The sequence below is a fragment of the Streptomyces sp. NPDC050625 genome (assembly GCF_040654755.1).
Classification (GTDB): Bacteria; Actinomycetota; Actinomycetes; order Streptomycetales; family Streptomycetaceae; genus Streptomyces.
Genome location: NZ_JBFAIQ010000019.1, coordinates 108,733 through 165,329, shown reverse-complemented (window position 1 = coordinate 165,329; position 56,597 = coordinate 108,733). Strand labels below are relative to the sequence as shown.

The 56,597-nt window shown below is 68.5% G+C and carries 55 protein-coding genes (2 of these 55 only partly in view); 21 read left to right on the top strand and 34 right to left on the bottom strand.

Features of this window, described 5'->3' with window-relative positions:
- The 11 genes in view from nuoK to AB0I54_RS32705 are tightly spaced (at most 13 nt apart) and all read right to left on the bottom strand, a layout consistent with a single transcriptional unit that may run on beyond the window.
- Nucleotides 1-244, bottom strand: the 5' portion of a protein-coding gene (nuoK, locus tag AB0I54_RS32755; RefSeq protein ID WP_066995480.1) for an NADH-quinone oxidoreductase subunit NuoK. The gene continues 56 nt to the left of window position 1, outside the view; 244 of the gene's 300 nt are visible here — the first part of the coding sequence; it begins with the start codon at nucleotides 242-244; its stop codon lies beyond the left edge, outside the window.
- Complete coding sequence (locus AB0I54_RS32750; protein ID WP_363299842.1) at nucleotides 241-1,083, bottom strand: NADH-quinone oxidoreductase subunit J; 843 nt, start codon at nucleotides 1,081-1,083, stop codon at nucleotides 241-243. Before AB0I54_RS32750 ends, nuoK begins: the two co-directional genes overlap by 4 nt.
- Nucleotides 1,080-1,682 (bottom strand): NADH-quinone oxidoreductase subunit NuoI, encoded by a 603-nt coding sequence (gene nuoI / locus AB0I54_RS32745; RefSeq protein WP_363299841.1) that lies wholly within the window; start codon nucleotides 1,680-1,682, stop codon nucleotides 1,080-1,082. Before nuoI ends, AB0I54_RS32750 begins: the two co-directional genes overlap by 4 nt.
- Nucleotides 1,675-3,039, bottom strand: coding sequence for an NADH-quinone oxidoreductase subunit NuoH (gene nuoH, locus AB0I54_RS32740; protein WP_363299840.1), 1,365 nt, complete (start codon nucleotides 3,037-3,039; stop codon nucleotides 1,675-1,677). Before nuoH ends, nuoI begins: the two co-directional genes overlap by 8 nt.
- Complete coding sequence (locus AB0I54_RS32735) at nucleotides 3,036-5,540, bottom strand: NADH-quinone oxidoreductase subunit G (RefSeq protein ID WP_363299839.1); 2,505 nt, start codon at nucleotides 5,538-5,540, stop codon at nucleotides 3,036-3,038. The genes nuoH and AB0I54_RS32735 overlap by 4 nt, the downstream gene beginning before the upstream one ends.
- Entirely contained in the window at nucleotides 5,537-6,886 is a 1,350-nt protein-coding gene (gene nuoF / locus AB0I54_RS32730) for an NADH-quinone oxidoreductase subunit NuoF (protein WP_363299838.1), read from the bottom strand. The genes AB0I54_RS32735 and nuoF overlap by 4 nt, the downstream gene beginning before the upstream one ends.
- A complete protein-coding gene (nuoE, locus tag AB0I54_RS32725) occupies nucleotides 6,883-7,695 on the bottom strand; it encodes an NADH-quinone oxidoreductase subunit NuoE (protein WP_363299836.1) in 813 nt (270 codons plus the stop codon). Before nuoE ends, nuoF begins: the two co-directional genes overlap by 4 nt.
- Entirely contained in the window at nucleotides 7,692-9,032 is a 1,341-nt protein-coding gene (locus AB0I54_RS32720) for an NADH-quinone oxidoreductase subunit D (protein ID WP_363299835.1), read from the bottom strand. The genes nuoE and AB0I54_RS32720 overlap by 4 nt, the downstream gene beginning before the upstream one ends.
- The gene (locus tag AB0I54_RS32715) at nucleotides 9,029-9,784 is read right to left on the bottom strand and encodes an NADH-quinone oxidoreductase subunit C (RefSeq protein WP_363299834.1); all 756 of its coding nucleotides are present in this window, start codon (nucleotides 9,782-9,784) and stop codon (nucleotides 9,029-9,031) included. Before AB0I54_RS32715 ends, AB0I54_RS32720 begins: the two co-directional genes overlap by 4 nt.
- Nucleotides 9,781-10,335, bottom strand: coding sequence for an NADH-quinone oxidoreductase subunit B family protein (locus AB0I54_RS32710; RefSeq protein ID WP_361466338.1), 555 nt, complete (start codon nucleotides 10,333-10,335; stop codon nucleotides 9,781-9,783). The genes AB0I54_RS32715 and AB0I54_RS32710 overlap by 4 nt, the downstream gene beginning before the upstream one ends.
- A 13-nt stretch (nucleotides 10,336-10,348) precedes the next feature.
- A complete protein-coding gene (locus tag AB0I54_RS32705) occupies nucleotides 10,349-10,708 on the bottom strand; it encodes an NADH-quinone oxidoreductase subunit A (RefSeq protein WP_007383963.1) in 360 nt (119 codons plus the stop codon).
- Nucleotides 10,709-11,453: 745 nt separating this feature from the next.
- Here AB0I54_RS32705 and AB0I54_RS32700 point away from each other — a divergent pair.
- Nucleotides 11,454-12,251: a C40 family peptidase gene (locus tag AB0I54_RS32700; protein ID WP_363299833.1), complete on the top strand. Its 798-nt coding sequence runs from the start codon at nucleotides 11,454-11,456 to the stop codon at nucleotides 12,249-12,251.
- 71 nt (nucleotides 12,252-12,322) lie between these two features.
- Here the strand turns inward: AB0I54_RS32700 and AB0I54_RS32695 are convergent, their stop codons facing one another.
- The gene (locus AB0I54_RS32695; protein ID WP_363299832.1) at nucleotides 12,323-14,152 is read right to left on the bottom strand and encodes an FAD-dependent oxidoreductase; all 1,830 of its coding nucleotides are present in this window, start codon (nucleotides 14,150-14,152) and stop codon (nucleotides 12,323-12,325) included.
- Nucleotides 14,153-14,242: 90 nt separating this feature from the next.
- On the opposite strand from AB0I54_RS32695, the gene def reads away from it, so the two are divergent.
- On the top strand, nucleotides 14,243-14,872 hold the full coding sequence (gene def, locus AB0I54_RS32690; RefSeq protein ID WP_363299831.1) for a peptide deformylase: 630 nt from the start codon (nucleotides 14,243-14,245) through the stop codon (nucleotides 14,870-14,872).
- A gap of 1 nt (nucleotide 14,873) precedes the next feature.
- Here the strand turns inward: def and AB0I54_RS32685 are convergent, their stop codons facing one another.
- Nucleotides 14,874-16,208, bottom strand: a complete 1,335-nt coding sequence (locus tag AB0I54_RS32685; RefSeq protein ID WP_363299830.1) for a geranylgeranyl reductase family protein — start codon at nucleotides 16,206-16,208, stop codon at nucleotides 14,874-14,876.
- A 19-nt stretch (nucleotides 16,209-16,227) separates the two neighbouring features.
- Here AB0I54_RS32685 and AB0I54_RS32680 point away from each other — a divergent pair, with 19 nt between their 5' ends.
- Both AB0I54_RS32680 and AB0I54_RS32675 read left to right on the top strand, forming a co-directional pair.
- Nucleotides 16,228-16,764 (top strand): GNAT family N-acetyltransferase, encoded by a 537-nt coding sequence (locus AB0I54_RS32680; RefSeq protein WP_363299874.1) that lies wholly within the window; start codon nucleotides 16,228-16,230, stop codon nucleotides 16,762-16,764.
- 120 nt (nucleotides 16,765-16,884) lie between these two features.
- On the top strand, nucleotides 16,885-17,196 hold the full coding sequence (locus AB0I54_RS32675) for a PASTA domain-containing protein (protein WP_363299829.1): 312 nt from the start codon (nucleotides 16,885-16,887) through the stop codon (nucleotides 17,194-17,196).
- On the opposite strand, the gene AB0I54_RS32670 is transcribed toward AB0I54_RS32675, so the two are convergent.
- The 17 genes from AB0I54_RS32670 to AB0I54_RS32590 form a co-directional block, all read right to left on the bottom strand.
- Complete coding sequence (locus tag AB0I54_RS32670) at nucleotides 17,183-17,878, bottom strand: demethylmenaquinone methyltransferase (protein WP_363299827.1); 696 nt, start codon at nucleotides 17,876-17,878, stop codon at nucleotides 17,183-17,185. The two genes, AB0I54_RS32675 and AB0I54_RS32670, sit on opposite strands and share 14 nt — an antisense overlap.
- Before the next feature lie 53 nt (nucleotides 17,879-17,931).
- A complete protein-coding gene (locus AB0I54_RS32665; RefSeq protein ID WP_363299826.1) occupies nucleotides 17,932-18,531 on the bottom strand; it encodes a hypothetical protein in 600 nt (199 codons plus the stop codon).
- A gap of 61 nt (nucleotides 18,532-18,592) precedes the next feature.
- Nucleotides 18,593-19,807 (bottom strand): cyclic dehypoxanthinyl futalosine synthase, encoded by a 1,215-nt coding sequence (gene mqnC, locus AB0I54_RS32660; protein ID WP_363299824.1) that lies wholly within the window; start codon nucleotides 19,805-19,807, stop codon nucleotides 18,593-18,595.
- Nucleotides 19,808-19,879: 72 nt separating this feature from the next.
- The gene (locus AB0I54_RS32655; RefSeq protein WP_363299823.1) at nucleotides 19,880-20,608 is read right to left on the bottom strand and encodes an A24 family peptidase; all 729 of its coding nucleotides are present in this window, start codon (nucleotides 20,606-20,608) and stop codon (nucleotides 19,880-19,882) included.
- Complete coding sequence (locus tag AB0I54_RS32650; RefSeq protein WP_363299822.1) at nucleotides 20,605-23,586, bottom strand: BTAD domain-containing putative transcriptional regulator; 2,982 nt, start codon at nucleotides 23,584-23,586, stop codon at nucleotides 20,605-20,607. The genes AB0I54_RS32655 and AB0I54_RS32650 overlap by 4 nt, the downstream gene beginning before the upstream one ends.
- A 109-nt stretch (nucleotides 23,587-23,695) precedes the next feature.
- A complete protein-coding gene (locus AB0I54_RS32645) occupies nucleotides 23,696-25,048 on the bottom strand; it encodes a hypothetical protein (RefSeq protein WP_363299821.1) in 1,353 nt (450 codons plus the stop codon).
- 39 nt (nucleotides 25,049-25,087) lie between these two features.
- Nucleotides 25,088-25,792: a hypothetical protein gene (locus AB0I54_RS32640; protein ID WP_363299820.1), complete on the bottom strand. Its 705-nt coding sequence runs from the start codon at nucleotides 25,790-25,792 to the stop codon at nucleotides 25,088-25,090.
- A gap of 6 nt (nucleotides 25,793-25,798) precedes the next feature.
- The gene (locus AB0I54_RS32635) at nucleotides 25,799-26,296 is read right to left on the bottom strand and encodes a pilus assembly protein TadG-related protein (protein WP_363299819.1); all 498 of its coding nucleotides are present in this window, start codon (nucleotides 26,294-26,296) and stop codon (nucleotides 25,799-25,801) included.
- Nucleotides 26,293-26,760, bottom strand: coding sequence for a TadE/TadG family type IV pilus assembly protein (locus AB0I54_RS32630; protein ID WP_363299818.1), 468 nt, complete (start codon nucleotides 26,758-26,760; stop codon nucleotides 26,293-26,295). The genes AB0I54_RS32635 and AB0I54_RS32630 overlap by 4 nt, the downstream gene beginning before the upstream one ends.
- Entirely contained in the window at nucleotides 26,761-27,144 is a 384-nt protein-coding gene (locus AB0I54_RS32625; RefSeq protein ID WP_363299873.1) for a TadE family protein, read from the bottom strand.
- Nucleotides 27,145-27,247: 103 nt separating this feature from the next.
- Nucleotides 27,248-27,499 carry a hypothetical protein gene (locus AB0I54_RS32620; protein ID WP_363299817.1) on the bottom strand — a complete coding sequence of 84 codons (252 nt, stop codon included), beginning with the start codon at nucleotides 27,497-27,499 and terminating at the stop codon, nucleotides 27,248-27,250.
- A gap of 43 nt (nucleotides 27,500-27,542) precedes the next feature.
- A complete protein-coding gene (locus AB0I54_RS32615) occupies nucleotides 27,543-28,463 on the bottom strand; it encodes a type II secretion system F family protein (RefSeq protein ID WP_363299816.1) in 921 nt (306 codons plus the stop codon).
- Nucleotides 28,460-29,497 (bottom strand): type II secretion system F family protein, encoded by a 1,038-nt coding sequence (locus AB0I54_RS32610; RefSeq protein ID WP_363299815.1) that lies wholly within the window; start codon nucleotides 29,495-29,497, stop codon nucleotides 28,460-28,462. The genes AB0I54_RS32615 and AB0I54_RS32610 overlap by 4 nt, the downstream gene beginning before the upstream one ends.
- A gap of 5 nt (nucleotides 29,498-29,502) precedes the next feature.
- Nucleotides 29,503-30,810, bottom strand: a complete 1,308-nt coding sequence (locus AB0I54_RS32605; protein ID WP_363299814.1) for an ATPase, T2SS/T4P/T4SS family — start codon at nucleotides 30,808-30,810, stop codon at nucleotides 29,503-29,505.
- Nucleotides 30,807-31,646 carry a hypothetical protein gene (locus tag AB0I54_RS32600; protein ID WP_363299813.1) on the bottom strand — a complete coding sequence of 280 codons (840 nt, stop codon included), beginning with the start codon at nucleotides 31,644-31,646 and terminating at the stop codon, nucleotides 30,807-30,809. The genes AB0I54_RS32605 and AB0I54_RS32600 overlap by 4 nt, the downstream gene beginning before the upstream one ends.
- Before the next feature lie 17 nt (nucleotides 31,647-31,663).
- Nucleotides 31,664-32,389 carry a hypothetical protein gene (locus tag AB0I54_RS32595; protein ID WP_363299812.1) on the bottom strand — a complete coding sequence of 242 codons (726 nt, stop codon included), beginning with the start codon at nucleotides 32,387-32,389 and terminating at the stop codon, nucleotides 31,664-31,666.
- A gap of 483 nt (nucleotides 32,390-32,872) precedes the next feature.
- Complete coding sequence (locus AB0I54_RS32590) at nucleotides 32,873-33,313, bottom strand: hypothetical protein (RefSeq protein WP_363299811.1); 441 nt, start codon at nucleotides 33,311-33,313, stop codon at nucleotides 32,873-32,875.
- 456 nt (nucleotides 33,314-33,769) lie between these two features.
- On the opposite strand from AB0I54_RS32590, the gene AB0I54_RS32585 reads away from it, so the two are divergent.
- The 9 genes from AB0I54_RS32585 to AB0I54_RS32545 all read left to right on the top strand — a co-directional run bounded on the left by AB0I54_RS32585 (nucleotide 33,770) and on the right by AB0I54_RS32545 (nucleotide 45,552).
- Nucleotides 33,770-34,441 (top strand): hypothetical protein, encoded by a 672-nt coding sequence (locus AB0I54_RS32585; protein WP_363299810.1) that lies wholly within the window; start codon nucleotides 33,770-33,772, stop codon nucleotides 34,439-34,441.
- Nucleotides 34,438-35,523, top strand: coding sequence for a hypothetical protein (locus tag AB0I54_RS32580; protein WP_363299809.1), 1,086 nt, complete (start codon nucleotides 34,438-34,440; stop codon nucleotides 35,521-35,523). The genes AB0I54_RS32585 and AB0I54_RS32580 overlap by 4 nt, the downstream gene beginning before the upstream one ends.
- Before the next feature lie 19 nt (nucleotides 35,524-35,542).
- Nucleotides 35,543-35,875 carry a hypothetical protein gene (locus AB0I54_RS32575; protein ID WP_363299808.1) on the top strand — a complete coding sequence of 111 codons (333 nt, stop codon included), beginning with the start codon at nucleotides 35,543-35,545 and terminating at the stop codon, nucleotides 35,873-35,875.
- Between the two features lie 45 nt (nucleotides 35,876-35,920).
- Nucleotides 35,921-37,906, top strand: coding sequence for a DUF6571 family protein (locus tag AB0I54_RS32570; protein ID WP_363299807.1), 1,986 nt, complete (start codon nucleotides 35,921-35,923; stop codon nucleotides 37,904-37,906).
- A 37-nt stretch (nucleotides 37,907-37,943) separates the two neighbouring features.
- On the top strand, nucleotides 37,944-38,573 hold the full coding sequence (locus tag AB0I54_RS32565; protein ID WP_363299806.1) for a hypothetical protein: 630 nt from the start codon (nucleotides 37,944-37,946) through the stop codon (nucleotides 38,571-38,573).
- 598 nt (nucleotides 38,574-39,171) lie between these two features.
- The gene (locus tag AB0I54_RS32560; RefSeq protein ID WP_363299805.1) at nucleotides 39,172-39,579 is read left to right on the top strand and encodes a hypothetical protein; all 408 of its coding nucleotides are present in this window, start codon (nucleotides 39,172-39,174) and stop codon (nucleotides 39,577-39,579) included.
- A 368-nt stretch (nucleotides 39,580-39,947) separates the two neighbouring features.
- Entirely contained in the window at nucleotides 39,948-40,157 is a 210-nt protein-coding gene (locus tag AB0I54_RS32555) for a hypothetical protein (RefSeq protein ID WP_363299804.1), read from the top strand.
- Nucleotides 40,158-40,449: 292 nt separating this feature from the next.
- Nucleotides 40,450-44,889, top strand: a complete 4,440-nt coding sequence (locus AB0I54_RS32550; RefSeq protein WP_363299803.1) for an FtsK/SpoIIIE domain-containing protein — start codon at nucleotides 40,450-40,452, stop codon at nucleotides 44,887-44,889.
- Nucleotides 44,890-44,991: 102 nt separating this feature from the next.
- A complete protein-coding gene (locus AB0I54_RS32545) occupies nucleotides 44,992-45,552 on the top strand; it encodes a hypothetical protein (protein WP_363299802.1) in 561 nt (186 codons plus the stop codon).
- 19 nt (nucleotides 45,553-45,571) lie between these two features.
- Here AB0I54_RS32545 and AB0I54_RS32540 read toward each other — a convergent pair whose 3' ends face one another.
- Nucleotides 45,572-45,814, bottom strand: coding sequence for a hypothetical protein (locus AB0I54_RS32540; protein WP_363299801.1), 243 nt, complete (start codon nucleotides 45,812-45,814; stop codon nucleotides 45,572-45,574).
- Between the two features lie 841 nt (nucleotides 45,815-46,655).
- On the opposite strand from AB0I54_RS32540, the gene AB0I54_RS32535 reads away from it, so the two are divergent.
- On the top strand, nucleotides 46,656-47,039 hold the full coding sequence (locus tag AB0I54_RS32535; RefSeq protein ID WP_363299800.1) for a hypothetical protein: 384 nt from the start codon (nucleotides 46,656-46,658) through the stop codon (nucleotides 47,037-47,039).
- A gap of 64 nt (nucleotides 47,040-47,103) precedes the next feature.
- Here the strand turns inward: AB0I54_RS32535 and AB0I54_RS32530 are convergent, their stop codons facing one another.
- Both AB0I54_RS32530 and AB0I54_RS32525 read right to left on the bottom strand, forming a co-directional pair.
- On the bottom strand, nucleotides 47,104-49,059 hold the full coding sequence (locus AB0I54_RS32530; RefSeq protein ID WP_363299799.1) for a hypothetical protein: 1,956 nt from the start codon (nucleotides 49,057-49,059) through the stop codon (nucleotides 47,104-47,106).
- Nucleotides 49,060-49,118: 59 nt separating this feature from the next.
- Nucleotides 49,119-49,445: a hypothetical protein gene (locus AB0I54_RS32525; protein ID WP_363299798.1), complete on the bottom strand. Its 327-nt coding sequence runs from the start codon at nucleotides 49,443-49,445 to the stop codon at nucleotides 49,119-49,121.
- Nucleotides 49,446-49,645: 200 nt separating this feature from the next.
- Between AB0I54_RS32525 and AB0I54_RS32520 the strand changes: the two genes are divergently transcribed.
- The 7 genes from AB0I54_RS32520 (at nucleotide 49,646) to AB0I54_RS32490 (ending at nucleotide 56,280) form a co-directional block, all read left to right on the top strand.
- A complete protein-coding gene (locus tag AB0I54_RS32520) occupies nucleotides 49,646-49,918 on the top strand; it encodes a WXG100 family type VII secretion target (protein WP_363299797.1) in 273 nt (90 codons plus the stop codon).
- Nucleotides 49,919-50,140: 222 nt separating this feature from the next.
- A complete protein-coding gene (locus AB0I54_RS32515) occupies nucleotides 50,141-52,156 on the top strand; it encodes a hypothetical protein (RefSeq protein ID WP_363299796.1) in 2,016 nt (671 codons plus the stop codon).
- 19 nt (nucleotides 52,157-52,175) lie between these two features.
- Nucleotides 52,176-53,279 carry a hypothetical protein gene (locus tag AB0I54_RS32510; RefSeq protein WP_363299795.1) on the top strand — a complete coding sequence of 368 codons (1,104 nt, stop codon included), beginning with the start codon at nucleotides 52,176-52,178 and terminating at the stop codon, nucleotides 53,277-53,279.
- A 12-nt stretch (nucleotides 53,280-53,291) separates the two neighbouring features.
- The gene (locus AB0I54_RS32505; protein ID WP_363299794.1) at nucleotides 53,292-53,582 is read left to right on the top strand and encodes a hypothetical protein; all 291 of its coding nucleotides are present in this window, start codon (nucleotides 53,292-53,294) and stop codon (nucleotides 53,580-53,582) included.
- Between the two features lie 139 nt (nucleotides 53,583-53,721).
- Entirely contained in the window at nucleotides 53,722-54,039 is a 318-nt protein-coding gene (locus AB0I54_RS32500; protein WP_363299793.1) for a hypothetical protein, read from the top strand.
- A 4-nt stretch (nucleotides 54,040-54,043) separates the two neighbouring features.
- Nucleotides 54,044-55,543, top strand: a complete 1,500-nt coding sequence (locus AB0I54_RS32495; protein WP_363299792.1) for a C2 family cysteine protease — start codon at nucleotides 54,044-54,046, stop codon at nucleotides 55,541-55,543.
- The gene (locus AB0I54_RS32490) at nucleotides 55,540-56,280 is read left to right on the top strand and encodes a hypothetical protein (RefSeq protein ID WP_363299791.1); all 741 of its coding nucleotides are present in this window, start codon (nucleotides 55,540-55,542) and stop codon (nucleotides 56,278-56,280) included. The genes AB0I54_RS32495 and AB0I54_RS32490 overlap by 4 nt, the downstream gene beginning before the upstream one ends.
- 167 nt (nucleotides 56,281-56,447) lie before the next feature.
- Here AB0I54_RS32490 and AB0I54_RS32485 read toward each other — a convergent pair whose 3' ends face one another.
- Nucleotides 56,448-56,597: the end of a WXG100 family type VII secretion target gene (locus AB0I54_RS32485; RefSeq protein WP_363299790.1), read on the bottom strand. The gene runs 153 nt beyond the window's last position; only the last 150 of its 303 coding nucleotides appear in the window; its start codon lies off the right edge, out of view; it ends in the stop codon at nucleotides 56,448-56,450.

Sequence of the window (56,597 nt, the reverse complement as noted above, 5' to 3'; positions counted from 1 at the left end):
GCGACACGATGATCGCGAGCCCGACCACGACCTCCGCGGCGGCGACGACCATCGTGAAGAAGGCGATGATCTGGCCGTCGAGATTGCCGTGCATCCGGGAGAAGACGACGAACGCGAGGTTGCAGGCGTTGAGCATCAGCTCGATGCACATGAACACGACGATCGCGTTGCGTCTGATCAGCACGCCGGTGGCGCCGATCGTGAACAACAGGGCGGACAGATAGAGGTAGTTGACGGGGTTCACTTCGACGCCTCCTCGGCCCGCTTGAAGTTCGCCGGATCGATCTCGGTCCGCTCCAGCCGCTCCTCGGCGCGCTGCTCCAGGGCCCGCAGGTCGTTGAGCGCCTCCACCGACACATCACGGATCTGGCCGCGCTCGCGCAGCGTCTTGCTGACCGTGAGCTCGGAGGGGGTGCCGTCGGGCAGCAGGCCCGCGATGTCCACGGCGTTGTGCCGGGCATACACACCGGGGGCGGGCAGCGGCGGCACGTTCTTGCCCTCGCGGACACGCTGCTCGGACAGCTCGCGCTGTGTCTTGGCCCGCTCGGTGCGCTCGCGGTGCGTGAGCACCATGGCGCCGACGGCCGCCGTGATGAGCAGGGCGCCGGTGATTTCGAAGGCGAAGACGTACTTGGTGAAGATCAGGGCCGCGAGGCCCTCCACGTTGCCGTTCGCGTTCGCCTTGCCGGTGCCGTCGAACTCCTTCAGGGAGGCGTTCCCGATGCCCGCGAAGAGCAGGACACCGAAGCCGACCCCACACGCAAGGGCCAGCCAGCGCTGACCCTTGATGGTCTCCTTCAGCGAGTCCGCAGCGGTCACACCCACGAGCATCACCACGAACAGGAAGAGCATCATGATCGCGCCCGTGTAGACGACGATCTGCACGATGCCCAGGAAGTAGGCGCCGTTGGCGAGGTAGAACACCGCCAGGACGATCATGGTCCCGGCGAGGCAGAGCGCGCTGTGCACGGCCTTCTTCATGAAGACGGTGCACAGGGCGCCGATCACGGCGACGCTGCCGAGGACCCAGAACTGGAAGGCCTCCCCGGTGGAGGTGGTGTAGGCGGCGAGCTGCGCGCTCATGCGTCGGCCCCCTGTTCTTCCGGCTGCTCGCCCTTGGAGACGGCGACCTGACGCACCGTCCCGGGCGCCGCCTCGGTGACAAGACCCCGGTAGTAGTCCTGCTCGTCCATCCCCGGGAAGATCGCATGGGGCGTGTCGACCATGGTCTCTTCCAGACCGGCGAGCAGCTGCTCCTTGGTGTAGATGAGGTTGGCGCGGCTGGAGTCCGCCAGCTCGAACTCATTGGTCATCGTGAGCGCGCGCGTGGGGCACGCCTCGATGCACAGGCCGCACAGGATGCAGCGGGCGTAGTTGATCTGGTAGACGCGGCCGTACCGCTCGCCGGGCGAGTAGCGTTCCTCGTCCGTGTTGTCGGCGCCCTCCACATAGATGGCGTCGGCGGGGCAGGCCCAGGCGCACAGCTCACAGCCGATGCACTTCTCCAGGCCGTCCGGATGGCGGTTGAGCTGGTGCCGTCCGTGGAACCGCGGAGCCGTGGTCTTCTTCTGTTCCGGGTACTGCTCGGTCAGCCGCTTCTTGAACATGGCCTTGAAGGTCACGCCGAAGCCGGCCACGGGGTTCAGGAAACCGGGCTTGGTCTCCTTGGGCTCCTCAGCCATCGGACGCCTCCTTTCCATCCGAAGATCCGTCACTGACAGTGTCCGACCCACCACTGACAATCAGCTCCCGCTCGCGGCGCGGACGGCGCCGGGGCACCGGCGGCAGCTGCTGTCCGGGCAGCGGCGGTACGGGGAATCCGCCGGCCGCCGGGTCGAACCCGGCCTGCTCCTCGGCGGGCGCCTCGGCCGTCTTCGCCTTCTCGCGGAAAATGTCGGCGACGAAGGTCAGAAGCAGCAGGGTCAGGACACCCCCGCCGACGTAGAGCGCGATGTCGGCGAAGTCGTAGTGCTCGTTGCGCAGGGTCCGCACGGTCGCGACGAGCATCAGCCAGGTCACGGAGACCGGGATGAGGACCTTCCAGCCGAGCTTCATCAGCTGGTCGTAGCGGACGCGGGGAAGCGTGCCACGCAGCCAGATGAAGAAGAAGAGCAGCAGCTGAACCTTGATGACGAACCAGAGCAGCGGCCACCAGCCGTGGTTCGCGCCCTCCCAGAAGCTGCTGATCGGCCAGGGGGCCCGCCAGCCGCCGAGGAAGAGCGTGGTCGACACGGCCGACACCGTCACCATGTTCACGTACTCGGCGAGCATGAACATCGCGAACTTGATGGACGAGTACTCGGTGTTGAAGCCGCCGACCAGGTCGCCCTCGGACTCCGGCATGTCGAAGGGGGCGCGGTTGGTCTCGCCGACCATCGTGACGATGTAGAGGAGGAAGGAGACCGGCAGCAGCACGATGTACCAGCGGTTCTGCTGCTGTTCGACGATCGTCGACGTCGACATCGACCCCGAGTAGAGGAACACGGAGGCGAACGCGGCGCCCATGGCGATCTCGTACGAGATCATCTGCGCGCAGGAGCGCAGGCCGCCGAGCAGCGGATAGGTGGATCCGGAACTCCAACCCGCCAGCACGATGCCGTAGATGCCGACCGAGGCGATCGCGAGGATGTAGAGCATCGCGATCGGCAGATCGGTGAGCTGCATCGTGGTGCGCGTACCGAAGATCGAGATCTCGTTGTCGGCCGGTCCGAAGGGGATCACCGCGATCGCCATGAAGGCCGGGATGGCCGCGACGATCGGCGCGAGGACGTAGACCACCTTGTCCGCGCGCTTGACGATGACGTCTTCCTTGAGCATCAGCTTGATGCCGTCGGCGAGCGACTGGAGCATGCCCCAGGGGCCGTGCCGGTTGGGGCCGATGCGCAGCTGCATCCAGGCGACGACCTTGCGCTCCCAGACGATGGAGAACAGCACGGTCACCATCAGGAAGGCGAAGCAGAAGACGGCCTTGACGACGACCAGCCACCAGGGGTCGTGGCCGAACATCGAGAGGTCTTCAGCGGCGAGGTACGGGCTCATGCCTCCACCTCCTCGGGGGCCTCACCGGCGGTGGCCGCCGGGCCGATGCGGACGAGGGCGCCGGGCAGCGCCCCGGTGTCGGAGGCGACGCCTCCACCCGCGGAGTTCAGCGGGAGCCAGACCACGCGGTCCGGCATCTGAGTGATCTCCAGCGGGAGTTCGACCGCACCCGAAGGTCCGGTCACGACCAGGACGTCGCCGTCCGCGACTCCCGCCTCGGCGGCCGTCGCCGCCGACAGGCGCGCGCGTGCCGCGTGCCGGGTTCCGGCGAGCGCCTCGTCGCCCTCCTGGAGGGCGCCCTGGTCGAGCAGCAGCCGGTGCCCGGCGAGCACGGCCTCTCCGGCGGCCGGACGCGGCAGCGCGACTCCCGTCTCCAGCGGGTCCGAGGCCCGCGGTCCGTCCCAGGGGCCGAGCCGGTCCAGCTCCGCGCGCGCGGTGCGCAGGTCCGGCAGCCCCAGGTGGACGTCCATGGCGTCGGCCAGCATCTGCAGGACGCGCGCGTCGGCCGGCGACAGCCGGCGGGTCATCTGGTCGGGCTTGAGCGCGGCCTCGAAGAGGCGGGCCCGGCCCTCCCAGTTGAGGAAGGTGCCCGCCTTCTCGGCGACCGCGGCGACCGGGAACACGACGTCGGCGAGCTCGGTGACCTCGCCGGGCCGCAGCTCCAGCGACACCACGAAGCCGACCTCGGACAGGGCCTCACGCGCGCGTGCCGGATCGGGCAGGTCGGCGACCTCCACGCCGGCGACCAGCAGCGCCTGGAGCTCTCCACTCGCGGCGGCGTCGATGATCCGGTCGGTGTCCCGGCCGTAGCGGAGCGGGAGTTCGGCGACTCCCCAGGCCGCGGCGACCTCCTCACGCGCGCGGGGGTCGGTGGCCGGACGTCCGCCCGGCAGCAGCGACGGCAGCGCGCCCGCCTCGATCGCGCCGCGCTCCCCGGCCCGGCGCGGGATCCACACCAGCTGGGCGCCGGTCGCGGTGGCGGCCCGTACGGCGGCGGTGAGGCCACCGGCGACCGCGGCCAGCCGCTCACCGACGACGATCACCGAGCCCTCGGCGCGCAGCGCCTCGGCCGCCTTCGTCCCCGGCTCCTCCAGGCCGACCCCGCTCGCGAGCGCGTCCAGCCACTCGGTCTCGGTGCCGGGAGCGGCCGGCAGCAGCGTGCCGCCAGCCTTCTCCAGGCCCCGGGTGGCGTGCGTGGCCAGCGAGAACACCTTCTGCTTGTGCTTCCGCCACGCCTTGCGCAGCCGCAGGAAGACGCCGGGCGCCTCCTCCTCCGACTCGAACCCGACCAGCAGGACGGCGGGTGCCTTCTCCAGGGAGGTGTAGGTGACGCCCGTACCGTCGAGGTCGCGGCCGTGTCCGGCGACCCGTGCGGCCAGGAAGTCGGCCTCCTCGCCGCTGTGCACGCGCGCGCGGAAGTCGATGTCGTTCGTGTCGAGGGCGACGCGCGCGAACTTGCTGTAGGCGTAGGCGTCCTCGACGGTCAGTCGCCCGCCGGTCAGGACACCGGTCCTGCCGCGCGAGGCCAGCAGCCCCTGTGCGGCGATCTGCAGCGCCTCCGGCCAGGACGCCGGTTCGAGCTCACCCTCGGCGTTGCGCACCAGGGGTGTGTCGAGCCGGTCCTTCAGCTGCGCGTACCGGAACGCGAAGCGCCCCTTGTCGCACATCCACTCCTCGTTGACCTCGGGGTCGTTGGCGGCGAGCCGCCGCATGACCTTGCCGCGCCGGTGGTCGGTGCGGGTGGCGCAGCCGCCGGAGCAGTGCTCGCACACGGAGGGCGAGGAGACGAGGTCGAAGGGGCGGGAGCGGAAGCGATACGCCGCCGACGTCAGCGCGCCGACCGGGCAGATCTGGATGGTGTTCCCGGAGAAGTACGACTCGAAGGGGTCGCCCTCGCCGGTGCCGACCTGCTGCAGCGCGCCCCGCTCCAGCAGCTCGATCATCGGGTCGCCCGCGATCTGGTTGGAGAACCGGGTGCAGCGGGCGCACAGCACGCACCGCTCGCGGTCGAGCAGCACCTGGGTGGAGATCGGGACGGGCTTCTCGAACGTCCGCTTGCGGCCGTCGAAGCGGGACTCGGCGTTGCCGTGCGACATCGCCTGGTTCTGCAGCGGGCACTCGCCGCCCTTGTCGCAGACCGGGCAGTCCAGCGGGTGGTTGATGAGGAGGAACTCCATCACACCGCGCTGCGCCTTCTCGGCGACCGGCGAGGTGAGCTGAGTCCTCACCACCATCCCGTCCGTACATGTGATCGTGCACGACGCCATGGGCTTGCGCTGGCCCTCGACCTCGACGATGCACTGGCGGCAGGCGCCGACCGGGTCGAGGAGGGGGTGGTCGCAGAACCGGGGGACCTCGACGCCGAGCTGCTCGGCGGCCCGGATGACCAGGGTGCCCTTGGGCACGCTGATCTCCATGCCGTCGATCGTCAGCGTGACGAGGTCCTGCGGCGGGACCGCCGCCTCTCCCCCTCCCGAGGGAGTGCTGGTGGTCACGGTCATGCGTTCACCTCCGGGCGGTCGGCCCAGGCCGTCGACTTTGCCGGGTCGAAGGGGCAGCCCCGGCCCGTGATGTGCTGCTCGTACTCCTCGCGGAAGTACTTGAGCGAGGAGAAGATCGGCGAGGCGGCACCGTCGCCGAGGGCGCAGAAGGCCTTGCCGTTGATGTTGTCGGCGATGTCGTAGAGCTTGTCGAGGTCGGCCATGGCGCCCTTGCCGGCCTCGATGTCACGCATCAACTGGACGAGCCAGTACGTGCCTTCACGGCAGGGTGTGCACTTGCCGCAGGACTCGTGGGCGTAGAACTCGGTCCAGCGGGTCACGGCGCGCACGACGCAGGTGGTCTCGTCGAAGCACTGCAGGGCCTTGGTGCCGAGCATGGAACCCGCGGCGCCCACTCCTTCGTAATCGAGCGGGACGTCGAGGTGCTCCTCGGTGAACATCGGCGTCGAGGAGCCGCCCGGCGTCCAGAACTTGAGGCGGTGCCCGGGGCGCATCCCGCCGCTCATCTCCAGGAGCTGGCGGAGCGTGATGCCGAGCGGCGCCTCGTACTGGCCGGGGCTGGCGACGTGGCCGCTGAGCGAGTAGAGCGTGAAGCCGGGTGACTTCTCGCTGCCCATCGACCTGAACCATTCCTTGCCGTTTTTCAGGATGGCGGGAACCGACGCGATGGACTCGACGTTGTTCACAACAGTCGGGCACGCATAGAGGCCCTCGACGGCAGGGAAGGGGGGACGGAGCCGCGGTTGACCACGGCGGCCTTCGAGCGAGTCGAGCAGTGCGGTCTCCTCACCGCAGATGTACGCGCCGGCGCCGGCGTGCACGGTGAGCTGGAGATTCAGCCCGCTGCCCAGGATGTTCTCGCCGAGGTAGCCCGCCTCGTAGGCCTCGCGCACGGCCTCGTGCAACCGCCGCAGAATGGGGACGACTTCACCCCGCAGATAGATGAAGGCATGCGACGACCTGATGGCATAGCACGCGATCACAATGCCCTCGATGAGGCTGTGCGGGTTCGCGAAGAGGAGCGGGATGTCCTTGCAGGTCCCGGGCTCCGATTCGTCGGCGTTGACAACTAGATAGTGCGGTTTTCCATCACCCTGCGGAATGAACTGCCATTTCATTCCGGTCGGGAATCCCGCGCCGCCGCGCCCGCGCAGACCGGAGTCCTTGACGTACGCGATCAGGTCGTCCGGCGACATGGCGAGCGCCTTGCGCAGCCCCTCGTACCCTTCGTGCCTCCGGTAGACGTCCAGCGTCCAGGACCTGTCCTCGTCCCAGAAGGCCGACAGCACGGGTGCGAGCAGCTTCTCGGGGCTGGTGTCCTTGAGATCGGCTGCCACGGTCATCACTCCCCCTCCTCGGCGGTAGGCCCTGCCGGGTGCTCCGGGTCGGCGGCCGATGTGTCCTGCGGCTCGTCGTGCGGTCCGCCGTCGCGCGGATGCACCACCCGCGCGGGTGCGGTCTCTCCCTTTGCCAGGCGAAGGCCCACCAGCGAAGCGGGGCCGGCGCTGCCGCTCTCCTCGACGGCCCCGGGCCGCTCGTCGGGGAAGCCGGCCAGTATGCGGGAGGTCTCCTTGAAGGTGCACAGGCGCGCCCCGCGCGTGGGCTCGACGGGGCGTCCCTCGCGGAGGTCGTCGACCAGTTGCCGTGCGCTCGCGGGGGTCTGGTTGTCGAAGAACTCCCAGTTGACCATCACGACCGGCGCGAAGTCGCAGGCCGCGTTGCACTCGATGTGCTCCAGGGTGACCTTGCCGTCGTCGGTGGTCTCACCGTTGCCGAGGCCCAGGTGGTCCTGGAGGGACTCGAAGATCGCGTCGCCGCCCATCACCGCGCAGAGCGTGTTGGTGCAGACGCCGACCTGGTAGTCGCCGCCCGGCCTGCGCCGGTACATCGTGTAGAAGGTGGCGACCGCGGTGACCTCCGCCGTGGTCAGGTCCAGCATGTCCGCGCAGAACTGCATCCCGGTGCGCGTGACATGGCCCTCCTCCGACTGCACGAGGTGCAGCAACGGCAGGAGCGCGGACCGGGAGTCGGGGTATCGCGCGATGACCTCGCGCGCGTCCGCCTCCAGCCGGGCTCGGACGTCGTCCGGGTAGTCGGGTGCGGGCAGCTCGGGCATGCCCAGGCTGACGCCCCGCTCCGAAGAACTCGTGCTCACCGGTCGACGCCTCCCATCACGGGGTCGATGGATGCGACGGCGACGATGACGTCGGCGACCTGGCCGCCTTCGCACATGGCCGCCATGGCCTGCAGGTTGGTGAAGGACGGGTCCCGGAAGTGGACCCGGTAGGGGCGGGTGCCGCCGTCGGACACGACGTGCACCCCGAGCTCGCCCTTGGGTGACTCGACTGCCGCGTACGCCTGTCCCGGCGGTACGCGGAAGCCCTCGGTGACCAGCTTGAAGTGGTGGATCAGGGCCTCCATGGAGGTGCCCATGATCTTCTTGATGTGGTCGAGGGAGTTGCCCAGTCCGTCCGGTCCCAGGGCGAGCTGGGCGGGCCAGGCGATCTTCTTGTCGGCGACCATGACCGGTCCGGGCTGCAGCCGGTCCAGGCACTGCTCGACGATGTGGAGCGATTGGCGCATCTCCTCCAGGCGGATCAGGAAGCGTCCGTAGGAGTCGCAGGAGTCGGCGGTCGGGACCTCGAAGTCGTAGGTCTCGTAGCCGCAGTAGGGCTGGGTCTTGCGCAGGTCGTGCGGCAGGCCGGTGGCGCGCAGGATCGGGCCGGTGGCGCCGAGGGCCATGCAGCCGGCCAGGTCGAGGTAGCCGATGTCCTGCATGCGGGCCTTGAAGATGGGGTTCCCGGTGGCGAGCTTGTCGTACTCCGGGAGGTTCTTCTTCATCTTCTTCACGAACTCGCGGATGTGGTCCACCGCGCCGGGCGGCAGGTCCTGGGCGAGTCCGCCGGGCCGGATGTACGCGTGGTTCATGCGCAGGCCCGTGACCAGCTCGTAGATGTCGAGAATCATTTCACGATCACGGAATCCGTAGATCATGATCGTGGTGGCGCCGAGCTCCATGCCGCCGGTGGCGATGCACACCAGGTGGGAGGACAACCGGTTCAGCTCCATCAGGAGCACCCGGATGATCTTGGCGCGCTCGGTGATGTCGTCCTCGATGCCGAGGAGCTTCTCGACGGCGAGACAGTAGGCGGTCTCGTTGAAGAAGGACGTCAGGTAGTCCATGCGCGTCACGAACGTGGTGCCCTGCGTCCACGTGCGGAATTCGAGGTTCTTCTCGATGCCCGTGTGGAGGTAGCCGATGCCGCAGCGGGCCTCGGTGACCGTCTCGCCCTCGATCTCCAGGATGAGCCGGAGCACTCCGTGGGTGGACGGGTGCTGGGGACCCATGTTGACGACGATGCGCTCGTCGTCGGCGCGGGCCGCGGACTGGACGATCTCGTCCCAGTCGCCACCGGTGACCGTATATACGGTGCCCTCGGTGGTCTCGCGCGCCGAGGCGGCCGAGGCTGCGGATGCTGACTGCGTGCTCACGAGTACGACCTCCGCTGGTCCGGAGCCGGGATCTGGGCGCCCTTGTACTCGACGGGGATGCCGCCGAGGGGGTAGTCCTTGCGCTGCGGATGGCCCTGCCAGTCGTCCGGCATCATGATCCGCGTCAGGGCCGGGTGACCGTCGAAGACGATCCCGAAGAAGTCGTAGGTCTCGCGCTCGTGCCAGTCGTTGGTCGGGTACACGGAGACCAGGGACGGGATGTGCGGGTCGCCGTCCGGGGCGCTGACCTCCAGGCGGACGAGCCGGTTGTGGGTGATCGAGCGCAGGTGGTAGACGGCGTGCAGCTCGCGGCCCTTGTCGTGCGGGTAGTGGACACCGCTGACGCCGGTGCAGAGCTCGAAGCGCAGGGCCGGGTCGTCGCGCAGGGTCTGGGCGACCCGGACGAGGTGCTCGCGCTCGATGTGGAAGGTGAGCTCGCCGCGGTCGACGACCGTCTTCTCGATGGCGTTCTCGGGGAGGAGTCCCTGTTCCTCCAGGGCGCCCTCCAGCTCGTCGGCGACCTCGTCGAACCAGCCGCCGTAGGGGCGGTTCGCCGGTCCCGGGAGCCGGACCGAGCGGACGAGACCGCCGTATCCGGAGGTGTCGCCGCCGTTGTTGGCGCCGAACATGCCGCGCTGGACGCGGATCTCCTCGCCACCCTGGCCGCGCTGGCCGGGGAGGTTGTCGGCGGCGAGGTCCTTGTCGGGGTTCACGCCGTTGGAAGCACCGCTGGTGCCGTTCGCGTCGCTCACCGCAGCAGCCCCTTCATCTCGATCGTGGGCAGCGCCTTGAGCGCGGCCTCCTCCGCCTCGCGGGCCGCTTCCTGGGCGTTCACACCGAGCTTGGAGGACTGGATCTTCTGGTGGAGCTTGAGGATCGCGTCCATCAGCATCTCGGGCCGGGGCGGGCAGCCGGGCAGATAGATGTCGACCGGGACGATGTGGTCGACGCCCTGGACGATCGCGTAGTTGTTGAACATGCCGCCCGAGGAGGCGCAGACACCCATGGAGATCACCCACTTCGGGTTGGGCATCTGGTCGTAGACCTGCCTCAGCACCGGCGCCATCTTCTGGCTCACCCGGCCCGCGACGATCATCAGGTCCGCCTGCCGCGGTGAGCCGCGGAAGACCTCCATGCCGAAGCGCGCCAGGTCGTAGCGGCCGGCGCCGGTCGTCATCATCTCGATGGCGCAGCAGGCCAGGCCGAACGTGGCGGGGAAGACGGACGCCTTGCGCACCCAGCCCGCGGCCTGCTCGACGGTGGTCAGCAGGAAACCGCTCGGCAGCTTTTCTTCGAGTCCCATGTCGTTAGGCCCCTCAGTCCCATTCCAGGCCGCCGCGCCGCCATACGTACGCGTAGGCGACGAAGACGGTGAGCACGAAGAGCAACATCTCCACGAGCCCGAAAACACCCAGGGCGTCGAAGGTGACGGCCCAGGGGTAAAGGAAGACGATCTCGATGTCGAAGACGATGAAGAGCATCGCCGTCAGGTAGTACTTGATCGGGAAACGCCCGCCTCCGGCCGGCGTGGGGGTCGGCTCGATACCGCACTCGTACGCCTCTAGCTTGGCGCGGTTGTACCGCTTCGGACCGATCAGCGTGGCCATGACCACGGAGAAGATCGCAAAGCCTGCCCCGAGGGCTCCCAGTACGAGGATGGGCGCATACGCGTTCACCGCTCCTCGCTCCTCTCAGTCGGCACTGACTGCTGGCGGGTTGCCGTGGGCCCACTTCCGCCCCACCCGTCCCCCTGACCCCGCTCGTCCCGGGCGAAGATCGAGAACATGTGAAGCAGGTCACAAGCCCAACTGCCTCGCATCTTATGCCCGCGACTCTGTGATCTGCGACACGGGGTATTACCCAAGCTTTGTGATCTCTGCCACCTGACGAACGATCATGAAGTCGGATGAGCGGTGATCTTCGCACGAGAAGCGTTCAGGTGTTCACCAAAAGTGACATTTTCGCTCGTCGTCGCAGGCCGGAGGGGACGTCTCCATATCAAGAGGCTTCTCTTGCATGCAAATTCGTGTTGGACGTGGCGTCCTGCTAGTGGGGTCCGTTCACACATCAGGGGGACGCTCGGGGTGCGATGTGGACGCGTGCACGGATTCACGAGCTCGACGCGACCGGTCCACGCGCGGGACGCCACCCCTCCGGTAACCGTTCCGTGACCTCCGCCACATTCATGAGAGCGGTCTGAGAACCGGGCTTGGCCACCGACCCCATGCGGTGGTAAGTGCAGGGCAATTCGGACGTAATAACGAAACGACATGATCACGGGCTTGATCACGGTAGTCCGCAATGTCCGTTACGGCGTCAATAAAGAACGACGCGCCCGGGGTTCACGGTCTCGATTGAACAACTGTGGCGCAGCACACGTTTCTTGAAGATATGAAGGAGCCCCTGGTACCCGTTGTTCTCATGTCCCACACCGCTCACATACGCAGCCACCGGAAGCCCCGCAGCCGCAGCGCGTCGACGATCGCGATGCGGGCCGGAGTTGCCGGTGGCGTCCTCAGCCTGGCCGCTGCCGGCGCGTCCGCGTCGGCCTACGCCGACGAGCCTGTGACGCAGACGCTCGAACTGCCCGCCCTGACGGCCGACATGGCCACCCAGGTCGCCCAGTCCGCGGACGCAACGCAGCAGGCCGCCGCGAACTACCAGCTGCAGGCCGAGCGTGACGCGGCCGCCGCAAATGCCGCAAAGCAGGCCAAGGCGGATCTCGCCGAGGCGAAGCAGAAGGCGGAGGCCAAGAAGAAGGCCGCCGAGGCCGCCCGCAAGGCCGCCGCCGCGCGCGCCAGCCGCACCGCAGAGCGGACCACCCTCAGCGCCACCGGCACGAACTCCAGCACGTCCACGGCCACCGGCTCGGCCGCGGCCGTCGTCTCCTTCGTGAAGGCGCAGATCGGCAAGTCCTACGTCCTGGGCGCCACCGGCCCCAGCGCCTACGACTGCTCCGGCCTCGTGCAGGCCGCCTTCAAGCAGGTCGGCATCAGCCTGCCGCGTGTCTCGCAGTCCCAGTCGACCGCCGGCACCCAGGTCTCGCTGAGCAACCTGCAGCCGGGCGACATCCTCTACTGGGGCAGCGCGGGCAGCGCGTACCACGTGGCGGTGTACGTCGGCGACGGCATGTTCGTCGGCGCGCAGAACCCGTCCACCGGCATCGTGGAGAAGCCGCTGTCGTACGACCCGCCGACCGGCGCGGTGCGGGTGCTCTAGGAGCACACCGCGGCAGCACGCCGTATTCACGTGAAGGGCCGCAGCCGCTCGGGGGCAGCGGCCCTTCGCGTTCACCCCAGGTCGAAGGTGTTGGGCAGGCCCAGCCGGAGGCGCAGCTCGTCGACCCGTTTCAGGGGCTCCAGCTCCGGCGGACGGAACAGGTCCCACACGCGGCACCGCTCCGCGCCCGAATTGTCCGTGTCGAGCAGTGCGTTGACGGCCCGTCGCGCGGACTCGTTGGCACCCTCCATCGTGGCCAGGTCGACGTCCGTACGGACGTAGTCGCCCGCGAGGAAGAAGTTCGGCACCTTCGTGCGGGCCGAGGGGCGGTTGTAGAGGGTGCCCGTGGGGTGGATGAGGAGCTGCTCGCGGTTGCGCGGCTCGGGGCCGCCCAGGCCCGTCACGGCCGGGTCCATGAACCAGCCGAGCCGGTCCCCGTCGGTGAGGGTCGTCTTGCCTGAGTCGTTCAGCCCGTCCTTCAGCTGGGCCCAGAGTTCGGCGACGACCTCTTCCTTGGTGCACTCGCGGGCCGTCTTGCCGTACAGGATGCCGGGTTTGTCCCACTCGGAGATGATCGTGGACAGGCACTCATGGGCCTGCCCGTCGCCGTAGTCGCGCGAAAAGTCCCGTCCGTCCCAGAACTGGGACTGGCCGATGCCGGTGACCGCCCAGGGTGAGTCGAGGCAGTTGATGTGCCCGTGCACGACGGGTGTGGGCGTGCGCAGATAGAACATCACGCCGGTCATCCAGTCCGTCTTCAGCGCGTCGCACCGCCCGAGCTGCGGGTCGGCCGCGCGCAGGGCCGGGCCCCAGGTCGCGCGGGCGTGTTCGACGGGCATCGCCGAGACGTAGTGGTCGGCGGTGACGGTGCGCTCCGCGCCGCCGCCGCGGGGCGCGACACGGACGCCGGTCACCCGGCCGCCCTCGAAGACCACTTCCCGGACCTCCGTGCCGAGCACGAATTCGACACCGCGCGAGCGCAGATACGCCTCCCAGGGGTCGATCCAGGCCTCGCTCGTCGGGGCGTTGAGGACGCGGTCGACGTCGGCGTCGCCGTCCATGCCCCGGCCGAGCAGGCCCCACAGCAGCAGGGCCTCGATGATGACGCGGCCGACCGTGCGGGTGGAGGCGATCTCGGCGCGGGTGGCGACCAGGTTGCGGGTCTGGCCGATGCCGAGGAGCACCTGGTACTCGGCGCTCATCTCCCCGGCCCGGATGAAGTCCCACCACGGCGTCTTCTCCCACTGGTCCTCGCGGCGGGCCTCGCAGCTGGTGAGGTGGACCAGCAGCCGGTCGGCGAAGTAGGCGGCCTCGTGGGCGGGCAGCCGGGTGCCGAGGTCGAGCACGGACAGGATCTGGTCGCGCAGCCATGCCGGGGTGATGTCGCCGGGTGCGGGCGGGGTGGTGACCCGGCGCAGCGGAAAGTGCAGATCCGGGCGGCCGGACGCGCGGGCGAACAGCGCCTCGGTGCCGCTGCGGAGGTTGTCGTGGACGCCGTTCGCGTTGCCGGGGAAGGGGATGCGGCGCATGGTGTCCGGCAGGTTCCGGTAGAAGCCGGGGAAGAAACGGAAGCCGTGCTCCGCGGGCAGCGGTCTGCGGCCGCCCGAGGCCGTGCCGGGGACGTCCATGGAGCGGGCCTTGCCGCCGAGGGCGTCGTAGTACTCGTAGACGGTGACGGCGTAGCCGCGTTCGGCGAGTTCGTGGGCGGCACTGAGGCCGGAGACACCGCCCCCGAGGACGGCGACCCGTTTCCCGGACGGCGCGGCGGCGGCACCGGCAGCGGGCCCCAAGACGGTGGCAGCGACCGCTCCCCCGGCGACCGTCGCCCCGGCGGCGGCCAGGAAGCGTCTGCGGGAGTGTCCGGCGTTCTCCTGGGGCTGCTGCGCGTGTTCTGGTGTCATGAGAACCGGAGGGTAGGCAGGGGCCCGGGAAGCCGGAACCCCGTTCCTCCGCCACCCACAGCATCCTCACAATCACAAGGAGACACACTCATGCCGAGTGTTTTCGTACAGGGCAGGCCCGTCGAGTCGTACCCCCCGCTCGCGCCCGAGGCCCGGCGCGGATCGGTGCGCCGGATCACCGAGGTCGGTGAGGAGGTCCTGCACAAGCCCTGCCGGGACGTCACCGAGTTCGGGCCCGACCTCGCCGCGCTCATCGACGACATGTTCCTGACGATGTACATCGCCGAGGGAGCGGGGCTCGCGGCGAACCAGGTCGGGGTGGATCTGCGGCTGTTCGTGTACGACTGCCCCGACGACAACGGAGTCCGGCATGTCGGGCACATCGTCAACCCCGTCCTCGACCCGCCGGACCGGGCCGGACGGCGGCTGCTCGACGAGGGCGAGGGGTGTCTGTCGGTGCCCGGCGCGGTGATGGACGTACCCCGCCCGGACCGGGCCGTCGTACGCGGGCAGGACCGGGACGGCCGGCCGCTCGTCATCGAGGGGACGGGGTACTTCGCGCGCTGTCTCGCGCACGAGGCCGACCACCTCGACGGTCAGGTGTATCTGGACCGGCTCTCCGGGCGGGAGCGCAAGGAGGCGCTGCGGCAGGTGGCGGACCGGCGGGAAGAGGTCTTCGCCCGCCGGGCCGCCAACATCGAGGCCCTGAGCGACAGGTAGGTCAGGCCTTCGGGGCCACCTTGCTCAGCCCGTTGATGATCCGGTCCATCGCGTCGCCGCCCGTCGGGTCGGTGAGGTTGGCCAGGAGCTTCAGGGTGAACTTCATCAGGAGCGGGTGGGTCAGGCCGCGCTGGGTCGCGATCTGCATGACCTTCGGGTTGCCGATGAGCTTCACGAAGGCGCGGCCCAGCGTGTAGTAGCCGCCGTAGGTGTCCTTGAGGACGCGCGGGTAGCGCTGCAGGGCCAGTTCGCGCTGGCCCGGCGTCGCCCGCGCGTGCGCCTGGACGATGATGTCGGCGGCGAGCTGGCCGGACTCCATGGCGTAGGCGATGCCCTCGCCGTTGAAGGGGTTCACCAGACCGCCGGCGTCGCCGACGAGCAGCAGGCCCTTGGTGTAGTGCGGCTGGCGGTTGAAGGCCATCGGCAGGGCGGCGCCGCGGATCGGGCCGGTCATGTTCTCCGGGGTGTAGCCCCAGTCCTCCGGCATGGACGCGCACCAGGCCTTCAGGACCTCGCGCCAGTCCAGCTCCTTGAAGGAGTCGGAGGTGTTGAGGACGCCGAGGCCGACGTTCGACGTGCCGTCGCCCATGCCGAAGATCCAGCCGTAGCCCGGCAGCAGGCGGTCCTGCGGGCCACGGCGGTCCCACAGTTCCAGCCAGGACTCCAGGTAGTCGTCGTCGTGGCGCGGGGAGGTGAAGTACGTACGCACCGCGACGCCCATCGGACGGTCCTCGCGGCGGTGCAGGCCCATCGCCAGGGAGAGCCGGGTGGAGTTGCCGTCGGCGGCCACCACCAGGGGCGCGTGGAAGGTGACTTCCCGCTTCTCCTCGCCGAGCTTGGCCGTCACACCGGTGATACGGCCGGTGCGCTCGTCGACGATCGGGCCGGAGACGTTGCAGCGCTCGTGCAGACGCGCCCCCGCCTTCTGGGCGTTGCGGGCCAGCTGCTCGTCGAAGTCGTCGCGCTTGCGGACGAGTCCGTAGTTCGGATAGGAGGCGAGATCCGGCCAGTCGAGCTGGAGCCGGGAGCCGCCGCCGATGATCCTCAGGCCCTTGTTGCGCAGCCAGCCGACCTCCTCGGAGAGGTCGATGCCCATCGACACCAGCTGTTTGACGGCCCGCGGGGTGAGTCCGTCGCCGCACACCTTCTCGCGCGGGAACTCGGTCTTCTCCAGCAGGAGTACGTCGAGGCCGGCCCGGGCGAGGTGGTACGCGGTCGTGGAGCCGGCTGGCCCCGCGCCCACGACGATCACATCGGCGGAGTTGCCGGAGAGGGGCTCGGTCACGGCGGGATCTCCCCAAGGTTCGAAATCTGCGTGCCGACCGGCACCGGACATGGGCAGTCTATTCAGCACGATTGATCACAGGCCGAAGGGATGCCCCGTGAACCGAGCTCTCCCCGCAGTACGGCTGCGCGTGCCCACCCACGAGGACGCGTTCGCCTGGCACCGGATCTTCGCCGATCCGGACGTCATGGAGTTCCACGGCGGCAGGGCCGCGGAGCTGTCCGTCTACGAGGAGCTCACCGCCCGCCAGCGGCGGCACGACGCCGAGCGCGGCTTCTGCCTGTGGACCATGCTCGACGAGTCGGGCGAGGTCATCGGCTTCACGGGCGCCCAGCCCTGGGAGCGGGAGTGGGGGCCGACGGGCGAGACCGAGATCGGCTGGCGGCTCGGGCGGGCGCACTGGGGCAGGGGTTATGTCACCGCGGCCGCGCAGGAGACCCTGGAGCGACTGCGGGCGGCCGGGGTGCCGGGCGTCGTGGCGATGGTCGACGCCCGCAACGAGCGCTCGATCGCGGTCACCCGGCGGCTGGGCATGCGCCACGCGGAGACCTTCGTGACGCCCGGCGCACGGCGGCGCGAGGGGCACTGCTACCGACTGGACTTGTGACTCAGGGTAGTTGACTGTCACAGAAAGACACCAAACGCTTCCGATCGGGGACGCGCCGGAGTTACCCTTCCCCTGTCGCTGGGGGTGACATCTGTGCGCATAACACCCAAAACACCCGAAGTGCGTGTTCCACGGCTCGTCGGCCTCATGGCCGTGGACGCGCGCGAGACGGCCCGCGTGTGGGGCCTGTCGCTCAACGCGCCGGACCGGCCGGACTTCCACCACACCGTCGTCGACTACGTCGTCCGCCAGTACCCGCAGCCGGGTGCCGAGGTGCCGAGGGACTCGATGGTCTACGTGTGGTTCGACTTCGGTGAGGGCGACGGCGGCGGAGGCGTGCGCGAGCCGCGCATTCCGAGACCGCCTTCCGGCGGGATGCAACGCCAGCTCGACGAGCCCGGGGACGCCTTCGAGGTGATCAGCTCTCCTTGAAGCCCCGGTGCAGGGCCACCACACCGCCGGTGAGGTTCCGGTACGCCACCTTCGACCAGCCCGCCTTGCGCAGCCGCTCGGCCAGCGCGGGCTGGTCGGGCCAGGCGCGGATGGACTCGGCGAGGTAGACGTAGGCGTCCGGGTTGGAGGAGACGGCCCGCGCGACCGGCGGCAGGGCCCGCATCAGGTACTCGGTGTAGACGGTCCGGAAGGGCGCCCACGTCGGGTGCGAGAACTCGCAGATCACGACCCGCCCGCCGGGCCGGGTCACCCGGTACATCTCACGCAGCGCGGCATCCGTGTCCTGCACGTTGCGCAGCCCGAAGGAGATCGTCACCGCGTCGAAGGTGTCGTCCTTGAACGGCAGCCGGGTCGCGTCCCCGGCCGTGAAGGGCAGCCAGGGGTTGCGCCGCTTGCCGACCTGGAGCATGCCGAGGGAGAAGTCGCAGGGGACGACATAGGCCCCGGTCTGGGCGAAGGGCAGCGACGAGGTGGCCGTACCCGCCGCCAGGTCCAGCACCTTCTGTGCGGGGCGCGCGTCGACCGCGCTCGCGACCTCCTTGCGCCATCGCCGGTCCTGGCCGAGGGACAGCACGTCGTTCGTGAGGTCGTACCGTTCCGCCACGTTGTCGAACATCGAGGCGACTTCGTGCGGCTGCTTGTCCAGGGATGCGCGGGTCACCCGACCATTGTGGCAGCAGGGGGTGCGACCTCATGGCAGCGGCCTCGGCATCGTCACCGGCCGCGGTACACCAGCCGCCCGCCGATCACGGTCGCCACGCAGGTTCCGGCGCCGCGCCGGACCAGTTCGGCGCGGTCCGCGACATCGAACACGGCGAACCGTGCGGGACCGCCCGGCACCAGCGCCGGCAGCAAGATCAGCGGGGTGGGGGACAGCGCCGCCGGGCCCGGGAGCCGGTCCGGCCGCTGTCCGATCGCGAGCCCGGCCCTGCGCACCGCGTCGACCACGGCCCGCGACCGCAGCTCCCCGGCCAGCGCCACCGTGCCGTGCGCCAGCATCCGCTGGATCCCGCGCCGCGCGCTCGCGCCGAGGCGGGCGGGGTCGGTACGGAAGATCTCCCGCGCCCGCTCGCCGCCGATGGGCTCGGTCCCGAGGGCGTCGGCCTCGCGCGGGTCGGGATGGTACGTGGCCTCGAGGAGCTCCGGGCCGTACGGGTTCAGCAGTCCCGGCGTCAGGATGCCGGGCCAGCGCCGCACCCGCGCCCGCGGGTGGGCGACGGCCAGTTCCTCGTACCGTCCGACGGCGGCGACGGAGGCGCCGTCGACCAGAACCGCCGTCTCGGGCGAATGCTCGGCGACGTGAAGTGTCAGCACGGAACCCCTGGTTGACTCCGGTCGGCTCTGGTCGGCCATAGTTGGCTCGGCCCTGGTCGGCTCAGTTGGACGCGAGCAGCTTCAGCTCGGGGTGGGCCGTCCCGCCCTCGATCGCCGTCGACGAGATGTGCGACATCACGCGCTCGTCGACCGGGTCGTTCGCCGGGTCGTCGTGCACGACGAGGTGCTCGTACGTCGTCGAGCGCTGCGCCGGGACACGCCCCGCCTTGCGGATCAGGTCGATGATCTCCAGGCGGTTGGAGCGGTGCTTGGCGCCGGCCGAGGAGACCACGTTCTCCTCCAGCATGATCGAGCCGAGGTCGTCGGCGCCGTAGTGCAGTGACAGCTGGCCGACCTCCTTGCCCGTCGTCAGCCAGGAGCCCTGGATGTGCCGGACGTTGTCCAGGAAGAGGCGGGCGATCGCGATCATCCGCAGGTACTCGAAGAGCGTGGCCTGCGTACGACCCTTCAGATGGTTGTTCTCGGGCTGGTAGGTGTACGGGATGAAGGCGCGGAAGCCGCCCGTGCGGTCCTGTACGTCCCGGATCATCCGCAGGTGCTCGATGCGCTCGGCGTTGGTCTCGCCGGTGCCCATGAGCATCGTCGACGTGGACTCCACACCCAGCCCGTGCGCGATCTCCATGATCTCCAGCCAGCGCTCGCCGCTCTCCTTGAGCGGGGCGATGGCCTTGCGCGGCCGCTCGGGCAGCAACTCGGCGCCGGCGCCCGCGAAGGAGTCCAGACCGGCCCGGTGGATCCGGGTGATGGCCTCCTCGACCGACACCTTCGAGATCCGGGCCATGTGCTCGACCTCGCTCGCCCCCAGGCTGTGGATGACGAGCTGCGGGAACTCCTTCTTGATGGCGGCGAAGTGCTTCTCGTAGTACTCGACGCCGTAGTCCGGGTGGTGCCCGCCCTGGAACATGATCTGCGTGCCGCCCAGCTCCACGGTCTCCGCGCAGCGGCGCAGGATGTCGTCGAGGTCGCGGGTCCAGCCCTTGGCGGTGTCCTTGGGGGCGGCGTAGAAGGCACAGAACTTGCATGCCGTGACACACACGTTCGTGTAGTTGATGTTGCGCTCGATGATGTACGTCGCGATGTGCTCGGTGCCCGCGTAGTTGCGGCGGCGCACGGCGTCGGCGGCGGCACCCAGCGCGTGCAGCGGGGCGTCGCGGTAGAGGACGAGCGCCTCCTCGGGGGTGATCCGTCCACCGGCCGCAGCACGGTCTAGCACGGCTGTGACATCAAAAGACGTGAGGTCGGCCTTCTCGGTCACCGGGACGTCCCTTTCGTCAAGGGTTGCGGACGGACCCGGCCAGCCTACGCCAGGGCTCCGGCCCGGCCGACGTCAGGCCGCGTACGCCCCGGTCAGGAGTCCCGCGTACGCGCCCGCGATCAGGAACGGCCCGAACGGTATGGCCGTCTTGCGCCCCGCCCGCCGCGCGACGACGAGGGCACCGCCGTACAACGCGCCGAACAGGAAGCCGGCGAAGGTGCCGAGCATGACGGTCGGCCAGCCGTACCACCCCAGTACGGCGCCCGCCCCCAGCGCCAGCTTCACATCGCCGAAGCCCATGCCGCCCGGGTTGATGAGGAACAGCACGAAGTAGCCGCCGCCGAGCGCCAGGGCGCCGTACAGCGCGGTGAACCAGTCACCGGCGTGCTCGGGCAGCACTGTCACCAGGCCGAGGAGTGCGAGCGCGGCGCCCGCGAGCGGCAGCGTCAGCGCGTCCGGCAGCCGCTGCACCCGGAAGTCCACGACCGCGAGCAGCACCCCGACGGGCGCGAGCAGCAGCCAGACGCCGAGTTCGGGCCGGGTGCCGGTGGCGGCGGCCAGCGCGGCGCAGACGAGGGCGGTGGCCGTGGCGAGAACCGGGGCGCCGGGGCCGTACGAGGACTCGGCGCATTCCGGGCACCGGCCGCGGCCGAGCCACCCGCGCACCGGATGCCCGCCCGGACACAGCGTCCGCCACTCCTCCCCCTGCGGGGCGGAGAAGCGGTAGGCCGCCCGCGGCAGCAACGCCCCCGCCACCGCACCCCACAGCGCGGCGGCGGCGAGCAGCGCGAGGTCGCTCATCCCGCCGCGGCGGCGCCGTCGCGCCAGGTCGGCAGCAGCTCGTCGAGGAGCGCCTCCGTGCGCGGCGGCAGACCGCGGGCGCCGCCGCGGCCGAGGAGGTCGACGGCGAGGGTCCGCAGGCGGGCGCTGTCGCCGGTGGCGTGGGTGGCGCGCAGCAGTTCGTTCCACAGGCGCTCGTCGGCCGGGGCCGAGTTCAGCGCCGCGTTCAGCGCCTCGATCGCCTTCTCCGCACGGTCCTTCTCCAGGTGGAACGCGGACAGGGCGAGGCCGGTGTCGGCGACCAACAGCGGGAGTTGGGCGTCGACGATCTCGTGGGTGAGCCAGCGGTAGCGGCCCTCGGGCCGGTCGGCGAGCAGCGGTCCGCGGACCAGGACCAGCGCGTCGGTGAGCAGCCGACCGCGTACGGCGCGGCTGTCGACTCCCTTGCCCTGGGTGGCCTCGTGGTACAGGGAGCGCAGCACGTCCAGGTCGGAGACGACCGACTTGGCGAGCGTGAGCCGCCCGGTCGCGTCGGCGCCGAGCCGGGGCGTGCCGTCCGGGTCGGTGCCGAGCCAGGTGCGCAGCCGCTCGATGAGCGCGTCCCGTACGTCCTCGGTGACCCCGCGCGGCCACAGCGCGGAGGCGAGCACGCGCGGGTGCACGCCCTCGCGGTGCAGAAGCAGCAGGGCGAGCGCCTCGTGCAGCAGGGCGCTGCGCTCCCCGTCCGGGGTGTCGAGGCCGATGATCTCGTACGGCCCGACGAGGCGCGCGTACACCGCGGGCCGCCCCTGCTCGCTGATGTCGACGAGGAACGGCGGGGTGGTGGGCGGGCCGTCCGGGTCGCGCTCGGGGTCGGCCTCGACGAACAGCTCGACGACCGCGCGCTGCTGAACGGCCGGCAGGAGCTGTGCGTCGAGCTCCAGGCCGAGCAGCGGGGCGAGCAGCTTGCCCTCGGGCGTGACCTCCATCTCCCAGGCGGCGCCGGGCAGATCGCCGGTCTCGGCGCCGACGAGGTAGCCGATGCCGAGCCGACTGGCGTCGGCGGCGAGTTCGGCGAGCTTGACGGCGTCCTCGGCGGAGGGCTGGGCGGCGAGCAGGACGAGGTGCGGGGCCCAGCGGGTGTGCTGGGCGGGCCCGGAGCGGCCGGTGAGCACGGAGTCGTGGCCGGCAGCACCGAGGGCGCCGCGCCGCTGCCGGGTCTCGGCCTCCATCGTCTCGATCAGCGCCTCGATGCCGTCGAGGTGGCGCAGCCGGTTGGGGGCGAGCGCGGTGAGGTCCTCGCCGAAGCCGACGAGGGTGATGGTCATCCGGTCCGACCAGCCGTTGGTGGCGAGTTCGGCGGCGACGGAGGCGAACACGGCGGCCCGGTCGGCCTCGCGGCCGCTCAGCGAGACGATGCCTGGCACGGCCTCCAGGTTGAGCAGCAGCCGCGAGTCGTCCATGGTGCCGAGGCTGACGAGACCCGGGTACGGCGCCGCGGTGTCGACGTCCTCGTACCCCTCGGCATCCGCGCGCGCCAGCATCCAGAACGTCTGGTCCTGCCCGAGCTGCCAGGGCGCCGGCGGCTTTCCGGCCGGCTGGGCGAGCTGGAGGTGCAGATCGCCGTTGCTGAGCCAAGCGGCGTAGACGACGGGCAGCGCACGCGACTCGGCGGCGAGGGCGGCGGCAAGGCCGCGCAGCGAACGGTCCAGGAGCCGTACGCCCTCGGGGTCGGCCCCGACGAGCAGCGCGTCGTGGACGTCCTGGGCGTCCCCGGTCGGCGTCGGCGGCTCCATGCCGCGCCGCCCGCCGACGGCCCCCAGCGCCGACTGCCACATCGCCTGCCGGCGCCGCCGGCCGAGGGCGCCGAGCAGGCCGGCGGCGAGGAGGGGAGCGCCGACGAGAGCTTCGGGCAGACCGAAGGAGTGGCTTGCGAAGTGGCTTCCGGAGCCGCTGTCGGCGGCGGGGGTGACGTGCTGCTGCTCCCGCTCCCCGGCCGGGGCGGGACGCTGCTGGGGAATGGACACGTGGGAGTCGCCGGAGGCACCGGAACCGCCGCCGCTCGCGTGCTGCCCGTGCCCCTGGCCCTGCCCCTTGGCGTGATCCCCGGTCTTGGCGTAGTCGTGGATCTGCTGCCGCACCTCGTGGGAGACGTGGGCGTCGGGGTTCTCGACGAGTTCGCCGCCGTGCGCGTCGCCCGGCATCTCCATGATCCAGCCGGGACGGATGAGGCTGGCCTCGGACAGCCGCGAACCGTCGGGCTGGATCCGGTCCTTGTTGAGCTCGTAGATCTCCTTGTACCGGCGGCCGTCGCCTAGGTGCCGCTGGGCTATCTCCCAGAGGGAGTCGTGGTGACGGCCCTCGGGCGGCTGGATCCGGTAGTACTTCGTGTCACCGTGCCCGGCCGTGCCGCCCCCGGCGTCGGCCTGGGCGGCGGCGTGGGTGGCCTGCTCGGCGAGCGCGGCCGCGGTACCGGCGGCCTGCTCCTGCTGCTGCGCGAAGAGGCCCGGGGTCTGCTGGGCCGCGGCGACCGTGCCCTTCTGGTTCCCCTCCAGGCTGTGCCCGAGCTGCGACAGCCCCGGCGTGAGGCTGGCGGCGGTGGCACCGACGAGCAGCAGCGCGGCGACGAGCTGCCGGGCGAGCAGCTGGCTGGGGCCCGCGCCGGGGACCCGCCCCGGGATCCCCACGCCGGACAGCGCGGCCTTGACCTCCACCAGCACGCAGGCCGTGAACTGGGCCCAGGCGAGCCACACGATCACGGTGAGGACGTGCAGGAAGGTCGTGACGGTGATCTCCTGCTGCAACCAGTCGAGGCTGGGCGCGCCATGAGGCAGCGGCCAGCCGACCGTCACGGCGAGGGCACCGGGCACGCCGATGACCAGCACGAGCAGGGCGACGAACGCGAAGAACGCCTTGACGAAGTCCCCGAACGAACGCCGGCGCACGCGCACCGGTTGCGGTGTCCGGTTCCGCGGCCCCGCGGGGCTTCCCGTCGAGCCTGATGTGCTGCGTCGCGCCATGGCGGGTGTCCTGGGTCGTGTGTGGGAGGAGTTGGTTCGGGGGGTGGGTCGAGCCTACAGAGATCTTATTGAGTGGGACTGACAGCGTCGAAACAATCCCCACGACCACTCAAGTCACCGTCACACTGGGGCGGTCCGGGGCCGGATCCGCCGGTCGGTCCAGCCGGAGGCGGCTGTGCAGTTGGTGGGCCAGGTAGGGGATCGCCTGGAGTACGGCGCCGAGCGCGCCCAGGGCGATCACGGCCGGGGCCGCGGCGGGGTGTGTGTCCTGCATCCGCATGCCCCATGCGATCGAGAAGTACGAGGCCAGGGCCATGACCGCGGTGGACGAGACACCGGCGACGGTGCCGGGGAAGCGGGACACACGGCGTGCGGCCCGGGGGGACGCGGGCAGCGGGTCGGCACCGAGCGCCGGGTGCTTGGGCCAGGCGGCCTTGCCGCTCAGCTCCCGCTCGGTCGCCCGCAGACCGGCGGCCCCGGCCGCCTTGCGCAGCCGCGCCCAACCGGACGTACGCGACGTGCCGACCGTACCGCCGAACCATTCGTCCCACGGCAGTACGGCCCGCAACTCCTCCCCCGGCCCGCGCAGTTCGGCACCGACCGGTGCACCGGTCCGGTCCCGTACGAGGACGAGGGTCGTCAGGGCGTGCGGGCCGGTCAGCGGCAGCCAGTACTCCTGACCGCCGACGTACCGCAGGACGAGATCACGGTCCTGCACCCGCAGTTCGGTGTCCCGCCGGAACCGTACCGTCGCCCCCAGCCCGTCCGCGGGGGCCGGCCGCACGCGCTCCCGTACGACGGGGTCGTACCGCCGAAGGCGCATACGGGTCCGGAGCCGGAGGACCAGCCGTGCGACCGGGGCCACGAAGGCGGCGACGGCGGAGGGCACCACGAGCCAGGGAGACAGCGAGCCGGAGAAGACGATGACCGTGAACGCGGTGAACCACACACCCCCGGCCGCCAGCCGCGTTGCCCAGTACCAGGCGGGAAAGTCGCCGCCCCGGCCCAGCCGTACGCTTCCCCGCCGGCGGTTCTTCTTCGCCACCTTCGGGTTGTTCGCGCTCCTCACCACGTGCAGCGGGATGCCCGCCGCCTTGCAGAGCGCCGACACTCCGGTGCGGCTGAGCAGTTGGTCCCCCTGCACGGACCGCTTCGGCAGCGCGGGCGACTCGGGGAGCCAGTCCTCGATGTCGAACCAGCCCCTCAACGCACCGCTCTCGTCCTGGAGTTGGACCTCACCCCAGGAGCCGGTGACCGGCGGGCCCATGCGCTCCCGGTCCGCTCCGGGCACGTCGACGAAGACGGCACGGGTGATGCCGCCGGCGCCGACCGGGAGCCGCAGCGAGCGTCGCCGTGTGTGCAGGACGAGATCGGTGCCGTCCAGGTGGAGACGGGAGGTGTGGCACAGTTCGAGGCCGGGCCCTCGCCCGGCCGCCGGCCTGAGAGCGGGCTCGGGAATCATCACGTGACTCAAGCCAAGAATCGATGGACGGGTCAGGGTTCATGCCTCCCGCAGGACGGCCAGGGCGAACGCCAGCCGCAGGTCGAGCCAACTGGCCTGCGGGTGGTACACCTTGCCGTCCTCAAGGTGCTCGAACGTCAGGACCACGGGCTCTTCGTCGCCCTCCGCGCGCCAGGTCACCGGACGGGGCCGGTGCGAGCCCGTGCGGGCGTCGCCGTCCACCCCCAGGCTGAAGACCGAGTCGACCACGCTGCCCACCACCGCGCCCGCGCCCCGGACCACGTTCTCCTTGCCTCGCGTCGCGATCTCCTTCGCGCTGCCCCTCGCCCAGTGGTAGCGGGCCACGACGTCCGGGTGACCGGGCTGCTGGAGCCACCAGCCGTGCTCGACGGTGCGCCTTGCGGGCAAAGTCCGGTGGACCAGGCCCAGTTCCGCGCCCCCGGCGTCGGTCACCCGGTAGCGGGCCCCCGCCTTCTCCGGCGTGAGCGTGCAGACCGGTTCCGTCGGCCGTGTGGCGTCGTACAGCTCGTACGAGGGAGTCTCGCTCCCGGTGCCGGAGACGAGCACCGACGGGGCGTGGTACCGGACACCGTCGTGCGTCGACGGCACCCGTATCGCCCGTGGCCCGGTCAGCGGCTTACGGGTCAGCGTGCCGGGCCGCAGCACCTCGCCCACCGTGAACCGGCCCACCCGCTCCCAGGGGACGGGCGGGACCTCCGGCTCGCTCTTCCGGCGCCCGAACACGCCGGCTCAGCCGACCTCGTTACGGGCCACGGAGCGGCCGTGCACGACCACGTTCCCGCCGTAGAACATGCCGGTGAACACCGGCTCGTACGTCAGCTGCACCTCGACCTGCACCTCCTGGGCGTCGGCCGCCACACAGTGGGTCGCGGCGATGTCGGCGCCGGACATGTCCATCTCGCGGGCGAAGGCCTTCACCCGGGCATCGCAGTTCTGGAAGTTGATCGGCGCGGCGCCGCCCTGGTTGTCGTACAGGGCCTCCTTGTCGATGTCCTGGGCGGCGTAACGGGCGGCCTGTTCCGCGATGTCGGCGGCCCGTTCGCGCTTGGAGATCGAGAGACCGCCGTCGATGACGAAGGCGGACAGGGAGAGGAAGACCAGCGCGAAGATGATCACCGCGCCGGCGCCGGAGCCCCGGTCGTCGAGCTCGGCGCGACGGGTGGACCACCAGGTCCGCCAGGCCCGCCGGGTCCGCCGGGGCCACCTGGTCCGTTCGAGATCCGTCACGCCGACCTCCGGTACGGGTCCAGAGACGAGGAGAAACTGGCGGACAGGTGCGTGGGCACGTCCAGGCCCAGCATCGCAAGACCGCGCACCTCGCAGCTCACCTCGACCGTGAAGAACGGGTCCACGTCCGGGTCGAATCCCGCGCTCTTCTGCACGACGGACACCGGTCCGGAGCAGACGTCCGCGAGGTCCGCCTCGGCCGCCTTGCGGGCCTCCGCCATCGCCGTGCCGTGGTCCTTCTGGATCGAGCCCGCGCGGGCCGCGTCGCGTGCGGCGCCGTCCAGCGCGCCCCGGCCGTCGACCAGTTGGCCGAAGGCCACCAGGACCAGGATGAACATGATCATCACCGGGGCGAGGATCACGACCTCGACGGTCGACAGGCCCCGGTCCCGGTCCCGACCGTCCTCCTTGATACGCCCGCACACGGACGTCGTACGACCGCGCACGAAGGCGAAGCAGTCCATCTAGTTCGCCCCCTGGTCCTTCACGAACCGCTCCACCGGCCCCGACGACTGCGCGTGCACCGTGAGATCGAGCCCCGGGAACACCGTCGGCACCCGCGCCGAGATCTCCACGCCCACCGTGTTCTGCTCCGGCTGGAGCATCGTCACGTCCGGCGACAGCACCAATTGCGGGCCCAGCTGGCGGATGTAGTCGTCGACCACGCCCCGCGCCTCGCCCCGCCACGCGCCCGGCTGGTCGTGGGCCGTGGCACGGGCCTTGCGGGCGCCCGCCTGGGCCGCCGCCTGGGCCACATGGTCGGCGAAGAAGTACAGGGCGAACTGGACCGTCGCGAAGATCATGAAGAAAAGGACGGGAGTGAGCAGCACGAACTCGATCGCGGTCATGCCGGACTCACCGGCCTCGCCGCGCGCGGCCCGCGCACGGCTGCGCGCCCATCTGCCCACGCCCACAAACAACCCCGTCATCCCCGTCGTGTCGGACCCGCGATCAGCAGGTCTTGCTCGCGCTCGCGCCCTTGATGCAGTCGCCGACCTTGTTGGCACCGTCGCTCAGCGCGGCGTTGATGATCGCGGCCACCACGCCGACGATCGCCACGACGACCGCGGAGATGATGACCCACTCCACCGCGGAGGCGCCGCGGTCCAGTTCGCCGGAGCGGGCGCGCTGCATCCGGCCCTGCAGGAAGGTGACCAGGAAGTCCACGGCCGGGATCCCCGTACCGAAGTTCCGTCCGTTCATGATGAGTTGTCCTCTCGAAACGATTCGCGGTTGTGGATGGGGCTCAGACCTGGAACACCCGCATCGCCGCCGGGAAGATCAGGAACACCAGGAAGCCGGCGCACAGCAGCAGCTGGGCCACCAGCATCGACTGCGACTTCTCGCCCGCGCTGCCCTCGATCTCGGACAGCTCGCGGTGGCGCATGGTCTCGGCACGGGAGGCGAGCGACTCGCGGACCTTGGCGCCGTCGTCCGCGACGAGGGCCAGGGAGGCCGACAGGTCCTTCAGCTCCTCGACGCCCAGCTCCTCGCCCAGCGCGCCGAGCGCCTGCCACTGGCTGATGCCGGTGATCCGGGCGTCGGCGAGGGCGTTGCGGATGCGCTGGGTCGCCCAGCCGTCGGAGACCTCGGCGGCGGCCATCAGGGCCTCGGGCAGACCGCGGCCGCCCGCCAGGCTCATCGACACCAGGTCCAGGTACGCCCCGATCACCCGCCGCAGGTCGCGCCGCTTCTCGGCCGCGTCGCGCCGTACCTCCAGGTCGGGCAGGAAGAAGAAGAGCCCCCCGCACAACAGGGCCAGCCAGACCGGGATGACCGGGCTGGAGCCGAAGCCCAGCGTCCAGACCACGGCGAACAGGAACGGCCCGAAGAACAGCCCCGCCGTGGCCAGCAGCACCTTCGTCGCCAGGAACTTCTCCCAGCTGCGGTCCAGGACCGCCAGGTCCGCGCGCAGCGAGCGCTGCTCCCAGCCCTGCTGGAGGTAGAAGTCGGCGACACGGTCGCCGATTTCGGCCCTGAGCAAGCCGAGGCGTCCCTTGTCCCTCGTCTGCCGTGCGGACTCGTACGCGGCTCCGCGGGCCCGCATCGCGTCGATCCGGGCGACCTGGGCGACCGCGCTGCGCTTGGCCGGCATGAGGGCGCGGATGAGGGCGTAGACGCCCAGTCCGAGGACCACGCCGACGACGATCGGCATCGTGAGGTTCATCGGCGTATCCCTTCCTCCGGGTGGGACGGCTGCGACGACTGGGACGGTTGCGCCGGCTGAGTCGGTTGCACGGGCTGCTGCTGAACGGGCGTGCGCGGCCGTACGAACTGCACCGCCGACTCGTCCCGCACCAGGAACCGCTCCGGGGTCTCGATGGTCGACAGCTTGCGCAGCCACCAGAAGCCGAGCGCGAACAGGGCGCAGACGACGGCGAGTACGAGCTGGCCGACCGCCGTGCCGTACGGCTTCACGAAGTCGCGGTTGAAGACGGCGAGGCCGAGGACGAACGCGACCGACACGGCGACGACGATCTGCACCGAGCGCCGGGTGGAGGCGCGCTGGGCCATCACGCGCTGACGCATGTCGACCTCCTCGCGCGCCGACTTGGCCAGCGCGCCGAGGACCTGGCGCAGACCCGGGCCGCGCAGGCGGGCGTTGAGGATCAGGGCCGCCACGATGATGTCCGCCGACGCGTCATTGATCTCGTCGGCGAGGTGCTGGAGCGCTTCGGGCAGCGGGGTGCGGGCGCGTAGCCGGTCGACGAGGGCGTCGAGGTGCGGGCGGAGGATGGGGGCGGCGGCGCGGGCGGAGGCCGGGATGGCCTGCTCCAGGCCGACGGCGCCCGCGATGGTGTCGCGCAGGGACTCCGTCCAGGAGGCGAGGGCCTCCACGCGGCGCATGGCGGCCCGTTCCTCGGCCGCGCCGCCGAACAGGCGGTCCCAGAAGAAGACGAGGACACCGGCCGCGATGCCGGCCACCGCCCAGCGGGTGAGCAGCAGCACGGCGAGCCCGATGATGGCGGCGAGCGAGCCGCGCCGGCCGGCGAACCGGATCAGCTCGGCGGCCCGTTCGTTGGCCTTCTGCTTCTCGTGCTCGGGCTTGGCGGGCAGTCCGCGTACGGCGATCATCAGCAGGGCGAGCCCGCCGCCGACGGCGACTCCGCTGCCGATCGAGTACAGGACCTCGGTGGAGAAGAGGCCGCCCAGGGAGCCGAGCGAGCCGAGAGCCTCGTAGGCGGGCGCTGAGTACGTCATGCCGGTCACCCCCACGCCCCGTGCGGCTGGTAGCCGTAGGCCATCAGGTCCTCCAGGCAGGCTATGGGCGCGTGCGGTACGACCCGTCCGTCGGGGGCCTCCGCGAACACCTCGCTGGACAGCACACGTCCGTCGACGCCGTTGACCTCGCGGACGGAGGTCACCATGCGCTGGAGGCGGCCACCGGTCTGGTAGTTGTTGCGCCGCTGGATGAAGACGACGAAGTTGACCGCGCCCGCGATCAGCATCTGGCTGGCCTCGATGGGCAGCCGCTCGGAGGCCTGCAACGCGTACGTGGAAATACGGTTGAAGACCTCGCTGGAGCTGTTGGCGTGGATCGTGGACAGCGAGCCGTCGTTGCCCTGCGACATCGCGTTGAGCATGGTCACGATCTCGTCGCCCAGGACCTCACCGACGATGACGCGGGACGGGTTCATACGCAGGGAACGGCGGACCAGTTCGGCCATGGCGATGGCGCCCTGGCCCTCGGAGTTGGGCAGCCGTTCCTCGAAGGCGACGACGTTCGGGTGCAGGTCGTGGAAGGTGTCGAGGCCGAGCTCCAGCGCCCGCTCGACGGTGATCAGGCGCTCGTGCGGCGGGATCTCGTTGGCGAGGGCGCGCAGCAGCGTCGTCTTGCCGGCGTTGGTGGCGCCCGCGATCATGATGTTCTTGCGGGCGCGGACCGCGCAGGCCATGAAGTGCGCGACCTCGGGCGTCAGCGTCCCGTTGCCGACGAGGTCGGAGATGAAGACCTTGCCCATGCGCGCGCGACGGATGGACAGCGCGGGCCGCCGGGCCACGTCCATGACGGCCGAGAGCCGGGAGCCGTCGGGCAGCCGCAGGTCGAGCTGGGGGTTGGCGGAGTCGAAGGGCCGCGACGACAGGCCCGAGTAGGCGCCGAGGACCTGGATGAGCTCGATCAGCTCCTCGTCGGTCTCGGCGACCGGGTCCCCCTTCACCTCCCGTCCGTCGGAGTACCCGACGAAGACCTGGTCGCAGCCGTTGATGTCGATGTTCTCGACGTCGGGGTTGTCCAGCAGGGGCTGGAGCCTGCCCACTCCGAAGAGCGCGGCGTGCACGGCGGCCGCGTACTGCTCCTCGGTCTCCGCGTCGAGAGGGGTACGGCCCGCGTTGATCTCGGTGCGGGCGTACTCCTCCAGGATCTGGGCGATGACCGCACGGGCGTACTGCCGCTCGTCCTCGGTGGACATCGGCGCGACGCCGCCCACCTGGTCGAGGCGGCGCTGCTCGGCGATGCGGTCGCCGGCCTCCTGCCGGAACCGCTTGACCAGCTGGTGGTCGACAGCGGTCATCGGCCGGCTCCCGCGTGGCCCTGCTGGGCGGGTACGGCCCAGGCGGCGCCGTACTGCTGGTGGAGGTCCGCGGTGACCTTGCGGGCCGAGCGGATGAGCAGGGACTTGTCGAGACGGCCGCGCTTGCGGCCGGCCAGCTGGTCGGCGCCGGTGGGGTCGTCGGCGATGGTGCCGACGACACGGGCTCCCGTCTGGGCGTGCACCAGCATGTCGTTGACCTGGTTGACGAGCTTGGCTGAGCTGCTCGGGTCGGCGATCAGGACGACGCCGATGAGCGGGGTGGCAAGCGCCGCCGCACCGCGGGGACCGCCGTGCAGCTTGGTGGCGAGGGCGGCGGCACGGTCCCGGACCCGGGCGAGGGCCTCGGGCTCGGTGCGCGAGACGAGCAGCACGAGTGCGGCGTGCGGGAACAGTTCGACGGCCGGGGTGTCCCCGCTGATCCGCCCGCAGTCGGCGATGACGTCGGCGGGCGCGTTCGGGGAGTCGGCGAGGGAGGCGAAGGCGTGTCCGAGGGTGGGCCAGAGCCCGGCGAGCCCGGTGGCCTGCTCGGCGATGCCGAGTCCGACGAGGACTTCGAGTCCACCGCTCAACGGCTGGACGTGGTCCCAGAGTTGGTCCGGCACGAGTCCGCGGCGGGCGGTCGCCGCTATGGACAGCATGCCGATGTTCGGGTTGAGCTGGCCGCCGTGCGCGGCGGCACTGCGGTAGACCAGGTCGCCGCCCGCCGGATCGGTCTCGGCGAGCAGCGAGCGCCGCGGCCAGACCGCCGCGAGGGCGACGGCCGTGGTGGTGACGCCGGGGGAACCCTTGTCGGCGGCGATTGCGATGAGCGCCATGGGGTGGGAGCCGCCTTCTAGTTGCCGGTGCCGGAAACGTGCACGATGGCGACCGCACTGGCGGACGCGGCACGCGCCACGGCGGCGGCGTCGGCCTGGTCGACGAGCAGGGTGACCGAGAGGTTGCCGGTGCTCACGGTCGCGTCGCTGTTGTCGGCGACCTTCTCGACCTTGGCGGTATCGACGATGGCGCCGCCGCCGGAGGTGGTGGAGCCCGCGCCGGAGCCGGTCTTGCCGGAACCGGAGCTGCTGGTGTCGACGTTGTAGACGGCCACGACGTCACCGGACTTGATGTCGGCCGGGTACTGGCCCTCCTTGAGGGCGACACCCACGGCGGCCTTGCCGGCGGGCAGGGAGCTGCCCTCGGCGAACATGTCACCGATGACGACGGTGCCCGGGTAGATCGTGGACTTGGCCTTGAGCTGCTTGAGGGCGCCCAGCTGGGACCACTTGACGTAGTGGATGCTGTCGTCGGCGGCCACCATCACGGAGGTCACGTTGCTGTCGCTGACGGGCTCCCCGGCCTCGATCTGCTTCGTCACCTTGACGACCTCGATCCGGTCACCGGCGCGCAGCACGAGCGTGGTCGCACCGAGCGCACCGAGCAGGATCAACAGGACGGCCAGGGCGGCAAGTGCCGGTTTACGCTCGCGAGGCGGAGTGGGAAGCCGGTCACCGACCGACGGCTGAGCCGGAGCGGCGGAACGACCGGCGCCCGCCCCCGTACGCTCTTGGATCTTCACGCAACCGCTCCCCGTACACCCAAGAAAATGTCTGCCAAGTTTCCTGTAAAAGCGGACACTTCACCCCCGAACGCCCGCACAAGAGAACACGGGACACACTGGACGCACCGCCCGACCTGGCCGGTTACCCAGCACTGGGGTGAGTGTCAAGCGATCGCACCGTATCAGCCGTGCATACGCCCCTCAAGGCGCATAGGGACTGCTGAGACTCAGCTGATGCACCGTTACCCCCTGCAACGAAGCTCAGCGGCAACCGGTTTGAGCAACGGGGGCCGAACCGGCTCCGCGGTGTGCGCCAGCGAATCCAGGGGGAGAAGGAGGCGGCTCCCCCTCATGGGAGCGCCGTGGCCGTTCTCACGCGGTGACCATGAGAACTCCACGAATTACTTACGGAGCCGGAACGACTCGCGGAGCCGGCTCTGCGGACGGTGCCGGATCATCCCTATGGGGGACAGGCCGCGGCAGGGGCGGAACCCGGCCCACTCAACCGGCGTACTCCCTGTCCCATCGACTCTGCCGCAGTGCACCCCAAGTGCCCATGACCACGGCGCTCACGAAGAGCGAAAGGAGCAGGCCACCGTCCGAGAGCGTGCTCTCCTCCACGGTTGGACTTGCGGTGCCTTCGGGGTCGTACCGGACACGAAGCGTGTCACCTTCAGCGACGTAGTCTCGACAGCCATCACCTTCCGAGAGGGACGGCGATATGCCCCGCCCGTCGGATGCGCGAAGGTCGCATCTGCCGTTCCTGGCTTCCTTCTTGTGAACGACCACGGCGTCCGTCCACTCGCCGCGCTCAGCAAGCGCCACCCGATCGCCGGCGCTCTCGCCGAACACGCCCAGCGCCACCCCAGCGGCCAGAGGCACGACGAGTTGCCGGGCGACCTTCCGCCGACGGCGCGGAACTCTGCGGAGGAGCACAACCATCCAACCCGGAGCTGTCGCCACCGTGCCCCACCGCCGTTCTCCGCGGCGGCCTGAGCGGTCGTGTTCTGGCTCACTTCGCCCCCTCACCCACGTGTGCCATTACTTGAACTTTACCTTCGCTCGGCAGAGTGGGTGGCGGCGCCGTGAATACATCGCTGCCGCCAACCCGGCTTGTGGCGGGTGGTCGCCCTTCACTCACGCGAACCCGTTGTGCTGCCGCAGCTTGCCGCGACAGCGGCCCCGGCCGATCTGGGCGCTGCTGGCAAACTCACCCGCGTCCAGGGACCGCAGAACTGTCGCCCGTTTGAGCACGATCGGGACACAGGGCAGTCCCACAAGGGCCCTGTACGCCCGGAATTGCCCACGTTCTCAAAGAAGTTCGCTGTGGCGAAACCAAGAACCTGCTCGATACCGTCAGACCTCTTGACGGAACTTCTGTCTCACGGGGAGTCAACTGTGAAGCGCCGCCCTCTGCCCGCCATCGCCGCGCTCGCTGCTGCCGCATCTCTGCTGCTGGCGGCCTGCAGCAACGGGAACGACAAGTCCAGCGACAACGACAAGATCGCCGGCGCCGACCAGGGAACGAAGACGCCGACGGCTTCGGCATCCGCTTCGGGAGCACCAGCACAGGACAAGCCGGACGGCGTGGACGTGTCGCTGCCCAAGGACATGAACCTGGTCTTCGACTGGGACAAGCCGAAGGACAAGAACGAGGCGGCGGCGATGGAGGACGCGGCGAACTACGTCCGCGCCATCTACCACGGCGTCGACAAGCGCACGTCCAAGGTCGCGGCCGTAACCGCCTACTCCACGGGCGAAGGGCTGAGCTACGCGCAGACGCAGATCAACGACAGGGTCGACGGCGGCTGGACCGCCACTGGCACCCGACGTCATTACCAGGCCACCACCCGCTCCGCCTCGAACGGCAACTCGGTGGAGGTCGACTTCTGCGTGGACTCCAGCAAGTTCTACGGCAAAGAGGTCAAGACCGGGAAGGTCCTGAAGAGCGAGCCCAGCATCGCGGACTACGACTACTTCAAGATCATCATGGTCAAGCTCCCCACGAGCGAAGGCCTGTGGCAGGCATCCAAGGTGTTCGTCGAGACGAAGGCGGAGAAGTGCCGATGAACAGGTCACGGCGTGCGGCACTCAGCGCCGCCATAGCTGTCCTGGCAGTGACCCTCGGCGTCACCGCCCTCACGGAACCCGCCTACTCGGCAGAACCGCCGAGCAACGGCCATGGAGCCAGCACTGACAAGAAGGGCGGCACCGACGGCACCGGCATCTATGCCGCCGCACGCATCCAGTACTCCGGCGCCGTCACCAAGGACGGCAGCACCGGCAACGTCACGTCCTCCGACGTCAACTGGACGCCACCGCCCTGCTGGTACGCCCCCTACCTCGGCGCCAAGGACTTCAAGAAGAAGATGTCCGAGCAGATCGAGACCGCCAAGAACACACCCGGCATGGGCGGCACCGCAGGCGCGGCGATCGGCGAGATGCAGCGCCACTACGAGGACGAGTACGGCTGGACCGACACCCCCGGCTACAAGGACTACAACGTCGAGAAGGACGGCAAGGGGATGTTCTGGGCCGGTGTCGAGAATCCCGACGAACCTGACGTACTCAAGCGGGGCTCATGCAACGACCTCCCCTTCTGGGTCGACAACGGCAAAACCCCACCGCCCCAGTACGAAGAGGCCGTCACCCCAGAGATCCTCGCCGCCCTCGCGTACCAGCGCATGCAACTGCCCGACACCAAGGTGACCCTCGCGCCCGAGGCCACCACCAAGGTGAACCTGCCGACTTGGGCCTGGCTCGACAAGGCCGTCTTCGACGAGGTCCAGGCCACGGCGGCCATCAACGTCCCCGGCTTCAACATCCAGGCCACGACCACCGCCAAACCGGTGTCCCTGAAGCTGGAGCCGGGCACCGAGGACGCCGAGACCTACCCGGCCTCCGGCGAGTGCGCCATCAACGCCGACGGCTCCATCGGCGCGCCCTACGCCAAGGGCAAGGCCGACGAGACTCCGCCCTGCGGCCTCAAGTACCTCCGCTCCTCGGGCAATGGCACCTTCAAGCTCCGGGCCACCATCACCTGGGAAATCAGCTGGACCGGCACCGGCGGCGCGGGCGGCGACCTCCCCAACGGCACCTTCGGCACCACCCAGGACATCACGGTCCAGGAAATCCAAGCCGTCAACCGCTGACAGACCGATTGGTAGGAGCATGGGAACCGACGGCGACAAACCAAAGGTGGACAATCCGGAACGGGAGCGGCTGCAGAAACTGAAACTGCAGCTCGAGAAGGAGCAGGGCGACTTCGTCGACGCCTTCAAGAGGGCGGCTACGGACATCGGCAAAGGAGGCCGGGACTCCTCGAAGTCCTGGGTCGGCAAGAACGCCGACAAATGGCACGAAGACGCGGCCGGTCACCGCAAGACGGTACGCAATCGCATCACCAGGGTCCTTGAGGACATCCAGCGTGAAATCGGCAGCATGCCGGAGAAAGTGACACCGGAGGAAGCCAATTCAATGAACCGCAACAGACGTCTGTACTGACCGGTTCAAGAGCAGTGGATCCGACAGGAGGGGAACGGGGAGGGCATGCGCCCGGACGACGGGGGAAGCAGCAAGGGAGTCTTCTCGGGGGTTGACCCCGACAAGCTCAAGGGCACCATCGACTCCGTACGGCGGGACCAGGAGACGCTTCAGGACCGGGCTTCCTACTACAAGGCACAGCTCGCCTACTACGGCTTGGGCGGGCAGGAACTCTCCGATGTGCTACGCGTGGCGTCTTGGGCGCAGGACGAGTTGCCCATGCTGAAGCGCCGTTATCACCTGGCCCTGAACATGGACAACGTCCCGTACGCCGGCTTCAAAGGCATGGTCCAGATCAACGAAGCGCAGGTGAGCCGAGCCGCCAACGCCGCTGCGGCCAAGGCCGCCAAGCGTGCCACGGAGCTCGGGAAGAAGGACCCAGAGGACCTGAGCCCCGAAGAATTCGACGAACTGAACGAGCTTTTGGCCCAGAACTACGACGAATACCCCTTCGCGGAGAAGGTCGTAGGGGCACTCGGAGCGCGGAAGACGCTGCAGCTCTGGGAGAAGATGAGCAACCTCGACAGGCCTGCCGGATACGGCGAAACCTCCGACTTCGCACGTGCCGGCGACCTCGACGAGATGCAGAAGAACCTGAGTCTCACCGTGGCATCTGCCACCAACTCCGATTCGCCGGCGATGCAGAAGTGGAAGAAGGACATGATCGCGATCGGTGACAAACCGATCCGAGACCCAGGTCCGGCCCCGCACGGCGACTCCGGCGGCCCCGAGGGCTTCATCGTCACGAGCAACCTCATGCGGTACGGCGACTACGACGACAAGTTCCTCGTGGACTACGGAAAAGCCCTCGTCAAAGAGGACAAACGGGTCCTGGAGGGCGCCGACCAGCCCTACGCTTCCGGCTGGGGCACCACGGGCACGGTCAACCACCTCGGCAACGACGAGGGCAACGACCCTCTCACCGGCTACATGAAGGCACTCGCCAACAGCCCTGCCGCCGCGACCGGGTTCTTCACGGCGCAGCAGAAGGGCGACGGCGGCAAGGCGGAGACGAACTTCAAGTACCTCTTCGAAGACCGCACGTGGCCGGACGACAGCAAGCCGGGCAAGGAGAGCGTGACGGGGCTCAATTCGATGGGCCTCGCTCTGGAGGCAGCCACCACCGGCCACCGCCCGGGCGAACAGGCCACAGCAGAGGACATCAAACACTCGAAGCAGCAGGCCGAGTTGTTCAGCGCCCTGGTGACGTCGGTTTCCAAGGACCAGGACCGCCTCCTCGACCACGCTTTCCTCTCCGACAGCTTTGCGAACATCTCGGCTGAGTACATGCCGGATCTGCAACGCAGTCTGGATGGGGACATCATGTATGGGGAAAAGCTTTACCCAACCCCTGCGGCCACAGCCAAAATCGATACCTACGATGCTGCACGGTTCCTGCATGCGGTGTCCCGCAACAAGGAAGGGTACGACCGGCTGAACGTCTCCCAGCACGTATATGCTGCCGCGTTGATGGAGGCACAGGCGAAGCATCCGGATGCGTATCCTCAGCCGACTGACGCCACAATCGATAAAATCGCTTATGAAACTGGCCTGTTCCAGGGTGTTATCGGCGATGGACAGCGCTTCCAGGCCGACAAGAACGACGCGGATGCGAACGCGCGTGACGGCGCCTGGAAGGAACACGCGAGCCTGTGGGGCGGTTCCTTGGTCGGCAGCGCCACATCCATTGCAATGGAGCCGTTCACCGGTCCGGCAGGTGTCTACGCGGGCGGCCTTGCCGGCACGGCTGCCGGCGAGATCTTCAACGGAATCCTCGACGGCTTCGACGGCGACGGTTCCGAGGAGAAAGAGCAGGTCTACAAGAATGTAAAGCGCCTGGATCAGATCCAGCACTCGGCGATCCTGACGACCCAGGAGTCCGTCAAATCCGCCACCGGCGACCAAGCTGCCGCATCCAGGGCCGGGGACGAGGCAGGGAAGGGCTTCAACAGCGCCAACAGCCTCATCAAAAACAGCAGTGCTGCCCAGTAGCTCTCCAGACAGTTCGACAGAGATGAGGTGATCGGCCTTGACGGAACCGACCCAGCGCAGGCGTTCTCGAAAATCCTTCATCTACGGAGGTGTTGCTGCGATTGCCGCTATTTCCCTGCTCACTGCCTATCTCCTCGGAGCCTTCGAGAAGCGCGGACACATCGGCGCCAAGGACATCTGCCAAAACGTGCCTGACCGGAAGGCCACTGCTCAGCTCTTCAACTCCAAACTTGCTCGGTCAGCCCATTACGACTTCACCGAGAACTGGAATCCGGACCCGGACTGGCGTTACAGGAGCTCCTGCAGCGCCATCGGAGATAACGACCACGCCCTCTTCTCCCTCGATGCCAAGGCAGGTCCCGCTATACCTTGGCAACAGTGGGCAAAGACGCATATCCCACCGAATGACGGAGGTAAGTTCACCTATTTCGACGCTGGCGTCAAGGGCGTCTCCAATTCCGAAGTGGCCGCGATCTGGGTGCCCTGTTACGCCCACGAGAAGACAAGTAAAGCCCAGTACAACATGACCGTCTTCGCCGACGCCCTGAAACCACTTGAAGCCTCGGACAAGGAAGCACGCCAGACGCTCATCGACCTGGCCACGTCTTTCGCCCGTCAAGCCCACAAGGACGCGAAATGCGACCTCCCGTCCAAACTGCCGGCCTGAGAGCGGGGCGTGCCCCGGAATCCGTCCCGGCCCCCGATCCATGTGACGACGCCGTGACAGTCAAGGAGATTCCCGTCGGGAATCGCGAGGCCTCCACACCCCTCGTATGCTTCACCACCAGCGTCGCAGCCAACTCGCGACGCAGCAGCTGTCAACGGGGGAAGGACCGCACATGGCGGCCACGGACGGCGGTGATGCCGCCGAACTGAAGAGGCGGGCCGAGAGGGCTGCGCGGGTGCGCGCGGGAGGCTCGGGCCATAGCGCGGCGGCTCGGTCCGCATCTCGATGACGTGGTGAAGAAGGCGGGTCCTCGCGCCGCCGCCTTCGTACCGGTGACGACTCGAACGCGATCTGGCAGGGCCCGTTCGCCGACGAGTGCACAGCGACGCTGCGGACGCGGCAGAGCAGCCTGAACAACATGGTCGGCGCACTGCTCGCCGATGCCACGCAAGGGGAGGCGCAGGCCGACGAGTTGGACCGGCAGGCCAAGGAGAAGGGCAAGAACAGGGCGAAGACCGGTACGGGCGGCGGTAACTGATGGCGTTCCGGGGGTTCGACGCCGGTAAGCTGACCGGGCTCGCCAATGATCTGGACACCCTTGCGGGACAGTCCGGGCGGCTGCACGCCCCAACTCGCCTCCGTCCTGACCAGCGCCCAGCAGAACCTGCCGCCCGGGCAGAACGCCTCCCGCGATCCCGGCCTCCAGGACCTCGTCGGTGACGTCGTCCCGATGCCGGCGGTCTTCGGCGGGCGGCGTCTGCCTGGTTCCCTGGGCGGGGAACTCTGCGACATGCAGGCGTCCATAAAACGTCGTATCAAGCAGTTGGAGGGAGCGCAGGAGCTGTCCGACCGCGGGTACCCGGTCAACGACAGCGATCTCTTCCTCAACGAGAACCCGCCCGACGCGAAGAAGGTCGACGACGCCCTTCGCCATCTGTCAGGAGTTGCAGGGCAAGGACTTCGGGACCGACGGAGACCGCGACGACCTGGAGAAGGTCTCCGGTGAGTTCGACGGGCTGACGGCCGCCGAGATGGACGCGCCGGTCGAAGGCCTCCCCCAAGGACCTCGCCTTATACAACCAACTGCTCGGCAACACCGACGACTCGATCTGGAACCCCTTCGACGAGAACGGTCTGCCCGAAGACAAGCGCCGGGAGACGCTCAGCCGGGCGCTGTCCGAGATCAACCCGAAGAACTTCGGCAAGTTCCAGACGGCCTTCCCGGCATGCAGCCGGAGGTCACCAACACCGGCGCGTGGGAGAAGGGCGGAGAGGCGGACAACGGCCTCTGTTTCACAACCAACCCGTCCGTCCTGGCCGCGGCGTCAAACGGGTTCCCGGCACAAGGGGCCACGCTGTCGGTGCTCCGGTGGCGTGAAGAGCTTTTCCACCGGCTTGTCGATCACCATCTCCTACATCGACACCGATACACAGACCGCCGGGTTCGGCGCGAATTGTGCGGCGATCCCCGCAGCCGTCTACAAAGACGTCAGGGTCGGTGACACGGTCGAGTTCGCAGGAGTCCTGTTCACAGTGTCGGACCTGTCGGACGACGTCGTACGTATGAAGCGGACGAGCGCATAGCAAAGCGCAGGAACGTCGATGAGCCTTCCGTCCCCGTCGTGCCCTGTGCGGATGCGTGGGAGTTCGTCATCGGCGACGAGGAACGGCCCACGGCTCTGGGCACATGAACGGGCCTGTCACAGCATGAAGCGGCGAGAGGTCGAACACCTCGTTGCAACCCTGCGGCCGATCAGGTTGGAGTGCCGGCCCTCGAAGGCCGCCGGGCCGCGAAGCGCCCCCCGGCTGAGACGGATAGCCTGTGCGGGCATGTCAACGTGGCAGTGCCACGGGTCCCCAGGAAGGAACACGGTCGATGCGGGTGTCCGTCACGGTGGTCCGGCAAGGCACGGATCCACAGGACGTCAATCTTGACTTCAGTGAGGACGCGAGTGTTGCCGAGGTGGCCAAGGCGTTGGCGCCGACGGCCGCTCCCGCCTCCGCCGTAGTTGCCGGGTTGGCGCAGGTTTCGTACGACCCGCGGTTCGACGGCACGGCGGCGCCCACCGCACCCGTCCTGTGGGCCGACGGGCTGCACTGTGCCCCCGACGCCCGCGCGAGCGATGTACTCCGTGACGGCATGCGCATATCCGTCGACGACAGCGTGGGCCCGTTCCTGCGGGCGGGCGAGCCGTCGGGGCGCTACGAACTGCGCGTCACCGGAGGACCGGGCGCCGGCCGGGTGGCCCGGCTGGCCGCGGGTGTGACGACCATCGGCTCGGCGCAGACCTGCACCATCGCCCTGCCCGACCCTCGTCTTTCCCAAGAGGCGCTGCGCGTGAGCCTCGCCGTCGACGGCCGCGTCACCCTGACTCCGGGGCAGGCCGGCACCGAGGTACTCCTCGACGGTGAACCCGTCCTCGGGGAACGCGAGTGGCCGCTGGGCGCGCTCGTGCGCTGCGGCGGTTCCCTGCTGGTCCTCGACGACCCGGTGGAACCCGACGCGCACCTGGCCCCGATGGGAGAGGGCGGGCTCGCCTACAACCGTCCGCCCCGGCTGTCCTCGTTGCCACCGCGGGCGCGGCTGGTGGTTCCCGATCCGCCCCGCAAGGCCGAGCGCCACCGCTTCCAACTGATCGCCTCCGTCACACCGTTGATCTTCGGCGTGGTCATGTACCTCATGACCAAGCAGGTGTACACGCTGCTGTTCTGCCTGATGAGTCCGGTGATGATGGCGGGCGAATGGGTCAGTCAGAACCGTGAGGGCAAGAAGAAGAACCGCACATCGGTGAAGGAGTACAAGGCGCAGAAGGCCAAGTATGACGAGGAGTTGGCGCGCCTTTCCGCCGCAGACCAGCGGGCGCGGCGCACGGCCTACCCGGACGCCGCCTCCCTCCTGCTGTTCGCGACGGGACCGCGGCGCCGCCTGTGGGAGCGCCGGCTCACCGACCCGGACGCCCTCGTCCTGCGCGTCGGCGTGACGGATCTTCCGGCGAACATCGAACTCGTCGCCGGCCCCGGCCGGGGAACGGACGACGGGCCGCCCACGCCACCGCTCGTCCAGGATGTGCCGGTACCACTGCCGTTCACGGAGCTGGGTGTGGTCGGCCTGGCCGGGGCCCGCCCCCAGGCCTTGGCGGGCGCCCGCTGGTTCGCCGCCCAGGCTGCCGTCCTGCACAGCCCACGCGATCTGTCCCTGGTCGTGCTCTCCTCGGCCCCGGATGCCGACGCCGCGTGGGGCTGGGTGCACTGGCTGCCGCACGCCGCACCGCAGATCGGCCAGGACTGCGTCGCCCTCGTCGGCTCGGACGCCGAGACCATCGGCAAGCGCGTCACCGAGCTGCTCAACGAGCTGAACCGCCGCAAGGAGGCAGCCGCGGCGGGCGCGGCGGGCCGGCTGCGGCCCGACCCCTACGTACTGATCGTCCTGGACGGTGCGCGGCTGCTGCGCCGCGTGCCCGGAGTCCCGCAGCTCCTCCAGGAGGGCCCGCTGAACGGGATGTTCGCGCTGTGCGTGGACGAGGACGAGCGGCTGCTGCCCGAGGAGTGCCGGGCGGCGATCTGCTGGCCGATGGGCTCGGTGGACCACGTGGTGCTGCGTGGAGCGGGACTGGACGCCCTGGGCGAGGTGCTGGCCGACCAGGTGCCCCACGCCTGGTGCGAGTTGCTGGCACGCTCGCTGGCGCCGGTGCGCGATGTCAGCCGCGACGACGCGGACAGCGCGCTGCCGTCGGCGGCCCGTCTGCTGAGCCTGCTGCAGATGCCCGATCCGACGGGCGCCGACATCGAGCGGATCTGGCGGTCCGGGGGCGCCACGACCCGCTTCCCGGTCGGTGTCGGCGCCGAGGGGACCTTCTTCCTCGACCTCCGGCTGGACGGACCGCACGGGCTCGTCGCCGGCACCACCGGAGCCGGCAAGTCCGAGCTGCTGCAGACGCTCATCACCTCGCTGGCCGTCCACAACCGGCCCGACGCCCTGAACTTCGTCCTGATCGACTACAAGGGCGGCGCCGCGTTCCAGGACTGCTCCCGGCTGCCGCACACCGTCGGCATGGTCAGCGACCTCGACGCGCATCTGACGGAGCGCGCCCTGGCCTCGCTCGCCGCCGAACTGCGGCGGCGTGAGGAGATCCTCCTGGACGCGGGCGCGAAGGACATCGAGGACTACGCCGACACCCGGCGGCTGCGGCCGGAGCTGGAGCCGATGCCGCGCCTGGTCATCATCATCGACGAGTTCGCCTCGCTGGTGGCCGAACTGCCGGACTTCGTCGCCGGTCTCGTCGACATCGCCCGCCGTGGCCGCTCCCTGGGCGTCCACCTCATCCTCGCCACGCAGCGTCCCGCGGGCGTCGTCAGCCAGGACATCCGTGCCAACACCAACCTGCGCATCGCGCTGCGCGTGACGAACCGGGACGAATCCGCGGACGTCATCGACGCCCCGGACGCGGGGAGCATCTCGAAGTCCACTCCGGGCCGGATGTACGTACGGTCCGGTGCGAACGCGCTGGTGGCCGTCCAGTCGGCGCGCATCGGTGGCCGACGCCCCGGTGCGTCGTCGGCGCCGAGCGTCGGTCTCCTCCCGCTGCCCTGGGGCTCCATCGGCCGCCCGCTGCCCCGGCGGGCCGACGACGGGGACGACGGCACCATGGTCACGGACCTCGCGGTGCTGGTCGACGCGATCGCCGAGGGATCGCAGCGCATGGGCTTCGGCGCGCCGCACAGCCCGTGGCTGCCCCCGCTGCCCGAACACGTCACGATCGCCGACCTGCACCAGGAGACCAGCCCCGCACACGGCGACGTGGCCCCGGCGGTCTTCGGCGTCATCGACGTCCCGGCCCGGCAGGCGCGCTCCCCGCTCAACCTGGATCTGGTGGACGGCGAGCACCTGCTGATCATCGGCGGCCCCCGGTCCGGACGTTCCACCGCACTACGCACGATCGCGGCCTCCCTGGCCACGACCACGAGCCCCGCCGACGTCCATCTCTACGGCATCGACTGCGGTGCCAACATCCTGCTGCCGCTGACCCGGCTGCCGCACTGCGGCGGCATCATCACCCGCGACGAGACCGAGCGCCTCGTCCGCCTGCTGGGCCGCCTCCAGGCCGAGATCACCCGGCGCCAGCAGCTCCTGGCCCATCTCGGCGTCTCCAGCGTGGCGGAGCAGCGGGCATCGGCCCAGGGTGAGGACCGGCTGCCGTACATGGTGCTCCTCCTCGACGGCTGGGAGAGCTACGTCTCCACCTTCGAGGGCTACGACTACGGCAAGCTGATCGAAGCCGTCACCCGGCTGTTCCGCGAGGGCCCGGCCGTCGGCCTGCGCGTGGTGATGACCACGGACCGCACCGGCATGTCCGGCGCCATGACCACCTCCTTCGGCGAACGGCTGATCCTGCGGCTCACCGACCCCAACGACTACGGCATGGTCGGCATCAACCCGCGTTCCGTGCCCAAGGACATGCCGCCGGGACGCGCCCTGCGCCTGACCGACGACGGTGTGCAGGAGTGCCAACTCGCCCTGCTCGCCGCCGACCCGGCGGGCAAGGCGCAGGTGGAGGCGCTGCAGCGGATCGCGACGGAGGCCACTCGGCTCCACGCCCGTCCCCCACGCCCGCTCCGCCCGATGCGGGTGGACGCCCTGCCCGTACGTTGCACGGTCCGCGAAGCCCTCGCCCTGGACCCGGAGTTCGCGCCCGCGTCGGACCTGTGGGCCCTCGTCGGCGTCGGTGGCGACGAACTCGCCCCGCTCGGCGCCGACTTGTCCGAGGCCGGACCGGGCTTCGTCGTCGCGGGACCGCCGAAGTCGGGCCGGTCGAGCACCCTGATCGCGATGGCACGCTCGATGACGCGGGCAGGTCTGCCCGTGGTGCTGATCACCCCGAAGCGCTCCCCGCTGAAGGAACTGGAAGGAGAACCCGGCGTCCTCGGCGTCCTCCCCGGCGACGCCACCCAGCAGGACCTCACCGACCTCCTGGCTCAGACGCAGGGCGGCCGGTACGCGGTCCTCGCGGACGATGCGGAACTCCTCTACGACACCCCGCTGGACTCCGCGCTGGAAGAGGTCGTCCGCAGCGGGCTCGACGGCGACCACGCCGTCGTCGCGGCGGGTTCGGCCGAGTCGCTCGGCTCCCAGTACCGCGGCTTCGTCGTGGAGGCCCGCCGCAACCGCCACGGCCTGCTCCTGGCGCCCACCGCGGACGCCGGTGAGCAGCTCTTCGGCGTCCGCCTGCCCCGCACGTCCTCGGCGGGCCCCGCCGGCCGGGGGGTGCTGATCCAGGGGGGCGCGGTCACGCAGGTGCAGGCCGTGATCAATGACTGAGAGCGCAGCAGGGGCCGGAAGCGGCTCAACCTGCCAGGGTGACGGACTGCTCATCGAACGGGGGCGGTGTGCGTGCTGATCGCTCAGCCGTTGCCACCCAACGTGCACGTAGGGCCCATCTCGACCGGGCCGGCCTGGGCCCTGCTCGGGGCCGGCGCGGTGTTCGTCCTGACGGCCGGCGTGGCGGCAGCGCTGTCACGCCGGGACCCCGATGCCAAGCGCCTGACCAACTGGCTGTTCGGGCTGGGCATGATCATGTGCGCCGTGGGCGGACTCGTGCTGCTGGGCGAAGCGTTCGAGGACCGGAAGACCAGCGACGGACTGCACGCGGCCGGTCACCAGATCATCGACGAGGCACTGGACTCGGCCCGCAACTGCGACCCCACCGCCCCGCAACCGACCTTCGTCTATCCGAGCCAACCCGGTTCCGGTGGCGCCGCCACATACGTTCCGTCGCCGTGCAGCACCTCGCCGCGCGACGTCACGCTGGACTCGTCGGTGACGACCTCCGACGGCGTGTACGAGACGCAGGCGGCGGACTCCTTCGACACGAGCGGGCACGTGACCGTCACCGACTCGGACAGCGGCAAGCAGGTCTGCGCCACCATCCCGGACACGGCGGCCGGCACCGGCTCCGTCACCGACGGCCCGTGCCGGGGCTAGGCGCCCCTTGTGGGTACGCCTACGCGCCTCCACCCGTCCGCTTGCGGTCCATCGCAGCAGGGTCCTTCTGGGCCTTGGTGACCAGAGGCTGCTCCTCCGGAGGGCAGGAGTCGAACAGCTTGCCAAGGGCCCCCATCCGGCCCTGAAAGTCATTGCCCCACTTGTCGGCGGCGGAACCGGCCCAGGTCTCGCAGCCGATGAGGTTGTTGACGGCCTTGATGGCGGAGCGGATGTTCGAGACGGACGCCTCGATCTTGTTCATGTCCTGGCGGCAGAGAGAGCCGAGCGACGACAGCTCCTTGGCATCGATCGAGTGCCTCAAAGCGCAGTTCGAGTCAGAAAAAAACTTCCGTGCGCGTCGTACACGGTGCGTGCCACCAGGTCCGCTCGTCCGCCGTGAGGGGGGTGATCCTCAGGTTGGCGGGTTTCCCTCAACCCCTGCGACGGACTGGGGCAGAGCAACACGGACTGTCGGCGCACCTGTCGACTGGTCCAGGCCGGAATGTGCGATTGCCGAAGGCGACGGGGTACACCTGACGGCCACTCAATCTGGTGGCAGAGATGTTAGTTTCGTGGCTCACGCTTACGGATTGTCACGAACTATCCTTCATTTGGCCAACATACCTTGCACAGGGTTGTGCTCCCAGCACCTTGTAGGGCACTCTCGACGATGCCAATAGGGCAGTTTTCCGCACCACTTACCGGTTGACACTGAGAGGAAAACAAATGAGGGGGAAGTCAACCAGTCGGCCCCTGCGTCGCGTTGCTGCAAGCTCCCTCTTCGTAGGCCTGGGATCGACCGCGTCATCATGTGTTTCATCATCTTCGGGACCCACGGCGCCTGACGCCGGTAGACAGCTGTCCGAGGAGTCGAAGTCGCTGGTGGGCCTCTTGTCCACCCGGGTCAAGACCGAACTGCGTGGCAATCGGAAGGCGAGGCGTACATTCTCAGTGAACCGAGAGGTGACATATCAATGTGGTTGACGAGCGAGCGACGTTCCAAGCGAATGATGCTGAGTCTGGTCGCCATCGGGGCATCGGTAGCCCTTGCTGCGTGCGATTCATCGTCCGGCGGACCCACCAGCAAGGAGGCGGGTGCCCGCATGTCGAAGGATTCGATTTGGCTCCTCAGTACGATGCAAACATCTTTGAAGGCGCCGGACCGGTACACCGTCACGGATGATGGCTCAACGGACAGGGCATGTGGAAATGGTAAGCACAAACGGACGTTCTCCGCACATATGAAAGTCCCGGCATCGCCGAATGCCCATACAGCTCTGATACTTGATGCGGGCCACGTCAGTGGGTCCCTTAGTTCGCGCGGATATGGACTGGACACCGAGGCAGGCAAGGTTCGGAAAAGCGACAATAAGTACGTCGAAGCGGTGTTCAACAAGAAGGCGCACACTCGCATCACCGTTACACTGACGGCAGACGGCACGCCAACCCTCAACTATGTGTTGACGGGAACGACGGATTGCCTGTGAGGCACAGCAAGGTCGTCGGGTGACCGGATACCTACTTGCCTGGTCACCCGACCTACCTTGACATCTACTCCCCATCCACTTCCTTGACGTACACGTCCGCATCCTGATTGCTCAGCTCACCAGCTGAAAGGACCTGTTTCGTGTGGAAGGAGACCTCGCCTTCTCGCTGTTCATTTGCCCAATCGTTGAAGGCTTCGAGTTGATGATCCTTCGAGAGCTCCTCGAAAGACTTGAGTTTTCCGTCCTCGCCCTTGAGGTCGTCGGGTAGTGGCGTGGTCTTCCATCCGCCGTCCATGAGTGTCGTGGCCATTGTGTACCGGGCCTGAGCGACCAATTCGAAATTTTTCTCGTTGACTTTCTCGGTCCGCTCAGGGCCGGATTCGACGTATGCGCCACCGCCGTACTCCTTGACGGCGAACATGCCGCCACGCCAGGCCAGTGTCCAGACAGCGGGAAGCTCGGGCTCGCCTACGACTTCCGATCCGAGGATCGCAGCCTGCTTGAGATGCTCCTTGAACGCCTTCTCCGACTCGTCCATTTCGCCGCGAATTTTCATCTCGGCGTCATACTCAAGGCGCTGAGTGTTGCCGAAGGCTTTTGCTGCAAGATCATAGGCACGTGGATCCTGCTTCCCGGCCGTGATCGCGTCATGGTCGAATTTCGCCGCTCTGGTGAGCACATCGTGCTGGAGTTTGCCCATCGCCTCATCGAAGGGCGCTGTCGTTCCGTCGTCATCGGAGAACGTCTTCATGAACCGGTACGTGTCCTGCGGACTGAGATAGAAAGCTGGGTCGACGCCGGGTATGTTGTCGTATTCGATCGGTGCACCAAAGGAGGAGTCGCCGCTGTTTTCATCGACATTGTGGCCGCCGATCAGAATCTCGGGCGCATAGGAAGCAGCGAGCCTTCCCATGTCCTTCTTGAACAGGCCGTTAAACTCGTGAGTCTCGGCGTGGCCTGCGGCGAGTATCGCATCGAAAGCGAATGTGCTCTCCCATGCATCGTGCTTGCCCGCGTCAACATGCCAGTTCCCATTCGCGTCCTCATGCCCGTGCACGCCGGAACCGACGTCGATGGCGTGGCCGAGAGCGGTCTGTGCGTCGCTGTTCTGCTTGCTGTACTCCAGGAGCAGCTTCAGGTGCTCGGGAAGGTTGGGGTTCTTCTCATCGCCCATCTGCGCAACGGCGTCGAAGACGGCACGCTGGTTGTCGCCGAGCGCCTCCAGGTTGAGGGCGACCGTGTCGTCCGGCAGGCCCAGGATGCGTGCGTTCTCGCCGCCGCCGCGAAAATCCTGGTCCTTGTCCTTCGCGACCTGGTCGAGGACGTTGGCTCGAACGGACTTGGCGAGAAAGTCGGAGGGAAAGTCACCGTAACGCAGCATGGCGCCGCGATCCCAACCCAGGGGAACGCCCTTGGGCACCGGCTGGAGGTACATCTTCTTGATCTTCTCGAAGCCCGGAGCCGGATAGTCCGTGCTGCAGGCCACGCCGAGGGCGTGACTGTACGCCTTGAGGTCCTCGCCGGCTGTCGAGCTTCCCGTGCCGGCGAGCAGGCTGGGGAGCGTCTCTGCCTGGATGGGCGGGTGCAGGTTGGCGTAGAACGACGAGCAGAAGTCCGGATCGTCCTTGTGGGCGGCGAGTTTCAGGGCGAGGTCGTGATATTTCTCCCCGGCCTTCGCGTCGCCGCTGGTGTTCTCGGAGAACTCGTCGGCCAGCTCCTTGCCCTCCTTGCGTGCCCGGGCGGCGCTGACGACCGGTTCGGGCACATGGACCATGTTCAGACCAGGGCGCTCCCGCTCCAGTGCCGCTCCGAGGGCCTGGTGGCGGGTAAGGGTGGACAGCTGGTCGTCGAGCCAGGTGCAGATGCCCAGGATCTGTGTCAGGTCGCTGGTATCGATGCCGAAGCGGCCGAAGCGGGACTTGAGGTTCATCGCACTGTTGCGCAGGTCACCCTTGTCCGTTGTGTAGGACTTGATCAGGCCCTGCATGGCCGTCGGATCTATTGCCGAAAACTCGCCCATTCTTTACTTCCCCGTTTACTTCTTTTTTCGAAACCTTGCTGCCGGCGACGGACGTGAACTCAGTAGCCCTGCAGGTCCATGCGCAGCATCTTGGCGTCGGCCTGCGAGACCTTCTCTGGACACTTGGCGATTTCGGCCTCGACAGCCAGAATCAGCTTGCCCACCAATGTCCGGATCCGCTGCTTTTTTCCGTGGAGGTCGTCCCGGAAGTTCGCGGCGACTCCGCCCCTCTCACCGGTCCACACCTTCTTGCCCTGCATGTCGGCGTCTGCCCTCTCCAACAGGCCCTTGAGGCGTTCGGATTCGGATCTGAGGTCGTTCCTCAGTGACACCAGGGCCGCTCGCCATGGATTGTCGACCTTCGGTTGGTCTGCCGGAGCGCCCATTCGTTCTCCCTCACCATTCCGTCACGCCCATGTAGGCCACAGCAAACGTCATGATGCCACTGGGAACCAACGGGCCGTAGATGGCGTGTAGTTGCAAAGAAACCCAGGACACGGTTGTTCTGAGAGTGGCGTAGAGTACGGTGCCACTTGCGGACGGCGTGTCCGTAACTTTGCTGTTGATACGGGGAGGAGCGGTCTCCATGGCAATCAGTGGTGCCGATCTCGATGCGCTGAACAAGCTGGTCAACCACTTCAAGAGCCAGAAGATCAACCTGGAGTCGGTGTTCAGCGGTCTGAACTCGGCCGCTGACGAGAGCCACGGTTACTGGACGGGCCCGCTGGCCGACAAGTTCCGCCACGAGTGGACGGCAATGAAGCCGCACCTCCAGAAGATCGTGGACCTGCTGCACGAGGCCCACCAGGCCTCGCAGACCCACCACGACAACATCCGCAGGGCCACCGCCGGCCACTGAGCCGATCAAGCCTCACGGAGCTTGTCACCCAGGCCCGGGGCGATCCGTCCGACCGTGGGACGGATCGCCCCGGGCTGGTTCTTGGTGAGGGGCCGACCTGGAGGAAGGGCGTGCTCCTGCATGCGGTTGAGGTCCCGGAGTTCAACTCGCCCGTCGTGTGGCGGGTGTGCCACGAAGTCCCCTCGCTGAACCACTAGGCAGTCTTGAACGGGGAGTAACGGGATGTCAGAGTTCGCGGGGGTCGACCCGCACCGGGTGCGTCTGCTGGCCAACAAGCTCAAGGACCTGGCGGACACGCTGGCGCGTGAGACACCGAACATCCAGAAGCTGTTCGACGAGTGGGGCGGGACGCTCAACCAGTCATTGCTGTTGCGACAGGTGACACAGGTCCAGGACGACGCGCGGGACATGGCCAAGCGCGCCGACGAGGCGCTGAACCTGCTGCACAACCCGCGGTTCGTCGACCCGAACGACCCCCACAAGGATTTCATCAACATTCCCTGGGACGTCTCGAAGATCAACACCGCGTACGAGGCGCAGCAGGAGGCGGCGAACCTCAAGCAGGCGCTGGACAACCCGAAGGATCCGTCGTCTCGGCAGACGATCGCCGAGATCGCCCAGTCGCTGGCCGATCACCAGGACGACCCGGCGTACCTCCAGGCGTTCATGGCGGGCGACGGCATGGGCCAGGCCGCACGCGTCGCGCGCGTCCTGCACGGGCAGGACGGCACGCACGACGGCGTGGTGCTGTCGAAGGAGTCCGAGGCGATCGTCGCGGAATTCGGCCAGGGCGTGCAGGCCGCGACCAGCCTCGCCAAGGACGGCAAGATCACCCTCCCGCCGAACTACCTGGACAAGCTGACCAAGCCGGACGGCGGCGACATGTGGTCCGTCGGCATGCTCTTCAAGTACGGCCCGGACGGGGACAAGTGGGACCCTCATGTCCTGTCGGCGGTCGGCGGCGCGATGCTCGACTGGCGGCAGAAGAGTCCGATGCGGCCCGACTACGTCAAGGGCGACGGCCTGTACACCGTCGGCGGCTATGTTGAGGGCAAGGACGACACCTACTGGTACAAGTCGCTCGGCCTCAGCGTCGACTACCTCAAGGGCAACAAGGGCGTCGACGCGAAGATTGCCGCTATCGACGCCAACGACCCGTCCCTCGCCCTCATGCAACGTCTCAGCCAGAACGCGGACGCGTCCCGCCTGGTGCTGACCGGGAACGACGGCGCCAACCACGCCGCGGCCCTCGTCAGCGACAAGTGGGCCACCCCCGGCCCATCCTCCTTCGACGACGCCAAGTTCCCCGCTGCTGTGATCCGTTTGGCGACCCTGGACCGGAAAAACCACGCCAAGGAGTCGGCGGAGGCGGCCGCCAACCTGATCAACGCGGGTGCTGCCGAGTACGCCAAGGAAAAGAACAAGGACGGCTACGGCAAGTCGCAGTACCCGGTCAACAAGGGCATCACGCAGGCACTGTCGACTGTCTTTCAGACATACGTGACTGACTTCGCGGACTCGACGGGCGTCACCAGTAAGCAGGGTGCCTACGCGAAGGACGGTCAGATCGTGGTGGGTCGTCAGTATGCCCAGGACTTCCTCAGCGGAGTCATGCAGAACAGCGACGAAGCCGGAAACGTCATTCAGGCGATCAACGCCCAGATCCGCCTGCGGGCGCAGCAGGGTCTGGACGACCCCGATGCCGCCAGAAACCTGAGAGACCTGGGTGAGTTGCGCGGCGAGGTATTCGCGGCCGGCAAGCAGGTCAGGCTGGACGCCGCCGCCCTGACGGACGCGGAGCACACGAAGGAACTCCTCTGGTTCAACATCATCTCCAGCGGCATTGCCGCGCTCCCGGCCCCAGAAATGAAGGTCGGGCCGAACACGGACATCAGGCCCTGGATCCAGGCGGCGATCTGGGCCGGCATCCCGAAAGCCGACACCAAGTTCTCGACGAACAATGCCGCCAATGTCGAGGCCGATTCCAAGGGCTTCGCGTTCGACGACGCGGCCGCCATGAGCGTACCCCTTGCCCAGGGCCTCATCCGTGCGGGCAAGATCAAGCCGCCGACGGGTCACCCCGAGTGGGCTGATGGCCACATCAGGTTCCGCAAAAACACCGACGATCTCGCAGACTTCAACTGGTGGTGGGCGCACCAGGTGAAAGGTGCGGGACAGGATATGCCCGAAAAGACCCTTGCCGATATGTGGGATGGCTTCAAGCGTGGCTCCGAATAGGAACAGGGAGGTGTCGCAAATGCTGGCGTCCAAGGTCTCGGTGACGGCTGCGTACGGTTTCGCCCGCGCCCGTCGTGTTCTTCTCCCTTTGACAGCCGTTGGCATGCTCTTCGCCAGTGCCGCCTGCGACGGCGGTGGCGGCGGTTGGCAGGCACCCGGAAAGGGGCAGGTGGCGGTTCTGTTGGACGGCAGGCACTCCGATGCGCTCAACCTCCTGCTGGGCGGTGATGTCAAGGGTCTGACCACTGCTGCAGACGGCACTGTCTACGCGATGCTCGACGGTATCCAGCGCATCAAGAGCGACCGCACGGTGCAGTCGTTGCGGCCCAACCTGACCAACGGCACCTCCGGTCTGGTCGCGTTGCCGGACGGCTCACTGGTCTTCGGCAAGGATCACACCGTCCAGAAATTCGGCCGGGACCAGCAGGTCAGCGTCCTGGCAGGCGTCTCTGGCAAGACACGCTCCGCCACGGCTCAGGTCCCGAAGTCGGCCACCGCTGCCGACTTCAGGTTCGGCGACCAGGCCGTCACGCCCGTCGGGGTCCGTCCCGACGGATCTCTGATCGTGCTCGACGGCGATGTGGTCTGGTCGCTTGCGAACGGGCGTCTCACTCGTGTGTACGAGGTCCCCGCGGCCGATCGGAAGACTCGAGAACTGGTCTCCTACCCGGCCGCCGCTGTCGATCGCAAGGGTACGGTCTACGTCACCAGCGGTCCGCCGGCCCGCACATCGAAGTTCGCGCACCTCGCGGACGTCATGGCCATCAGCCCCGATGGATCCGCCGCCCCCGTTGCCCTGCCCCGGTCCATCGCCGGCGTCAAGGCGCAACCCGGCGACCTGACGGTCAACGCTCTGACCGGGGATGACGCCGACGGCATCTACATCAACGCCTACGACCACAAGGCGGAGTACGTCCTCCACCTCCACGCCGGGCGAGCGGACATGGTGGCCCGTTCCTTGTACTCGCGGCAGACTTCGGCCTATCCGGACGTCTGTAACTTGAAGCACCCGGTGGACGCCGAGAAGGTGCCTTGTGACCTGCCCTGGCCCATGACATACCGAGACGGAAAGCTCGTTCTCGGCGGAAAAGATAAGTATTTCCTTGAAATCGGCACCAAGTAACGGGGACCACCCATGGGCATACCTGACGAAGACAAGCTCGGCTCTCTCTGCCGCCAGGACATGAACAAGATCGAGGCGTCCGTCTCAAACATCCGCTCAGCCATCACGGCCGTCAACAACCTCATCGGCTGCGAGACCTGGGTCGGCACCGCCGCCGACAAATGGGGCAATGACTTCCAGGGCCGCATGGGAGCCCTCGGCAAGCTGTTCGACTCCTATCCCCCGGAGGAGCAGCGTCTGGTCACCAAGGCCCAGAAGGACCAAGCGGAGATGGATCGCAAGCGGAGGGGCGCAGGGGCGTAGGGCCGACGGTCCCTGGCGGTCGGGGTCGCTCCTTCACGGAGGTGTGGTAACTGCCGCATCTTCATGGCGACTTGATCGGTGCGTTCATTTGTTAGCATCTGCACTCAGTGCCTGGCGGCCGATCGACTACGGGGTTGACATGGGAAGACCGGACGAACGGGGCGAGACGCCCGCGCAGTTGCGAAAACGTGCCGATGACCTGCGCGAGTGTGCCCGCAAGGCGAGGTCCCTTGCCGGGTCGCTGGGGCCGTATCTCGACAACGCGGCGACCCAGGCGACACAGGGGATATGGAAGGGTCCGTTCGCAGAGGCATCCACCGCGACGCTCCGCGCCCGCAAGGGCTCACTGCACTCGATGGCCGGTGATCTGATGGCGGACGCGCGGCGTTGGGAGACCGAGGCGCGCAACCTCGACGAAGAGGCCGCCAAGGCCAAGAGCGACAAGCCGGGCGGGTGAGCTGATGCCATTCGCCGGCTTCGACATCCCGAAGATCCGCAGCCTTGGGAGCAACCTGACGTCACTGGGCGACAACGCGGGCAAGCTGCACAGCGACATTTCCGCGGTGCTGACCCAGGCCCAAAGCCTGCTCGGCGGCAAGCCCGCCACCACGAGCCCGGCCCTCGAACCCCTGCTCGCCAACCCCTTCTCCTTCTGGCCTTTCGGGGCCGGCACCCTGCCGGGGTCGCTTCGCGGTGAACTGCACGACATGTCCGACTCGATCACGCGCCGCTGCAACCAACTGGAGAAGTGCAACGACCTGCTCGCCAAGGGGTACGCCATCGACGCGGCGCTCGCCTTCGCCGACGAGAACGCCCCCGACGAGAAGAAGATCACCGACGCACTGTCGGCACTCGCCGCACTGGACGGCAAGGACTTCGGCGACGACGGCAACCGCGACGATCTCGACGCGGTCAAGGACAAGCTCAACGCCCTGACCCCCGCCGAATTCGACGCCTTCCTGGCCAAGGTTCCGGCCGAGGACCTCCGCCGCTACGGCGACCTGGCGAAGAAGACGGACGACAGCGGCATGTGGTGGTGGGAGTCGCACGACGGCATTCCCGTCGGCCAGTTCCGCGACCACCTGAGCGAACTGCTGAAGAAGACAGGGCCGTCACACTGGGCCAAGCTGGAGGCGGCGTTCCCGGGAATACAGCCGGGATTCGACACAACGGACGCGTGGCTCCAGGGATACAACTCCCAGCTGAACCAGGGTGTGCAGGGCATGCACTACGGCATGCCGGCCGACCCGTTGTTCGTCACCCCGGGAAAGGTCGACGCGTCGAGCATCTCGCAGGGTCAGTTCGGGGACTGCTGGTACATCGCGTCCCTCACCGCGACAGCGCAGGCGGACCCGAAGTTCATCGCCGAAGGGATCAAGCAGAACCCGAACGGCACGGTGGACGTCCGTATCTGGGACAAGGACGGCAATCAGCACTGGGTCACCGTCACCCCCGACCTTCCGATGGACCAGAACGGAAACCTGGTGTCGGCCCATGGGAACGGGGAGACCTGGCCCGCGTACTACGAGAAGGCGTTCGCCCTGATGTACGGCGGCGACAAGGGCGGATCCCCTGACAACCATATGGGGGACAAGCTCTACGACCGCGCCGAGTCCGGCGACTACGGTGCCGTCGAGTGGGATTTCACCAACATGGCCCCGCCCTATGTGACCGGCCACGACTCCAAGTCGCTCGACAACAACCTGGACTCCATCAAGAAGTCCTTCGAGTCGCATCACCCGGTGATCGTGGCGACCGGGTCCGTCGACCCCAAGGACGTACCGAACGAATGGAAGAGCAGCTTCGTCAGCCGGCACGTCTTCTACGTCAAGGGATTCACCCCTGACGGCAAGATCATCCTCGGCAACCCGTGGGGTGGCGGCGCTCCGGACGTCGAGGCGACGGCCGAACAGTACGAAAAGTACTTCAACACCCCACAGGAACTGCAGGTGAAGAAATGAGAATCGCGAAAATCGGCGGTGCTGTCTGCCTCACGCTGATGCTCGCCGCCTGCGGTACGGACGGCGGTGCCAAGACAGCGGACACCACGCATCCCCCCTCTACCTTCTCGGCTTCCTCCTCGTCACCACAGCCCGTACCGGCCGCCGACAAGGGCCCGGAGTGCGACGGCGGCAAGGACGCCAAGGGCGTGCACGTCCTACGGGGCGGCGCCGCCGCCCTGCCGGGCGGCGGCAAGGTGACCTACGCGGAGGCAGGCGCCGACGGGAAGCACCGCACCGCGGTGCTGTCCCTGGGCACGACCAAGCAGACCGTGGCGGCGGGGCGAAAGGTCACCCTGGAGGGGCATTCCTTCACGGTCGCCCAGATCTGCACCTACCGGGTGGTCCTCACCACGCCGGACCACAGCGGCACGAACGAGGGGGCGCACATGGCCAAGTGGCCGACGACGCAGGACGGTCACTGGCGGCTGCGCTGGCACGTGCCCGACAACGGGCCTGCCATGGGAGCCGTCCTGTCCGACATCCAAAGTGGTCCTCCCCGGGTCTCGATCAGCGTGACGGCCCCGGGGCAGGGTCAGCTTGCCTTCTATGACGACGTACGCGGCGGCAGCACCGTCGAGATCGCGGGCCGGCTGTGGAAGGTCGTGACCATCGACGCCGGGCACATGGACGTCGAGATGAACTCGCCGGATTTCAAAGCGGGATACGTGGACTTGCGTGAGGTCGGCGACGCCTGACGGTTCTGAGCGCGTCGAGTGGGTCATCACGCTCATCGTCACCCGTGAGGGTGAACGCCATTGCAAACTCCCGCCGCATCGGTGTGCCCTGCGACAGGGCGACACGGTGCAGGCGCGGCGAGCGGTAGCTTCTCCCCGCGCCTGCACCGACGGCTGTCAGCCGTCCATCACTTGCTCCTGGCCGCCTTGGCCAGCTCCTCATCGATCTGCTCGAACTTGTCGGCCGCGTTGATGAGGTAGTCCCCCATGCCGTCAAGGCCGGCGATCGTCTCCTTGGTTCCCCGCACGAACTCGTCGAAGTTCTCGTCGAACGCCTT

Bases quoted from the DNA above. Each gene is read 5' to 3' on its own strand.
- AB0I54_RS32535 (WP_363299800.1), top strand. From the start codon at position 46,656: ATGTCGAAGGATTCGATTTGGCTCCTCAGTACGATGCAAACATCTTTG.
- AB0I54_RS32520 (WP_363299797.1), top strand. From the start codon at position 49,646: ATGGCAATCAGTGGTGCCGATCTCGATGCGCTGAACAAGCTGGTCAAC.
- AB0I54_RS32540 (WP_363299801.1), bottom strand. From the start codon at position 45,814: ATGAACAAGATCGAGGCGTCCGTCTCGAACATCCGCTCCGCCATCAAG.
- AB0I54_RS32580 (WP_363299809.1), top strand. From the start codon at position 34,438: ATGAACAGGTCACGGCGTGCGGCACTCAGCGCCGCCATAGCTGTCCTG.
- AB0I54_RS32735 (WP_363299839.1), bottom strand. From the start codon at position 5,540: ATGACCGTGACCACCAGCACTCCCTCGGGAGGGGGAGAGGCGGCGGTC.
- AB0I54_RS32525 (WP_363299798.1), bottom strand. From the start codon at position 49,445: ATGGGCGCTCCGGCAGACCAACCGAAGGTCGACAATCCATGGCGAGCG.
- AB0I54_RS32630 (WP_363299818.1), bottom strand. From the start codon at position 26,760: ATGGACTGCTTCGCCTTCGTGCGCGGTCGTACGACGTCCGTGTGCGGG.
- nuoI (WP_363299841.1), bottom strand. From the start codon at position 1,682: ATGGCTGAGGAGCCCAAGGAGACCAAGCCCGGTTTCCTGAACCCCGTG.
- AB0I54_RS32615 (WP_363299816.1), bottom strand. From the start codon at position 28,463: ATGAACCTCACGATGCCGATCGTCGTCGGCGTGGTCCTCGGACTGGGC.
- AB0I54_RS32645 (WP_363299821.1), bottom strand. From the start codon at position 25,048: ATGATTCCCGAGCCCGCTCTCAGGCCGGCGGCCGGGCGAGGGCCCGGC.
- AB0I54_RS32710 (WP_361466338.1), bottom strand. From the start codon at position 10,335: ATGGGACTCGAAGAAAAGCTGCCGAGCGGTTTCCTGCTGACCACCGTC.
- AB0I54_RS32590 (WP_363299811.1), bottom strand. From the start codon at position 33,313: ATGGTTGTGCTCCTCCGCAGAGTTCCGCGCCGTCGGCGGAAGGTCGCC.
- AB0I54_RS32575 (WP_363299808.1), top strand. From the start codon at position 35,543: ATGGGAACCGACGGCGACAAACCAAAGGTGGACAATCCGGAACGGGAG.
- AB0I54_RS32695 (WP_363299832.1), bottom strand. From the start codon at position 14,152: ATGACACCAGAACACGCGCAGCAGCCCCAGGAGAACGCCGGACACTCC.
- AB0I54_RS32510 (WP_363299795.1), top strand. From the start codon at position 52,176: ATGCTGGCGTCCAAGGTCTCGGTGACGGCTGCGTACGGTTTCGCCCGC.
- AB0I54_RS32650 (WP_363299822.1), bottom strand. From the start codon at position 23,586: ATGGCGCGACGCAGCACATCAGGCTCGACGGGAAGCCCCGCGGGGCCG.
- AB0I54_RS32625 (WP_363299873.1), bottom strand. From the start codon at position 27,144: ATGACCGCGATCGAGTTCGTGCTGCTCACTCCCGTCCTTTTCTTCATG.
- AB0I54_RS32550 (WP_363299803.1), top strand. From the start codon at position 40,450: ATGCGGGTGTCCGTCACGGTGGTCCGGCAAGGCACGGATCCACAGGAC.
- def (WP_363299831.1), top strand. From the start codon at position 14,243: ATGCCGAGTGTTTTCGTACAGGGCAGGCCCGTCGAGTCGTACCCCCCG.
- AB0I54_RS32500 (WP_363299793.1), top strand. From the start codon at position 53,722: ATGGGAAGACCGGACGAACGGGGCGAGACGCCCGCGCAGTTGCGAAAA.
- AB0I54_RS32605 (WP_363299814.1), bottom strand. From the start codon at position 30,810: ATGACCGCTGTCGACCACCAGCTGGTCAAGCGGTTCCGGCAGGAGGCC.
- AB0I54_RS32495 (WP_363299792.1), top strand. From the start codon at position 54,044: ATGCCATTCGCCGGCTTCGACATCCCGAAGATCCGCAGCCTTGGGAGC.
- AB0I54_RS32655 (WP_363299823.1), bottom strand. From the start codon at position 20,608: ATGAGCGACCTCGCGCTGCTCGCCGCCGCCGCGCTGTGGGGTGCGGTG.
- nuoH (WP_363299840.1), bottom strand. From the start codon at position 3,039: ATGAGCCCGTACCTCGCCGCTGAAGACCTCTCGATGTTCGGCCACGAC.
- AB0I54_RS32505 (WP_363299794.1), top strand. From the start codon at position 53,292: ATGGGCATACCTGACGAAGACAAGCTCGGCTCTCTCTGCCGCCAGGAC.
- AB0I54_RS32515 (WP_363299796.1), top strand. From the start codon at position 50,141: ATGTCAGAGTTCGCGGGGGTCGACCCGCACCGGGTGCGTCTGCTGGCC.
- AB0I54_RS32600 (WP_363299813.1), bottom strand. From the start codon at position 31,646: ATGGCGCTCATCGCAATCGCCGCCGACAAGGGTTCCCCCGGCGTCACC.
- AB0I54_RS32530 (WP_363299799.1), bottom strand. From the start codon at position 49,059: ATGGGCGAGTTTTCGGCAATAGATCCGACGGCCATGCAGGGCCTGATC.
- AB0I54_RS32750 (WP_363299842.1), bottom strand. From the start codon at position 1,083: ATGAGCGCGCAGCTCGCCGCCTACACCACCTCCACCGGGGAGGCCTTC.
- AB0I54_RS32685 (WP_363299830.1), bottom strand. From the start codon at position 16,208: ATGTCCGGTGCCGGTCGGCACGCAGATTTCGAACCTTGGGGAGATCCC.
- AB0I54_RS32610 (WP_363299815.1), bottom strand. From the start codon at position 29,497: ATGACGTACTCAGCGCCCGCCTACGAGGCTCTCGGCTCGCTCGGCTCC.
- AB0I54_RS32570 (WP_363299807.1), top strand. From the start codon at position 35,921: ATGCGCCCGGACGACGGGGGAAGCAGCAAGGGAGTCTTCTCGGGGGTT.
- AB0I54_RS32700 (WP_363299833.1), top strand. From the start codon at position 11,454: ATGTCCCACACCGCTCACATACGCAGCCACCGGAAGCCCCGCAGCCGC.
- AB0I54_RS32490 (WP_363299791.1), top strand. From the start codon at position 55,540: ATGAGAATCGCGAAAATCGGCGGTGCTGTCTGCCTCACGCTGATGCTC.
- AB0I54_RS32620 (WP_363299817.1), bottom strand. From the start codon at position 27,499: ATGAACGGACGGAACTTCGGTACGGGGATCCCGGCCGTGGACTTCCTG.